Here is a 50,237-nt window from a genome sequence, read left to right on the forward strand (position 1 = left end):
CCGAAATTAACAAGTCGCCTCAGAAGGTAATTGATCGCCTTTGTATCCAACTCTAAATCTTAAGTGCCATTTATATAATTTTAGAATAAAATCATTTAGTTTTTTTGAATTATCGTTAGTGGATTCGTAATTCTTTCCGCCAACGATACGTTTGATTTCCGTCTTTCAAATCAAAAAAATACAAATACCCGACGCCTTTACTATCTGTTTCTCGAACCTCAATGCTCTTGATCCGGGAAACAATATCTTGGATTGTTTTCGATTCAGTAACGGAAAACTTGTTTCCATCACTGAATTGTACATCGATTTCATTTACATTTGAAAAATCACTTTTTAACACGTCGGTTAAACTCATAACCTTCCCCTTCGTCTCATCGTTGTTTGTGCCGTCGCACCCAACAACGAACAATGCGATCAGTACAAGCAACATACTCATATATATAGGAATCCTTGCTTTAAGCAAACCCGCCACCCCTTACCTTCAAGACGATGTTTTCCATCAAATAGTTGCATACTAAAGAAAGGGGGCCTTAAGGCTCCCCCCTCATTTAGTGTCGATCACTCCAGAGAAATTGACGACTAATCGATTGGTGAATGGAACATAATACTTTTATTCCATCCAGATTCTAGACGGAAATAAGTAACTATGGTTCAGGAGATGATGATAAATGGAGAACAGCCAAAAAGTAGCAGTCATTACGGGTGCAGGGCAAGGAATCGGGAAAGGTATTGCAAAACGTTTGGCAAATGATGGTTTCACAATCGTCTTAAGCGATATGAACGAAGAAGTGCTTAACGCTACAGTCAATGAATTTAAAGAACAGAATATCAATGTAGCTTCATTCGTTGGCGATGTTTCCAAGCAGCAAGATCAAAAAACATTAGTCAAAACAGCAGTCGATCACTTTGGAAGAGTCGATGTTTTTGTCAATAATGCGGGAATTGACCAGGTATCGCCGCTAACGGATGTCGAGCCGGCCAAGCTGGAAAAGCTTTTTCAAGTTAACGTATTCGGTGTATTATACGGCATTCAAGCGGCGGCCGAACAAATGAAGAAACAAGAAACCGGCGGGAAAATAATCAACGCCTGCAGCATTGCAGGACACCGGGGCTTTGCCATGCTCGGGATCTATTCGGCTTCCAAATTCGCTGTTCGTGCACTGACGCAGGTGGCTGCGCAGGAGCTTGCCAAAGATAAAATCACTGTCAACGCCTATTGTCCCGGAATTGTCGGAACAGGCATGTGGGATCGCATTGATGCGGCGATGGTCGGATACATGGGGCTACAAAAAGGAGAAGCCTTCAAAAAGTTTGCAGAAGATATTGCATTAGGCCGCACTCAAGAGCCGGAAGATGTGGCGAACTTCGTTTCCTATCTAGCCTCCCCGGACTCTGATTACATGACCGGACAATCGGTGATGATTGACGGCGGCATAGTATACAATTAGCGAAATGCCGACTCTGCGGCTCAAAATCCTTGAATACTATAGACCGAGGGAGCCCTCGGTTTTTTCGCATGTCGGCTTACCGTTCATAAGCGACGCCTTGCTATCTCTTCGGCATCCGGCTTCCGAATTGGCTTGCCCAGTTTTCCAAGAAGGGCGATAAGCCCGTATAAGAAAAAAGTCAACAAAATTTCCGTTAGTAATCATTCCCGATCTCTATTCCATCGATCCATTGGTCAATCGTTGAATGATCACTCCAAAAACGGAATCAGCACGAGCTCCTGAAGGATCTTAACGGATAATTGGAAGCGTTCCCTTATGCCGATACTTATTTACCAATCCGTCTATTTTCATTATTCTGCCGGTGCCTTTGCAAGCGGAACGGCACGTCTAAATGGATTTCATACAGCTAGTTTTGCTTGTCTAGGGCAAGCAATTAACATTAAATGGAAAACTCCATCTATTTCGTATAAAAAGAAGAATATCAGCAAAAATACTCCGTTTTAAATGTAGTTTCTCCACGGCCCCCTAATGAAACTGGAGTCCTACCCTACAATATATTATTGTATTTCTTAGGGAGGCGACCAGTATGAGACGATCCAATAAATTGTATGAAGAAGTTCGACTTGATGTCGTCCGACAAGCTTTATCTGGTATTAAGGTGGGGGTGCTCGCCAGAAAGTATGATCTTCATCCGGAAACAATCCGTAGCTGGATTCGAACTTACCGGGATCAAATCGATGTTCAGGAGATCCCCCCTGCTGATCAGCAACTTCAAGAACTCAAGCGACTCCAAGAGATCGAAGAAAAGTATGAAAAGGCAAAAAAAGTTCTTGGGGAAAAGGAGCTCGAGATTGAAATTTTACGTGACTGCTAAAAAAGAAGAACCCCGCTTACATGAAAAATTTGAAATAGCCGACCAATTCATTAAGCGGGGAGAGGCAGCAACACATGTCTTGCAAATCCTTGGTCTGGCGAAATCCACCTATTACGATCGATTCAAACGAGAAGCTCAAGCAAAACCATCTACAGCAAGCCGCAGAGGTCGTTCCTATCCCGGATATTCCCTTACGACGGATGGACGGAAAGTGAGCGACGAACAGATTAAAGAATGGCTGCTTGAGCTTGTCGAAGGCGAGGAACATGTATATGGCTACAAGTTACTCGCCCGATGCCTTCGAAAGCAAAAGAAACTGGTCCTCAATAAGAAAAAGTCGCATCGGTTATGCAGTGAGCTTGGCATTCTTCAAAAACAACGAAAACGAAAATCGAAGCACCCACGAAGATTGCCCAAAAACCGCATCGTGACAGGACCTAAACAACTGTGGCAGATGGATATCAAGTATGGCTATATAGCTGGCCAAGACCGATTCTTTTTCATATGCGATATTATTGACGTATTTGATCGTGTCATCGTTGGTTACTATAGAGGACCGGTATGTGAAGCCAAACACGTCTGTCAGACCTTAGTACGGGCTCTTGAAAGCCGGATCAAGCCTGGAGATCCTCGGCCGGTAATCCGAACGGATAACGGGCCACAATTCGTAAGTGCGTTGTTTGGAGACACTTGTGAAAGCTGGCAATTAGTCCATGAACGGATTCCACCGAAGACACCGAATATGAATGCTTATATTGAATCGTTCCACAGTTTGTTGGAGCGAGATCTGTTGGCGAAAGAAGACTTCATGACCTTTGAAGAAGCCTATGCAGCCATCGACCGCTACATGGAGTTTTACAATCATCGGAGGATGCATGGTAGTTTGGGGTATATGTCTCCGATCCAGTTTTCCAACTGGGTGATGCAGTGTGATAACCATTCCAAATACAATATCGCCTTATGATCCGAGTTTATATACCGGCAGTGACTCCAAAGACTTTACATGGAGGGGCAGGCATGATAGGCTGGCTGCCTTGCGAATCTATCTTCAACTTCGCCCCATCGCAAATAAGCATGCCTGCAGAGGCTCCATGTCAAGTCGGCACCTTAGAATCGGTAGAATACGCAAACTTACGAAAAACCTCCAAAAAGAGAGGAATTGTATACATGGTTATTTTTTTATGGTGCGGACTCCGGAATTAGGGGGCCTAGCGGGTTTTGCAGCTATATAATTGGAATTAAAGGTTTTAGCAACTTTTGTCTAATTCTTATAGGTAATAAAAATTACCTGTTTGGATGCCGACAGAGTATGAAAACCACTCAAAAAGACCTTGATGATCCAGCAATACAAGAAGTAAAGGCTCGTATGCACGGTTTAAGGGATTTACGAATGTTTAAACGATATCAGTCTATTTTGATTGCACTTAAAGGGCCGAACCTATGTGGAAATCGCAGACTCTTAGGATGTGCCGAGCAAACGATTTACAATTATATGCGGACCTATCGAGCTAATGGATTAGAAGGCTTGGTTCCTGGACATTCCCATCGTTAGTGGCAGTATTGACATCTTTTCTATCTACTAGACATCAGAGCCATCAGCTATAGCGAGGAAGCCGAATTTTGTAGGGGGATGATACTTACATGGTTGCGTTGATATTGATAGGAATAGGTCTCGCTCTCATATACGGCGTCGTTGGGATAATTACGAGAAGGCTCCGCAAGGGAGCATAAGTGTCTACGGAAAGGTATTCGGAGCCGACGGGATCAATCCGAATAAAGTTTCGGTTGTCAAAGTCGATCCACAGAACAAAATCACACAATAAACGGACAAGCAACGATCCCTGTTGAGCGTGTTACGAATGTAAGGGTCCTTAAACGAAACCATATACGCAAGAGGAGGATATAGAGTAAATCGTCTTTATGGGGAGCTATGTATCTCTTTTAAAAATAAAGATGGCAAGGAATCGCTTATTTCATGCCTTACTCAGAAGAAAAATCAGACTATGCTAATTCATCAATACGAAAATATGAAGATAGCGATTGAGTGTCGGACTCGGTATTGAGGAGAAAATAATCGAGACTCCCAAAGAACCTTATGAGTTATGAATTTTACAAAATGGACAACATGTAAAGTTCGCAAAACCCGCTTAAACAGCTCATGCGGCTCGTTAATCGGGTTTGTTCTATTCTAGCGTGTTTACGATTTATTAGTGGGCAAAACCCCGATAGCACAGACGTATCAAGGCATCTGAACATCGGAAATGTATTACCTACCGAGTCGATACTGATCTAGACCAAGTGCTTCCATGAGCTTCTTGGCCTCGGGACATAATTTGCTTAGCGAGAAGGACTCCCTATCTTTCTTTGAATCGCCTTTCTTTGGATAGACCATGATGACTTGCTTAATGTCGCCTAACAAATCGAGCATGCGATTCACACTAAGATCGAATCCGTGATCATGCAACTCGCGGTTAAGCAGAGAGCACAATCGCAGAGCCAGTATACAGTAAAAGGCATGGACTTTGATTTTTTGATCCGTCCAGTGATAGATTGGGCGAAAGCCCAGATGATCCGTGTTCTTCATTTGTTTGAAAGCTTCTTCAATGTGATACTGAGAACGATACGCCGAAATGATCTTTTCATCGGGCCAATCGTGGTTGTCCGTGTATAGCACGGTCTTTCCCAATTGGCGTTCCCGCAGGGATTCAAGGCGAGCCATTTGAAACGAGAATTCCAACCTGATCGCCGTTTCCGTTTTTGATACCAGCACGTCAAACAGTTCCTTCATAAACTCTTTTTTCATAATCTGATCCACTTGACGCTGCACGGATTCGAGCGTCGGCTTGCGTCCCTTTTTGATAGTGCCGTTTTCTCGTGCTTGCAAAGCGTTTTGAAGATCGCGCAGTTTGGCCGCGCATTGTTCGATGTTTTTTCCGATACCTTGAAGCTGACCGGCCTCGAGTTCCGGATTGTTCACGACAAGCACCGTCATGTCCTGATCGTATACATCATACGTGGTTCGATAGGCCGTAACCCCTTTATATTTCGTTCCGGTCATGGGCACAAATTGTTTTTTGCTGACTTCGAGTAGCGATTTGCAATGGGAAAGCTTGAGAGAGCCGACGACGTGAAACTTCATCTCGCCGGACTGGAGTTTCTTCATATGATCAGATGAATTGTTTCCCTTGTCAAATACGAGCGTAGGCGAGAGAGGTGTCTCGCAAATGGTTTGACAACGCTGCTTCAATCGCTCGATGACCGAACGAAACTGCTTGGTGTCCGGATCGTTTCCGGCATACGTTTCGTGAAACAGCGGCACGCTGAAGTCGGGAGATACTATCATGGCGAGCCCGACAATTTTCAGATCGGAACGTTTTTCCTTGCTAATGGCCGCGTTGTGGTAATGTGCTTGATGAATTTGTATCGACATACGTAAAAAAATTCGTCGTGTCGTAGATCAGACAATCGAGACTGAGTCCGTATTGCTGAACGATCTTACGCGTAAAGTCATCCTCGAATTGTCGAATGGCCTCCTCGGAAAGGGAGTTCATATTGTCCCGGAAGCGCTGGCTGAACAGCATTGATGATTTTGCCGGGATGACGCGGTCCAGGCGGTTTTCGAAAACCATTTGGCGATCTGATGCTTGCTGGTTAGCTCGACCGCCCGGTTAATGGCAGTAATAAGCATGTAGTCACCGATGCTGAGACCTTGATTTCGTTTCGGTTAGGCGGTGTTGATCAGGTCTACAACTCCGAGTCACTTGGCCAAATCGTACAGCGCCATGACCGCGCCGAATTCGAGGACAATACTGAATTTGGGCTGATCGAGTTCAGCGGTGCCTTCCATCGCCGCGGCAATCTGTTCGGCACGTCCCAAATATTTTTGACGCACAATACGAGGTTTGCCATTTACGCGTGCGGATTTAACGATACACTTGGTTTTTCTTTTTGATGATGGAAGCCAAGGCGCACCTCCGAAGTAAGGGTAGGGTAATATAAAACTTCGACAATGTGAGGTGAAATTCCTTCATCTTCGGAATATCCAGTAAAAATAATATTTTTTATTTCTATAACGGACCAAAAAACGGCCGGAAACAGGATATTAGGTAGGGTAATACATTTCTGTTCCAGAGAATATAAAAAAAACCAGCCCCTCCATTCAGACAGAGCAAGGCTGGATTGAATTTACTGCTAAAAATGTTGCTGATTTTGCTGGTAATTTTGTTGATAACTCGTAAACTCACGCTAGGGCACTATTCTAAATTAATGTAGATTACATTTTGAAATTAATGTCTTGAATAGCGGTGGATCGTGACCACGGCAAAGCTTCCCGAATGGGATGATGCCGATGGTGGCACATTGTGGCGCTACTGGACGTGCTTCGATGGATCGCCACGGTACTAAGTATTGTGCTTGGGTTCCGGAAGCTTTATCGTTGGTTGCGTCGTAAGTTTCGAAACAAGCGAAAACCCACCGCAAAACAAGTTGACGGCCAAAACGGTGGATTTCGCTGAACAAAAATTTTGTTTTAGCGCGCCGTGGGTGTCCACAGCATTTCGGAGCCTAAATGCTTGGCTGCAACCACACTATTTCGTTTTGAAAACCGAATGTTTTTCGTGACTTGGTCGATAATAAAAGCTTCATTTCCGAATGATGGAGGATACCGCAGGCTTTAACTTTCGTAAGTCAGCAAATTAATTTTTAAAAGTTTCTCCACCACTTTGGATTCTAAACTTACCAATTACTGTTTCCCCGTCGCTTTCATAAAGAGGAATATAGCGAATATTTCCTGCCAATTGTTTTGCCTTGGTCCTGGCAACTGCTTCCTCAGGGGACTTTGGCATGTCTTCTTCTAAGTCTTTTTTCAGCACGTATCCAATATTTCCATCAATTCCAATTGCCTCTATCAAATCTGGTTCTTCATCAGAAGATTTTACATTAGCTGCGGATCCATATGTCTGCCCTTTGTTATTCTTTGGAAACACAGGTTTAGTGATGTTAGAATCAGCAGATGTGGGTTGAATCGCCAATGATCCTACGGCAATTCCAACAACAAAAACGAAACAAGTGACCATCACTCTCATTAATAACGAAATGTTTTTCATGTAATTTCCTCCAATTTATTGATATTGATAAAAACAACTATATCAATAAGGCAAGAATGGGGTGTCATAAGAGTCATAAGTGTTATAAGATGTACCATTCCAAGCTGCACTTACCCCATTGGCTTTGTAAGATCCGGATCCGCAGGCACCTCCTGTACTGATCCCCATTCCGTATATTGGATTCCCGTTGTACGACATGCCAGTAGACGTACATAAACTTGTATTCTTATACAGTCTAGCATTCACGCCGATATACCCTGCAGGCACCTCATAAGCAGATTCAGCATATAAAACAGCCGTCACGTAATTGTCAGCTTCAGCATGTATTGTAGCTTGATTAAAATAATGATATCCATTTACTGAATAACTTTTCTTTATGCTAGTAGCAGAAGAAGCCATTACTATGGATGATAGTGTACCCATTATGACTCCAACTATAAAAATCATAACCATAAATCTAATTTGCTTGTTGATTACCATAAATATTCCTCCCGCGTAATAGTTACCTAATTTTTACAAATTGACGGAATTTTACAAATCAACATCTTTCGCAGTTCATGTTTATTATAACTGTTTCAGTGTCTAACCACATAAGCAAAATTGTATATGTTTTTTATAGGTGAAAAACTTACTTATTCCCTCCCTTCTTTAATTTTTTCTCAACATGCTCTCGAAGTGAAAATTACTTTTCTCCAAAAAGGCCTTACTAAAAAAGATTAGAGAAAAAATCAATTCTACTTAATTGGTAACTTGGTAGTGGGACGAGTTGGCTGACCAATTTACCATATATTACAATATATGCTTTATATTGTACATAGCGAATTACGTCTAATTTTGTCGTTTTAAAACAATGTTGCGGAATGAATGCAATTAGAATAGGTAATCTTATCTGCTAATAGTAATCGTTATCCAACATATGAGTTTTCCATTTACTTTAATCACTTTCCACCATTCGCTTGAATTACCTACATAAAACACTAGCATTGCAGTAAATAAATTTCGGATTTGTCAAGTAGTATATATGAAATCAGGCGAAGTAAATTCTGACAAAAATGTAATATTTAGGTCGATTTTGCCCATAAAAAACCTTATACTTAGGGTAACAGACAGTCCTGTCCAAATCCTAAACATAAGGAGATCATAAGATCATATGGACAAGGATACTACAAAATCCACTTTTATGGAATACCTTTTGCCGCTATATTAGTCAAGTCCCTTCGCACCTTTCGCTTCAATCTACCTGCACAAAATACAGTTAGACGCTTCCTCCTCCCAGGCCAAAAATGACAACTAGGCGGGAATACGATTATCCCCCCATGCTGCTGCGCCACCAAATCCGATCCATGCAATAAGTCCCCTCGGGGGCTAAATCCACTTAGATTTCTACAACTCTCCAAACGAAATCAACTGCATGTGCAACAAATACTACATTCCGGCGTCTAATGTTAGAGGAAAAGTTTACTAGATTAAATGAAAACAGGAGGAAGCCAGCAGGATGGGAGGAAGGAACCGGTTCGTTTGGATAATGGTCGCAGTTATGCTTCTTGCATGGGTAACACCGGCCGCTGAAGCCGCCGCAGCTTCCGGCGCTGCCCGGGAAATCGAAATAGTATTGGACGGTAAAAGACTGGAGAGCGACGTCTCTCCCTACATCGTCCCCGAAGTGTACGTAACGATGGTGCCGTTGCGCCTTATAAGCGAAGCATTGGGCGCAGAGGTAAGCTGGAATCAGCAGGAGCGGCAAGCAACGATCAGAGGAGGAGACGGCAAGCTGATTATTATGAAGCAAGGATTGTCGAATGCTATAGTCAATGGGCAAAGCGCAGCGCTTGATGCTCCCGTCGCAAACAAATCCGGTTATACGATGGTGCCGATTCGCTTTATCGCGGAGCAGCTCGGCCTGAAGGTCGGCTGGAACCAGCAGGATCAGCGTATTACATTGACTACGGGCGATAATGAAGCGCCTGTCCCCGCTGCCGGGGCCGGAGAGGGCTTACCGGGATCAGAGAAGGCAGCCCCGGACAGCGATGGCAAGGGCGAGAAGAGCGAGCTGCGCGGAGTATGGATATCAACCGTCTATAATCTCGACTGGCCGTCGCAAGCCTCTTACGGCAAGTCTGTTCAGCAGATGGAGGAATTCCGCGAGCTGCTCGACGAGCTGCAGGAGTTAGGGATGAACGCGGTATTCGTGCAGGTTCGTCCTGCCGCAGACGCCTTGTATCCATCGCAGCTTGTCCCCTGGTCCAAATATTTGACGGGCACTCAAGGTCTTGCCCCCGATTATGATCCGCTATCCTTCATGATAGAGGAAACCCACAAGCGGAATATGGAGTTTCATGCCTGGTTCAATCCGTTCCGCGCCGCCGTTGACACCAACACCGAGCAGCTTGCCTCCAGCCATATTGTGAAGCAGCAGCCGGACTGGATCGTCAATGCCGGCGGCAAGCTGTACATCAATCCGGGCATTCCGCAAGCGCGCCAACACATTATCGACGCGATCATGGAAGTGGTAAACCATTATAATATTGACGGGGTCCATCTGGATGATTATTTTTATCCGTCCAATACAGAATTTGCGGATGACCAGACTTTCCTGACATATAATCCGGACAAAATCGCCTCGAAGGCCGACTGGAGACGCAGCAATATCAATGCATTTGTGCGTGATCTCGGACAAGCGATCGACAGCGCCAAGCCTCAGGTCCGCTTTGGAATCAGCCCGTTCGGCGTATGGCGCAACCAGTCGACGGACAAGACCGGTTCGGATACGAAGGCCTCGCTGACGGCATATGACAGTATGTATGCCGATGTTCGCACCTGGATCAAGGAAGGATGGATCGACTATATCAATCCGCAGCTGTACTGGAGCCTTTCCTTTCCGGCCGCCAGATATGACAAGCTGGTGGATTGGTGGGTGCAAGAGGTGAAGGGAACCGGAGTGGACCTGTACATCGGCCATTCTCCGTATAAGCTGGGGACGAAGGAAGCCGGCTGGCAGAGTGCGCAGGAAATTATTAATCAGTTGGAATACAACAAGCGCTATTCCGAGATTAAAGGGGATATCTTCTTCAGCGCGAAGGATCTTCGCAGAAATCCTCTGGGCATTAAAGAAGCGCTCCGCTCTTATTATCCTTAATCATTTTATCCATGGCAGCGCCCGCTGCCGGACTGTATAACCCACGGTCCGGTCAACGGGCGCTTTCTTTAAAAATCCCGGGAACTATCTTCCTTCAGAGCGTGTTGAGGGGGCATTGCCGCGCCCGTACGCGTCCTCGTAATCGGAAATGGCCAGCTTGCCGAGCATGGAAAGCACAGCATCCTCCATAGGCGGGTTATGCAAGCCAAATCGTACATCGCGGTACAACCGCTGCAGCGGATGGTCCAATGCAAGACTATGTGCGCCTGCGATGCGCATCGCTTTATCAACGACAGACATGGCCGTCTGAACGGCGGTCACTTTCACCGCATTCAGCTCTGCATTTAACCGCTCAGGCGGCAGCACCTGCCGATCCCATCTTGCCGCCACACTATACAGAAAATGTCTGGCTGCATGCAGCTCCAGTTCGATTTGGCCAAGCTGCTGAACGATATTCGGCAAATGGATAATCGGAGCGGGCAAGGAATTGGGATGATAGCTGTAAGCAAATTTGATCGCTTCCTTCCTGGCGGCAAGCGCAATGCCAAGGTAGCATGCAGGTATATGAAGCAAATATGGCGTTGCCGCCGAGGCTGATTTCTTGGGAAGCAGACAGGCCAGTGCAGACTCGGGCAATACAACGTCCTCCAGCACCAGATCATGGCTGGCTGTTCCGCGCATGCCTAGCGTATGCCAGGTTTCTTCGATGCGAAGACCTGCCGTATTTCGCGGAATGAGGAATTCGGCCGTGTCCTCTTCAACACTCGCCGTAACAATAAAATGATCCAGCACAGGAGAAAGAGTAGTGAACGTTTTTCTGCCATTTAACACATAAGAACCGTCCTGCCGCCGTTTGGCGGTTGTCAGCGGCTTGCCTCCGCGTGTCGGGCTCCCTGAAGCCTTCTCGGTCGCTGCGCGATTCACCAAGTGCTGATCTTTGACGATCTTCTCATTCAAATCGGTCAACGCAGCCTCCGTCCACTGCTTCTTATGATTCAGATCATAAACAACCCCCAAATGCCAGCCGACGCCTAAAGCAATCGAGGCATCCCCCTGCGCCAGCCGCTCCTGATACAGGACAAACTCATACAAGGAGATGCCTTCTCCCCCTTCGTCAGCCGGTACAGTATACGAGAAATAACCAAGCCTGCGCAGCGCCTCGATATGCGCATAGGCAAAATCATGCTCGGCATCCACACGGTGGGCTTCCTCTGCAAAGCCGTCCGCAAGCTCGCCGATTGCCTTCAAGCGCCGTTCTTGTTCCGCGCTCAACACAAACATATTGTCTAATCGGTCCATAGTCTGATGTCCTCAACTTTACTGCATTTTATATTAAGAGTTCCGCATAATGCGGTCCAAAATTTGTCTCTCCCACTTCCCAACCTGAGAGTCCGTTCTGGAGCGGGGACGCGGCAGATCAATGTCCATGTCAAGAGCAATATCTCCATCCTCAAGCAATAGAATGCGATCGGATAAAGTAATGGCCTCATTGACATCATGGGTAACCAATAGAGCGGTAAACCGCTGCTCCAGCCACAGCCGTTCGATGAGCTGCTGCATTTCAAGCCGGGTAAGAGCATCCAGCGCGCCAAGCGGCTCATCGAGCAGCAGCATCCGGGGATTGCGCACCAATGCGCGTGCCAGGGCGACCCGCTGCTTTTGGCCGCCCGACAGCGTAGAAGGCCACTGCTCTGCTTTATTCTCTAATCCTACCTGCTGCAGAAAATGGAGTGCTTTAGGTCTCCATTCGCCCTGCAGACCGATTCCTACGTTATCTATCACACTTTTCCACGGCAGCAGACGCGAATCCTGAAACATCATCGTCGTGCTGCCGCTAATGCCATTAAGCGCTTCTCCATCCAGCAGAATATCGCCTTCCGACGGCGCATCCAGCCCGGAAATCAGCTTTAGCAGCGTGCTTTTTCCGCTTCCGCTTTTTCCAATGATACTGGTGAATTGCCCGGGATATAAAGTGATGTCAAGCCTTTTGAGCACGTCATGCTGCTGGAATGACTTGGTTACGGCCTTAATTTGAATAAGCACCCCGTTTTTTCCTTCCGGGATAACCGCAGAACGGGTCATAGAGAAACTCCTTTCCCACCAATGTTTACGGATGATAAGTCTGGTTCCATTTAAGCAGCCCTTTTTCCAGCCATTTGGCCAGCAAATCTGCGATTTTACCAAAGCATGCGTATATAATGATGCTCAGTATGATAATGTCTGCCTGCATAAACTCTCTGGCATTCATCGCCAAATAGCCAATGCCGGAATTGGTCGCAATGGTCTCTGCCACAATGAGCGTGAGCCACATCACACCGAGCGCATAGCGCAGGCCGACAAAAATGGAAGGCAGCGCGCCAGGCAGCAGAATGTGCCTGAAAATTTCCCGGCGCTTCAAGCCGTATACTTTGCCCATTTCCACCAAATCATTGCTGACGTTCCTTATCCCGTGATAAGTGTTAACATAAACCGGAAACATAACGCCAAGCGCCACCAGAAAGATTTTCGAAGACTCTCCGATTCCGATCCATATAATAACTAGCGGGACTAAAGCAAGATGCGGTATGTTCCGCACCATCTGGATAGTTGTATCGAACAAGCGATAGGATAAATGAAAGCTGGCGTTCAGTATCCCCATCGCCAATCCTATTCCTCCCCCGATCAGCAGACCAATCAGGGCGCGCTGCAGACTGATCAGCATATGCTCCGCCAATACTCCATTGGCAATCATTTTCCAGCCGGTTTCAGCAATCGTAACAGGAGTGGGGAAAATTTTCGCGGATACAATTTCCATAGAGGCCGTCCACTGCCATATAACGATAATCAGAAGAGGAAGGAGCCATGGCAGCATAAAATTAACGATCGTACGCTTCTTCATCATTTCAAATCCGGCACCCATTCTTTCCCGACAGGCATATAGGAACTTACATCAATGGAATGTTCGATCAAACCGATTTTGTGAAATGTATCTGCCAACTGCTGCTGCGGAGCAATAATTTCCTTCTTAATGGCTTCTACGCCATAGGTTCTGCGCCCTACCATTTTAGCCAGGCTTTCCTCGTCTATGCCGAGCTCCCCGGCAAGCATTTTCACAACCTCGCCTTTATTTTCATTGGCCCACTGGTCGGAGACATCGGTTTCCTCAAGAATCGCCTTGACGATTTCCGGATGCGCTTCTGCAAACTCTTTGGTCGCATAATAGAAGGTCCGGTTTGGCGAATAATGGCTTCCATCCGTAAGCGTTACAGGCTGCAAATCCATTTGCACCGTGGCAAAAAACGGATCCCAGGAGCCCAGCGCATCCACCTGCTTCGTTTCAAACAGCGCTCTGCCCTCCGATGCATCCTTAACATACACATATTCAACATCATCATATTGAAGCCCCGAGCTTTCCAAGGCAAGCACAGTCAAATAATGATGATTGCCGCCCTTTACAACGGCAACCTTCTTCCCCTTCAGATCGCCAATGCCGGCAATACCGGAATCCTTATGCACCATAATGCCCATGCCTTCGGGGTTTGGCAGATCGCTTCCGACGTAAACAAAGCTTTGTCCGCTCGCTTGAGCAAATACACCCGATCCATCCGCTGCGTTGCCGTAGTCGATTTTGCCTGCAGCCAGCGCCTCAAGCACCGTGCCGCCGCTCGGAAACACGTTCCACTCAATCTTGATTCCCTGCTTCTTCAGGCGCTCATCCAGATTTCCCTTTACCTTCAAAATGTTGAGCGTATTGCCTTTCTGGTAACCAATTCGCACAACTTCAAGCTGGCCTTCGGAGGCTTTGGAACTGGAGCAGGCGGAAAATAGAACAGAACAAACAAGTATAATGGAAAGAAGTAAAGAAGATCCGGATTTTGACACTGCCATTATAGATTCACTCCTTTTAATGTAAAAGCGTCCCAATCGAGAGGGTAGTGTTCCTTTCCTTTCAGCATTGCAACGCTTAACGCTTCTCCTATGCCGCTGGCGAATTTAAAGCCATGGCCGGAGCCTCCTCCCGCAAACCAGACACGGCTTCTGCCCGGCAGCTCATCAATAATAAACTCTTCACCGGGAGCATTTTCGTACAAGCAGGTCTGTCCGGCCAGCAGCTCTCCGGCCTCCGGCAAAAATAGATTCAACGCATGCCGAAGCTCTGCCTCATCCTCCTCATATGCCCCGAAAGGCGGTACGGGCTGACCCGGCAAAGCGGGATATCCGCCATCATGCCGGCCTATTTTCAAACCCGATTCGTCAAGCGCCGGGAAACCAAAGTATTCTTCAGCCCCCCCGTTATTGAAAATAAAAGCGGGGAGCCGACCTCTCCCGTATCGTTCCTTCGGTGCTTTGAACCAGGCAATGGGTTTGCGGTACGGCTTAATGATGTTGTGCAGCTCCGGCAGCACCCGTGCCGACCACGCACCTGCGCTGACGAGGACGCTGCCTGCGGTGAAGCTGCCGCGCTCTGTAACCACTAAGGGCTCCCCGGCTTCCGAGACCAGTTGCAGCACCTTGGTGTTGGGCAGCAGCTTCGCTCCATAATGAACGGCCAACGCTCTATAGCTTGCAATAATCTGTTCGCTGTACAGAATGCCGCCCTCCGGCTCATAAAGGCCTTCCATATGAGAAGGCACGGAAAATCCCGGCCAGCGCTCCTGGATTTGCTGTGCATTGAGCGCTTCATACGGTATACCGAAAGCTATGCAGCTCTCTGTTTTGCTCTGGATAAAGCGGGACCCGCGCGGACCGATGCTGATTACACCAATAGGATCATAGAGAGTGGCATGGTCATGGCCTAAAGTCCCCGGCACCTCCGCCGCTTCCCGCTCCAGCTTCTTCCACAGCTCTATCGAACGCAGGGCAAGCTTTACGTAGCTTTCACCCATCGTATAGGCTCCCCTCACTATGCGCGTCGTTCCATGGTGGCTCCCATAGCTGTGAGGCGGATCGTGCGCATCGATCAGCAGTACAGAGACTCCCCGCTTGGCCAACTGATAGCCCGTGCTCATGCCGAAGGAGCCCGCCCCTACAATGATGACATCAAATTTCTGGAGCAAATGGGTCTTCACCTCAATTCCGGTTTGATTTTTCTGAACATTAATTTTATTATAATTCCTATAAGTAAACTTGGGAATAGCGCACATTTAGGATACCAGGTATGCAAAAGGATACTACAGGAGGAGGATAAACTATGGACCCGGCCAGAAAAATGTCAATATGTCAAAAGGATTTTGACTTTTCGATTATAAGCGGGAAATGGAAGGCAATGATTTTGTGGCATTTGCGCAACGACACCATCCGCTTTTGCGAGCTCAAGAAAATGCTGCAGCCCATCACGCAAAAAACGCTGACCACCCAGTTACGGGAGCTGGAGGATGATCTTCTGGTACACCGCGAGGTCTATCCTGTGTTTCCCGCGAAGGTGGAATATTCCTTGACCCCGCATGGCCGGCAGTTAATCCCGATCATCGAGTGCATGATAGAATGGAACAAGAGCTACAAGCAATTGCTGAAATGCCAGGACATTCAAGGGGAGCAAGGATAGAGAGCTTGGGGAAGGTTCACGGCAGCAAGATGGCTCTGTAGGGTGCGGCAGTCAGACGGAATTCGTCAATGATGGTCGCAAGAAGGGCAATGCCAATAAGGCTATCGGCCGAAATGGCGATAGCCCTGATTATGGTTAGAGGTGAACGGTTGCGCCGCTGAACGATGCCATGCTTGAGCTATATTCGAAGTACCAACCGGAAGAGCTGCAGACCATTCTCGTCATTACTGTCTTTGGAACGCAACCTTCAAGCCCAACCCGATATAGATCGTTCCGACGAGCTTGCCGCTCCAACGGCTTAAACGGTTTATCCATGCCGTCCGTTTAACCATTTTACCAAGCGTAGAGACACTTAATACAATTGTAGTTGTATACAATATACTTAGTATGACGAAGATGAATCCAAGTATCAAAAACTGCATTACGGCTTCACCTCGTTCATGATGAACAAATTGAGGCAGGAACGCTAGAAAGAACAGCGCCGTCTTCGGATTAAGAACCTCTGCCAAAGTTGCCGATACATATGACTTTAAGGCTCCTGCCGACTCAACCTTTGGAAGCTGCGGTTCGGAGGGCTTCCTTATCATTTCGCAAATCCCTAGATATAACAAGTACGCTACCCCCGCATATTTGACGACATTGAAAGCGAGAGCCGAAGTCATCAGTATGGCGGAAAGCCCCACAGCGGCAAATAACGTGTGAAGAAAATCCCCGGTTGCGATGCCAAGCCCTGCCATAATGCCTCCTTTGCGCCCGTTCTGAACGGTACGGGTAATTGTAAGAAGAACGGCCGGGCCTGGAATCAAAAATAGACCTATAACAACAATCACATACGTAATTAAGGTAGAAAAATCGGGCATCTGGTTCCCCCCTTCTCTGCATTAATGGCCGTTCAAAGAGATATATCGTTACGGCCTTGCAGCCATTGCTCGAATTCGGCAGGCGTGCGCACATTATGGTCTAAAACGGCGGTATAGATATCGAAGCTTTTCACTTGTTCCCCATACTCGGCCCGTGATGCCCATATGGTTTTAATACTTAAAATAGAAATAATTGCTGCGGGAGTAAGACGATCGGGCATCGTGCGAACATGCTGCAGATCGGGTTGTTTTTCCGGTTCATCTACGAACCAAATATCCAGCTCCCATTTGTTTCCGTTCTTGGACTCATACGTCATCCCGAGAAAATAACCGTCAGGGTAGGCCGGGTCGGTGTTCCATTTCCCGGTATCGTTAATGAATTTCAAATCCCGGATACCGGGATTGGACATCAATTGTGAAGCAATTCCGGTAATTGCAGCGATGTTCAACTTGGAGCAAACGACCGTCATATCGAGGTCTCTCCAAGCCATTAATCCAAGTGCCGCACTCCCTACTTTCACGGGGGTACCGGCTGCCTTCAGCAATTGGTCAAGGTTCAACTCTTCCACAATCGCAGATGCTTCAGTCTGCAGTTGAAGTTGGCAGGCCAGCAGATCTTCTTGTTGTTTCATTTTTTGCTCCTTCCATTTAGTGAATCATACGGAGATTTTCATATGGCAACGATCGAGAGCCGTCACAGCCGGTATCGATTGGCATCGAGGCAATGATCAAGCTGCTGCTTTAAGGTTAGCTATTAAGCACGGCCTTCAAGCCGGCCGCTGTTTTCGGCTGCTCCTTCTTCATCGATTGGCGCATGAAAAATTCGGCTACCTTCGGAACATTGTCAACCTGAATGGTGAAATGAACACGGCAGGATTTTTCGGAGATCGGCTCAATACGATAGGTTTCACGAAAAAATTGTTTTTCGCCGGGAACCGTCTCTATGGTCAACAATTGATCCTGAACAAGTTCGGTCACGACCATATTTTTTTCGCTCTTAAAGCCTGAATATTTTCCGCTTTCGAAATAGTTGGTCCCCAACCGGGCAGGTTCTTCAGGAGTGACTCGATTCTCAATAATGCCTTTCATCCAGGAAGCTCGCCCCTTTAGATCGATGAGGCGTGCAAAAACGATAGAGGCCGGATACTCATAGCTTTCGGAATATTCAAAAGTAAGCATGATGATCTTCCTTTCCTTTTTAGAATGTATTTAACGAGAGGATGGTTGACAGCGCATGGGTGATAACTTGTTCCAGTTCTTCCTTATTCCCCTCGGCAGCCGTTGTTCGCCATCCGATGTACCCGTCCGGCCGCACGAGGATAGCCCCCGTGGAAGTGATTCCGTATGCGTCAAGAAAATCGTTCCCAGGATTGCTGAAGTCAGCTCTATGACCGCCAATCTGATAAATATCCATCGGAAGACGGAGTGTATCTTTAACATGTTGAGCAGCCTCCAACGCGTTCTGTCCGTCTGGGCCAACGAGCAGGACAAAGCGGGAACCAAATAGATCCAACGTTGAAATAGGTTGGCCGTTCCGTTCGAGAACGATGTGCGCAGCGCGGGTTCCCGGCTGTCCCGTCCATAACTCGGGCGGCTGTACCATGGGGAGGTTCATCCCGTCGGCTTCCGGTACGATTGCGCCGGCTTGATAACGATAACCCATATTGACATGCAGGGTGTTTACCGTAATCCCTTCCGATCCTTCATGTTCGCGCTGCTGGGAAAGCATAATGACCTGCTCTACCGTATAATCCGCGATGGGCCGCCGCTCAGCATCATAAGTAGCAAGCAAAGCCGGACCGGCTTCATCGCGCAGGACGGCGGCCAGCTTCCAGGCGAGGTTCTGCGCTTCGGCGATACCGGTATTACCTCCCAAGCCGCCGCTTGGAGGTTGAACCCGTGCGGAATCGCCAACCAAAAAGATGCGCCCTTCTTGGAAGCGGTCAGCTACACGGCCGGCCATTTCCCAAGTCAATATCTTTCTGATTGTAACCGGGATGTCAGAAATTCCGATGGCGGCCCTAACTAATTCAATGCAGCGCTCCTCCGGATAATCGTCGATGGTTTCCTCTTCAGGATCAAATACAACGTCCAACCGGTATATATGAGGCCGCCTGAAAGTTCCGGGGTACAGAACGAGACTTCCGCTTACGGTATCATTGGCGAGAAAACACATATGAGCGTTTTGTCTACCAAACAGGTCATGAATGTCCGCATCGAAAACGATGCTGATCAGGTGGCAGAGCGTACCTTCTCCATGCTGACCAATCCCTAATTGTGCGCGGGTTCCACTTTTACTGCCATCCGCTCCGACCATATACCCGGACCGAACACGGCGCGTTTCGCCGCTGATTCGATCGCGAATCGTAGCCGAGATGCCGTCCGCGTCCGTTTCGAATTCGATCAACTCCGTGTTGTAGCGCAAATCGACACCGGCTTTCTCAGCCTGTTCCCGGAGGACCGGCTCAAGCAGATCTTGTGCGATGCCGTTTCCTTCAACAGGGCTGGCATCCGTAAAGTAAGCACTCATATCTTCCATCAGGTTATCAAACATTTCCCCGGCCAAGCTCTCTACAAACATAACGCCGAATTCCCTAGGGAAAGGGGGCTCTTCACGGCGAATTTCGTCCTCGATGCCGGCCGAACGGAATATTTCCATTGTTCGGGCAGTCAGGCTCGACACGCGCGGGTGAATCGCCGTCCCCGGATGGCGTTCGACGACTAACGGTTTAATTCCTTGCCTGGCCAGAAATAGGGAGAAGGATAGACCTACCAAACTTCCTCCTACTACGAGGACAGGAACCGATTCATCGAATGATGAAGAGTTATTTAGTGTCTTGTTCATCTAATTACGCCCTTTCGTAAATTAGTTTATTTTTCACTCCATACGGTTATCTATTTGCTCGGCTTTCTCCCGCAGCTCTTCCATGCTCCATGTCAGCTTGTGCGATTGTATATCGGCGATTACGGATTGGAGCCATTCCACTTCAGCGACAAGCAATGTTCGTTGATATTCGGCCTCAAGTAAAAATAAGCGCGGCAGACCCAGTGATGCCCCTATCTCAAACTGATCATGAAGTCGGGCAAGGCCGTTCCTTCAACACGGGCTTTCCAGGCGAGTTTCCCAATCTAGCAGCGACGGAAGCCCACAGTTCCTGTAGCGGCACATGTCGATTTGTTTCGCTGTCATCGTATTTGAGGATACAATAATACCTTTGACATATTGCTGCTGCAGCACGTCCAGGTAGTTTTGTTCCTTGTTTTCTGGAATACTGGAATGAAACTTTGAATTGACAGCATGAGGGATTGTTGTTAAACTAATTAAAACGTAATTATTACGAATCGTAAAAATTACATATAACGGAGGTTTGCTTCTGCTGCTGTCGGCAGCTCTTCAATTTTTCGGAGTGCTTCCAAAAGGCTACGCTGAGGGGTTAGCCGTTTGGGTGTATGTGGTAACTTACGGAGGATTGTTCTTATGGGGAGTAACTGTATTTATAGCGACCCTGTCGTTCCAGCAACGGATTAAAAATAAACAGCCTTCCCAAACTTTGTAATCAACGCATTCATCGGAGGCGAGGGCGATCACTCTGGAAATATTCATGATGCCCGAGGTATTCCACTCTTCTCCTCCGATACGCTGCGTAAAAAACTCCCCTTCAACACTGCTATTTCCTCTTGTTTCGATTACCAGACGTCTTACATTCCATATATTCACTCGAGAAATGCGGCAAGATTGGCCAGCGTGGAACTCATCCCGGCTTCATGATCTTCTTGACGGATGCCTTCGGGCACATTCTCGCACACAATCGTCACTTCGGTGCCGCCCGGAACCTCGTCCAGATGCCAGGTCATGATCATGGCTCCGGCGAACGCAGGATCCTCTGAATCGAACACGATCCGTTGCACGATCCGCTTATCCGGGACGAGCTCGAGGAATTCTCCCTGCGCCACATCCGCATTTTCCGAAGATTTGCCCGTCGGATGGTCCGAGCCGATATAGGTAAGCGTCATGCGATATATCCCGCCTACCCGAGCGTCGAACGCATCGATTCGGCCTTCCATTCCTTTCGGAGGAAGCCAGGCAACGAGCGCCTTCGGGTCCATATATGCCCGATAGATTGCTTGCGGAGGCACCTGAATGATTCTCGAAGCAGTGTCCGTTCTTTTCGATTTGTCATTCATCTTCATCGTTCCTTTTCATTATAATGAATCGAAGAGACTCTCTATTTAGCTCTATATTATACAAGATCAACAGATTACATTTCTTATCGATTGCTATTCCGTCACTGATCCGCTCCTCCGACTTAACTTTCGTCCATCGTCCACTCCTGTTGTGGTTAATAGGGATTTGCCTGCATTAAACTTACATTTAATGGAAAATGAATGAAACTTTTAGACTCTCCCATATATTCTAAGTGGATTTCATACAGTTAGATTTCTATATTCGGAAGAAATATGGAAACTAACTGGAAAACCTACAGCTAGTTTGCGCCAAAACAGCCGTTTCGCCCAAAGTTGCCCATTTTAACTGTAGTTTATCCAGTTAGTTTGATCGTTTTCGCCCATTCGCTTGAATCTACCTGTACAAAATACAGTTAGACGCGCCATTCCACTTGCAACGGCACCAGCAGACGGTGGAATAGACGGATTTCCAAGGTAGTTTTCGAAACTAACCTCTAGCTCACAAACTAGCTGCATGAAATCCAGTTAGATCCCCGTTCCCACTCCAAACCCAGGATACAGATCCGTCGCCTTATTTAGCTAACGGGCAGATTAGTTTAATTGTAATTTGCTGAACGTCACCACCATTAACGACAAATAATTAGGTGGTTCCGTTCTTAGTTGATCTTGAGTTCTCCGTGTTTTTGTTTAATCAATTCTAATGTAAGGAGAAGCAGCTTTTCGGATTGATTTTTGTTTAATATAACTTGCACTGATCCCTTTTAAGGCTTCACTTGGAGTAACACCATGCTGTTTGCGAACAGCTTTGGCGAATGATTCGGGAGTTTCATAGCCATTTTGACACCGTTTTATGAGCTTGAATCCATACCGGATTTATGATAAATTAGACTAGTAATTCAAACTGAAAGGATGAACTCAGGCCAATGTACAACTAATCCTGTCCACACGAATGCTTCGTGAATAGGTATATTTTCCGGACAGGATAAGTATGGGCTTTTGTATACATTTGCGAGATTTCTCCCCCCTTTAATGAGGGGCGGTCTCTATTTCGCGTATGAAGCCTCCTGTCCGGGAATGATGCGGACAAGAGGCTTTTTTGACGTTCATCAGCAACAGAAAGGGTGAGCCCCAAGACGATGTACAACTAATCCTATCCAGACGAAAAAATTCGTAACTAATTTACGCTTTTTTCCGGATAGGATACGTATGGGCTTTTTCAGATACTCCTTTAGATTCCCCTTGCATGAGGGGTGTATCTTATTGGCGTATGGAGCCTCCTCCTATCCGGGAAATGAAGCGGATTATAAGGAGGAGTTTTCATGACCAAAGGTACATTCCATCAGTTATCTAGTGAAAAGATTGCAACAAAATATGGGCAATTGCAGCAATTGCTGCATGCCGAGAACGAGCCGAAATTCAGGTTTACCCAAATCGCGCAAGCGATATTCAAACAAAAAATACATCAATTCGAAAACATGACCGTATTGCCAAAAAGGTTGCGCGAGAAAATCGTCGAACAATTCGGCAGCAGCATTCTTGGAATTAAACCTGTTGCGCAAACATCGTCGCCACAGGCGGACAAGGTGCTCTTTGAACTGTCCGGGGGAGATAAAGTAGAAACTGTGGCAATGAAATACCGTGCAGGCTGGGAATCGTTTTGCATCTCTTCCCAATCTGGTTGCGGTTTCGGCTGCCGTTTTTGCGCTACCGGTACGATCGGATTGAAGCGAAACCTGACGGCCGACGAGATCACCGATCAAATTTTATATTTCACATTAAAGAATCGTTCCCTGGACAGCATCTCCTTCATGGGGATGGGAGAAGCGCTGGCTAATCCGCATACTTTTACCGCCATCCGAACATTGACCGAACCGGAATTATTCGGATTAAGTCAAAGGAGACTTACGGTTTCCACCATCGGCATCATTCCGGGAATTCAGAAGCTGACGCGGCAATTTCCGCAAATTCATCTCACCTTCTCGCTCCACTCTCCTTTTGACGATCAAAGAAGCGAATTGATGCCGATCAACAAAAAATATCCCCTGGCAGACGTGCTGGAAGTATTAGATGAGCATGTGAAAATGACGGGGAGAAAAGTATACATTGCTTACGTCCTGCTTCCCGGGGTGAATGATTCGCCGGATCATGCCAAGAAGCTGATTTCGATTTTAAGGAAAAGAATGGACCTGAAGCAGCTTTATCACCTAAATCTTATTCGTTACAATCCGGCCTTGGGTGTAGCGGACGATTACAAGCGTCCTGAAGAGCATGATATCCGTTCTTTTTACCAGCAAATCAAGCAAGCGGGATTCAAGGCAACCATACGTCAATCTTTCGGTGTGGAGATTGACGCCGCCTGCGGACAATTGTACGGCCAGTATGAAGCGAACAAGCGTTTTTCCGACAACTAGCGACCATGCTCGTACTTAAAGAAGAAAGCCACATTCAATAGCCTGCAGCGGACTTTCGCCGCCAAGTATAGCCCATGCCGGGCGCACTCCAACAAGCCTTCCGGCCCACCGCTGCGGTGGATCGGAAGGCTTGTTGCTGTCTGACGCCAAGAAGCTGGGCGGAGGCTACCCTTTGGAGGCTCCTGCAGTCAAGCCCTCGACCAGGAAGCGCTGCAGGAACAGAAACAGCAGCGTCACCGGGAGAGCGACCAACACCGCCCCTGCGGCAAACAATGTAAATTCAGTCGAATTCCGCTGGCTTACCATCTGATACAGGCCGACGGCGAGCGTGCGCTGCTCCTCTGTGCGCAGCACCAGATCGGCAAAAATAAAATCGACGAAGCTGCCATTGAAGATCATCAGGCTGGCATAGGTCAGCATTGGCCGCGACAGCGGAATCATGATTGAGAAAAACAATCTCATATGGCTTGCACCGTCGATGCGCGCCGCATCCTCCAGGCTGCGGGGGATCGTATCGAAGAAGCCTTTGGCGACAAATACGTTCGTAATAATTGCTCCGCTGCTGTAGACGAGCACAAGCGCCCAGTGAGAATTGAGCAGATTCATCGTATTAAGCAGCACATAGATCGCGATCATTGCCATAAAGCCCGGGAACATCTGCAGCACCAGCAGTGTGGACAGGGTCGCTTTGCGGCCGGCAAACCGGTACCGGGAGATGGCGTAGGAGGAAAGCAGCAGCAAGAAGGTGCCGAGCACCGTGGACAGCGAGGCAATCTTGAGCGTATTGATGAACCATAACGGGTAACGCGTATTTTGAAACAGATTGCGGTAATGCTCCAGAGTGAATTCCCGCGGAATCAGCGTATCGCTGAACAAGCTGTTGCCCGTCTTGAGCGAGGACATAATTATCCAGAGGGCCGGAAACAGGCTGATGCAGCTGAGAAGCACCAGCAAAGCGTAGCTGATTGATAATTTTGCCTTGGCGACCGCCCGTCTGTTCATGCGATCATGTCCTCCTCTTTATAGGATCTGGTTCTGCGGTAGCTCCAGATGGAGAACGTCGCTACGAGCAGGAAAATAACGATGCCGATCACCGATGCGAAGCTGTACTGTGACTGGTTAAGCGCCAGCTTGTAGAGCCAGGTAACGAGCAGGTCGGTATGGCCGGCATACTGGTAATTGGAGTTGACCGGATCGCCGCTCGTCAGCAGATAAATAACGTTGAAGCTGTTAATATTGCCGGCAAATTGCATAATCAGAATGGGCGCTGTTGCAAACAGCACCATCGGCAGCGTGATCATGCGGAACTTCTGGAATGACCCTGCGCCATCCACCTCCGCCGCTTCGTACATATCTTTGGGGATCGTCGTCAGCACCCCGATCGCCAGAATCATCGTGACCGGAATGCCCAGCCACATATTGGCCAGAATGACCGTCACCTTGGCCCAGAACGGGTCCGTCAGCCACGGCAGCCCCTCCAGTCCCATCGACCGCAAATAACCGTTCACCGGACCGAACTGGCTGTTGAACATATTGCGCATCACAAGCAGCGAAATCATGTTCGGGATTGCAAACGGAATGACCAGCATTGTACGCCACAGCTTCTTGAACCGGATGCCCGGCTGTTGAATGAGCACCGCCACTAGGACACCGCCGACATAGGTGGTGAAGGTGGCAATTACGGCCCAGGTGAGCGTCCAGGTCAGCACACCGACGAAGGTCGTGCTCCATACCTTCAGATTGACCATCTTGGCAAAATTGTCAAAGCCTACCCAATCGATCAGATTGGCCGGCGGCAGGATCGGATCGGCATAATTCGTAAAAGCCAGCAGGATGGAAAAGATAATCGGCAAAATCGTCAGGAACAGCACCGACACTGCCGGCAGCGCCAGCACAAGATAGGCAAAGTGCTTGCGGTTAAGCTCCCGCAGCGACTCAATGAAATGATGGGGCTGCTCCCCCTGGTCGCGCGAGCGCCCGACCAGGTAAGCATCCCTGATATTAAGCAGATAGACCACTGCGAAGAGCAGAAGGGCCAGCACCGCCATCAGGCCGTCCACCATCATGAAGATCGAATGGTCGCCCTCCACCATCTTGGTCAGCTTGCCTGTCTTGACCATTCTGCTCGGCTCAACCCCCAGTGTAATCAGGCCGTATACGTAATCCTTCAGATGAAACACTATGCCGTATACCCCGGCCGCATTACCGCATAGCAGCAGCAGTCCTTTGACATACTGACGATTATAGATCTGCCCCAGACCCATCATGAGGATGGAAAGGATAACGGCTTTTGTTCTGCTCTGCATTCCGTTAACCACCTTCCATGTTATTTCGCATCGATATCCGCCTGAATCGTCCTTACTGTCTGATCAAGCGTCTGCTTCACATCAAGGTTCGGATCATCCCATACGGAAATGAACGCTGCCTTGAGCGGGTCCCATACCGAATTGATCTCGGCTACCGACGGCATCGGGACGGACTGCTGGAACTGCTGGAAGAACCCGCTCATAATTGGATCGTTCTGCAGCTCGGGCGCCTCCCCGGCTTCGATATGGGCCGGAATCGCACCGGTCATCTCATAGTTTTTCAGCTGATTTTCCTTGCTGCTGGCAAAATGCGCAAACATCCTCGCAGCGATCGGATAACGGCTATACGAATTGACATAATACGCCTTCACCCCGGAGAAGGAGAGCGAAGGCTGGCCGTCAGGCGTTGCAGGCAGCGGTGCGACGCCAAAGTTGACCTTATCCTTGAAGGCCGCAACCGACCATGGGCCATCGATATTCAGAGCCAGCTTGCCTTCCTGGAACAGCTGGGTCTTCACATCATAGGTCACATCCCCCGCCTTCATTGGCAAAATGTCGCGCAGACTCCGCAAGAAGGTGAAGCCTTCGATCGCTCCTTCCTTGTTGAGCCCGATATCTTCAGGATTCGTATTGTTGTCGCCAAAGATATATCCGCCGAAGCTGCCGATGAACGGATACGTGTAATAGCCGACGAACTCCCACATGACCGCGTATTTATTCGTCTTCGGATCATTATAGGTTTTGGCAAACTCGATCACATCATCCCATGTCTTCGGCGCTTCAGGCATCAGGTCCTTATTATAAAACAAGCCATAGGTTTCTACCGATTTGGGGTAGCCGTACAGCACCCCTTCATAGGACGAGGCCTCCAGCGCCGCTTCAACCATGGATGCGCGCGTTTCCTCTTCGAACAGATCGTTTGGCAGCAGCAGTCCCGCCTTAACCGCCTGGCCGATCTGATCATGCGGCAGCGTCAGTACATCCGCGGCCAGCTTGGACGGGCCGTCGGTTGCCAGGCGTCCGCCCTGCTGCCCGCCGGCCAGTTCCTCGACCGTAACCGGGATGCCATATTCAGCTTCAAAAGCCTGCGCAAGCTGCTGCATATACTCCAACTGCTCCTTTGCTTCCCATACGACCAGCTTCGCTCCCTCCTCAGGAGCAATCTCCTCTTCCCCTACTGCTTCTACATTAGGGCCTTCCCCGTTCCCGGGACCTGTATCCCCAGGCGTATTCCCCGGCGGATTGCCCCCTCCATTGCCGCCGCAGGCTGTCATCACCAGCAGCAGAGCCAGACAGATCAGCATGAATGTCCATCTTTCTTTTGGTGCTTTAATCATCGTACAACCCCCATTCTTTTACATTTGGTGTTACATGTGGTGTTTATGCGCACGTGACTCCTGAACGGGCAGGATGCGCCGCTTCTTTCGCAAACGTTATCCTGAACAGTAGCTGGTACGAATGCGAAAAAGGGTACAACCCGCAGCAATAAGCCGAGGTTGTACCCTTTCGGATACATTGCCTTTAAATTATCATAGGCGATGGATAACTGTTTACTTGCCCCCCATCATACAGCAATCAAAAAAACGTTTGCAAACCGCTCTATCTATGAATTTCGCTTATTTTTTCTGTATTATCTTCCATTATCTCGATTTTCCTCTATTTTACATATCTGCACTAGCGATGATAAACCTGACATGGACTATATGAAAATGGAGGGTTGCCAACATGGAAACCGTGTGATAAGATGAAGAAAATTTAAAGGCAATGAAACTTACGGGTTCAACCTCGGTCCATTCAGAGGTTGGACCCTTTTTGCGTTATCATGCCTTAAGGAGGCCATTATTGATGATTATGCTGGAAGCGGTATACCATCGCATCGGGCTGAACTGGTCCTATGCCTATAACGAATCGACGATACACATCCGTCTGCGCACGAAGCGCGGCAATGTGGCGCAGGTGCAGCTGGTATGCGGCGATAAATACAGCTGGGATAAATACAATGAGTCTGTCGCCATGGAACGGTTTGCTGCGGACGGCCTGTTCGATTACTGGCAAGCCGCCATTTCGCCGCGGTTTCGGCGGGTCGTCTATTATTTTGCCCTCCACGAGGAAGCAGGCGAGACCGTCTATTTTCTGGAGAAGGGCTTCTTCGATAAACCACCGACGATTCGATATGAGGGGCTGTTCGATTTCCCCTACCTGAACCCCGAGGATGTTCACTCCCCGCCGGAATGGGTCAAGGAAGCGGTCTTTTACCAGATCTTCCCCGAGCGCTTCGCCAAGGGCGACCCGTCCATCGACCCGGAGGGGGTGCTGGAATGGGGCGGCGTACCGAGTCCGACCAATTTTTTTGGCGGCGATCTGCAAGGGGTGCTCGACCATATGGACCATCTCGTCGAATTGGGAATCAATGCGATCTATTTCACTCCTTTGTTCGCCGCGACGACCAATCACAAATACGACACGCGTGATTATATGCTCGTGGATCCGCATTTCGGCACGAACGAGAAGCTGAAGGAGCTGGTCGACGCCTGTCACGCCCGGGGCATTCGGGTACTGCTGGACGGTGTATTCAACCACTGCGGGCATACGTTTCCGCCCTTCATCGATGTACAGCAGAACGGTCCCTCATCCCGCTATGCCGACTGGTTTCATATCAAGGAGTGGCCGCTCAAGGTGGAGAACGGCATCCCGAACTATGCCACCTTCGGCTTCGAGCCGATCATGCCGAAGCTGAATACGGGCAATGAGGAGGTCAAGGCCTATCTGCTGGAGGTAGGCCGGTACTGGATTGGCGAACTGGGGCTGGACGGCTGGCGGCTGGACGTGGCCAACGAGGTGGACCACCAGTTCTGGCGCGAGTTCCGCCGCGAGATCAAGAAGGTGAACCCGGACGCCTACCTGCTCGGAGAAATTATGCATGATGCGATGCCGTGGCTGCAGGGCGACCAGTTCGATGCCGTGATGAATTACCCGTTCACCAACATCGTGCTTGATTTCTTCGCCAGAAGACGCACCGACGCCAGCCAGTTTGCCCAGAGCATCAACTCTCTGCTGGCCGGCTTCCCGCAACAGGTCACCGAGGCCGCGTTCAACCTGCTGGGCAGCCACGATACTGTCAGGCTGCTGACGCTGTGCGGCGGCAATAAGCGGCTGATGAAGCTGGCCGTGCTCTTCCAGCTAACCTTTCAGGGAGTGCCCTGCATCTACTACGGGGATGAGATCGGGCTTGACGGCGAGCATGACCCCTACAACCGCAAATGCATGGAGTGGGACCCCACGAAGCAGGATCGTGAGCTGCTGGGCTTCTTCCGCCGCCTGATCACCCTGCGCAAAGCGCACCCTGCCTTGCGCGGCAGCGGCCTGCGCTTCCTGGTAGCCTCCGGGCACCCGCAGCTGCTCGCCTACGAACGGCATGACGAGCGGGACCGCTTTCTGCTGCTGCTGAACAATGACGAGACCGCATGCTCGGTCACCGTGCAGAGCGGAGGGCTGAACGGGCTGTGGCAGGATGCCGGCAGCGACGCCGATGTCCGGACAGACGAGGGAACGATGCAGGTCGCGCTCCCTGGCTTTGGCTACGCCATCCTGCATGCTTCTGGAGATATCGCCACCGAAGCAATCCGTCTATCCGCGCAATATCGCCCGGAGTGAGAACGCGTCCTTGTTCTGCAACTGCAGTGACAAGGGTACCGAGCGACAATTTGAGGACGCTGCTTTCCTGATCATTTCCCGAATCAGGAACAACCCCGCAATCTTCAAGCAAAGACTGCGGGGTTATTTGGCTTGCGCAGGGCTGCTGGATAATGATCGAGGCATCGTTCGCGCCTATGCTCAGAAATTCGTGCAATCGAAGATTTTCCTCCCCATCACAGGGAAAAGCGGAACCTGCATCTACGAGCCCATCACACCTTAATAGGTTCGCTTAACCGCATTCGCTCTCTCCATAATTTCCTTTACAATTGAATCTTTTGCATCTGCATAATCTTGTACGTGACGCCATTGATGTCGTGCTAAGCTTCGCTTCACTTGTGCATACACATCCCGGTCGGAGTCGTTCGCTCTGAGCCAATTACGGAAAAGCAGCATTCGGTCGATTTCGGACGCCCCCTGGCTAAATACGTGAAGATTAATATCCGTATTGGGACCTTTGAATAGACGGTGTTCAAACCAATCAGGTTCCCGTATGTGTAACGTGTACCCCTCTTCCTCCAAGTCGGAAACGTAGGCCGTTTCGTCAGCAGAATTCTCTACTACCAGCAGCATATCGATGATTGGCTTGGCACATAATCCCGGCACCGAAGTAGATCCAACATGCTCCAATTGCAGAACCTTGCTGCCAAGTATTGAACGAATTCGTTCGGCCTCTTGCTCGAAAAGTTTAGGCCAGTGCGGATCATAATCCCGGAGAGGAATGGATGTGTTGTGAGGCTTCAGTTCACCAACCGTTGCTTTCTGAAGCCTTTCCTCACTGGTAGATGCCATATTTGAATGATCATGATTCGATGTCAAATACTCCACCCTCTTTCTTTCAGATACGTAATGAAATTGCTGAGCTCTTTAATATACCACAAGTGCATGTGGGACTGCCTCCTTTAATTCCAAGCCATCTCGTTACGTTATTCAGCTTTCTTTCATTCTCCGTTTGAATATTGCTATCTGCTCCGGTCATATTTGTCCATTTGCTTGAGAACACAGTTATTGCTTGTTGCGATACAGATACATGGTTATCGGCGCGAAAACAGCAGTAATAACTATGGAAGCCAAGAACACCAAGCCAATCTGTTCAAATGTTACCGTGCCATGCATCAAACCGCGTACTGCTGTCACCAGAAGCGAAATTGGGTTGATGTCAACAAACCCCCGAAGCCACGATGGCAGCGTCTGCGGATCAACAAAAACATTGCTGACGAACTGGAGGGGAAACAGGATCATCGTGCTCGCCATCATAAGCGATTTCTCTGTACGCATAATCAATCCGAGCGTTGTCCAAATCCAAGAAAAACTAAAGGAGAATAGTAAAATCAAGGCTACTGCCGCCAAAACACCGATAAATCCGCCGTCCGGCCGAAATCCGAGCAAAAGGCCGAGGGCAATCATAATTGCAGAGGCCATTGTATATCGAACAGTATCCACGAGCAATGCACCAACAAGTGCAGATGGCAGCCGAATGGGTAAGGTGCGGAAGCGATCAAATATACCTTTTCTGATGTCATTGTTCAGATCTACTCCCGTGTATATTGTAATTTGTGAGACGGTCATGACGAGGATTCCAGGAAGAAGGAATTGCAAATAGCCATTCGTTGATCCAGCAATCGCTCCGCCAAATAAATACGTAAACATAAGTAAGAAAATAATAGGGAAAACGGTCACATCGAACAGTTGCTCAGGGATGTGTTTAATCCGAAGCAGGGCTCGCGATGCAAAGGTGAATGTTGAAGAAAAAACGTTTGGCGGACTTGGGCGCTTACTTGAAGCGATTGCATTTCGTAATTGCTCACTCGTTCCACTCTGTTTCTTCAGTTCTGCTGTGCCGGTCATTAACCTGCCTCCTCGCCAACTTGTTCTTTAACAACCGCCTGACTTGTCAACGTCAAAAATACTTCATCAAGACTAGGCTGACCGAGTGAAAAGGCCCTTATTCCAATATCTTCCTTTCCAAATTCTAAGAGGGCTTCGGCTACAAGAGATGGGGCATCGACATGAGCGATAAGAGAGGCAGGATCAGAGGAAGATTTAATGGGAACTTTCAGAATGTTAGTTAGAACTTCAACAGCTCTTTCCCGATCCTCAGGGTCGAGAAGGGAAACGTTCAATGTCCCCGTACCGACTGACGCTTTTAATTCACTGCTCGTTCCTTCTGCGATGATCTTTCCTTGATTGATGACTGCAATCCGATCTGCAAGCTGATCCGCTTCATCCAAATATTGCGTCGTAAGCAATACTGTCGTACCTGCGCTAACTAAGGCACGCACAATATCCCACACCTGATTGCGGCTGCGCGGATCTAATCCGGTTGTCGGTTCATCAAGAAAAAGAAGATCCGGCGTTACAACGATGCTTGCGGCGATATCTATGCGCCGGCGCATGCCTCCGGAATAACTTTTCACTTGCCTTTTTGCTGCATCTTCGAGGTTGAAGGCGCTAAGTAATTCGTCCGCTCGTACTTTTGCCTGCTTTCGAGAGTATCCCATTAGTCTGGCGATCATGACGAGATTTTCATAACCGGTTAAATCTTCATCGATTGATGTGTATTGCCCGGTTAGGCTGATGCGACTTCTTACCGCAGCGGTTTCCGTGGCAAGATCATGACCGAAAATACGGGCGTAACCACCGTCCGGCTGGAGTAACGTAGCGAGCATCCGAATGGTCGTTGTCTTCCCCGCGCCATTTGGTCCTAAGAAACCATAGACCGATCCTTTTCGAATCGATAAATCAATGCCATCAACTGCGCGATGTTTCCCGAACACTTTAACAAGCCCTTTTGCCTCAATGGCCGTATCGGCATCACTCTCGGAATTTCTTATCATGCTCATAGTTGTTCATCCTCTCCAAATTCATTCAGGTTTTCGTGAGAACACTGTTCACTGCTTCCCTCCAGATATCTTTATAGTCTGTTTTAAACGGTATCTGCATGACTATAGAATCTTGAATACCATCGATGACAATAGCGAGCATATGTGCCTTGGCCGCTATATTTTGCGGTTTAACCACTCCTAAATCAGCTCCCTTTTGCAATAACTCCTGGAGGCCTTCTATAAACTCTTGCTCAAATTTTGCAATGCGTTTCAAGTATTTTTCATTGCGCACGGCATAACTCATAAATTCTTTTAAAACTCTTAGATAGACTTCATCTTTTTCCGGAAACATTTTTAGACCTGCTTGATATAGCTTTTCAGCAAAATTTTGTTCATTGTACTCATCCATTTGGACGAAATGGTCAAAGTGATAATCGCCAAGACTGTATTCAAATATTCGATCGATCAATTCTTCTTTTGATGCGAAATGATAGTAAATGGACGGCTTTGTGATACCGACCTTTGTGGAAATCATAGCCAGACTGGTTTTTTCAATCCCGTGTTGTGCAATAAGTTCGAATGCTGCCTCGATCAATTGATTGGATGTCAGTTCTTTCTTTTTCATCATTGTTTTACTCCTTACAGTACAATCCGCAGTTTTTTTAACTATCGTTAGGTAGAATGAAACATAAACAAAACGCTTTGTCAATAATTTAACTACCGTTAGGTAAATAAAAATCAACTTTGAATGAGTGTGTCGTTATAGTCTCTGTTTCAGTCCTCTGGACCTATTGAACTGTATCTTCATTTGATACGTTTTGATACGGATTATCAGGTATTCCCCACCTTACCCCCCATTTTCTCATCTCTTGAAGTACGCATTGAAAGTCCCTGCCTTTATCCGTTAAGGAATATTCTACTGTTACTGGTACTGTTGGAAACACTCTTCGTTCAACAACCTCATGTTGTTCCAAATGCCTTAGAATATCCGTTAAAGATTTGGTGCTGACATTATCCAAATTTCTTCGTAATTGATTAAAACGTTTGGACTCTTTATACAGTTCTGCAATGACTAAGAACGCCCATTTTCCTGTAATAATTTTTAGAACTTCACCGACAACGTACCAGCATTGTTTCTCTTCCGTATTTAAATGCAATTTATTTCCCCCTAACCCCTTGACATATTACCCTTTACTTACATAAAGTTAGTAAGTTTGTCAAATGAAATAATATATAAAAATTTATCCTACTTTTGATGTTACTCTACTTCATTTATAATCTCAATGGAAAGCGTCAGGTGTTGCTATAATGCTTAATCTTATCTCGAAAAAAGGAGGAAATTTAGTGTCCATACAAGCAAAAGTTGCAATGAAAGCCGAAAAAACCCAATCGCTAAAAACGATTAGGGGCCCTTTAATTGCCATTATTATTGGAATGTTTATGGTTATGCTGGATAGTACCGCTATCAATATAGCCATTCCCATTCTCAGCAACGAATTCAATAGTTCGTTATCCGTCATACAATGGTCTGTTACCGGCTATATACTTGCTGAAGCCGCAATTATTCCGATAGCCGGATGGTTGTCCGATAGATTTGGAGCCAATCGTATATTTGTAATTTCGATCGGGCTATTTACATTTAGTTCAATACTATGTGTTTTTGCAACCAATGCCGGGCAATTTGTTGCTTTTAGAATTATGCAAGGCTTGGGAGGCGGACTCGTTATGCCCCTTTCTATGGCGATGATTTACCGTCTCAGTCCTCCGGGCAAAGTCGGAGCTGTAATGGGAATGATAGGAGTCCCCTCTCTACTTGCTCCGGCTTTGGGGCCGATCGTAGCCGGTTGGTTGGTGAATTTCGCAAGCTGGCATTACATTTTCATTATCAACATTCCAGTAGGTCTTATCGGGGTCATCCTTTGTTTGAAAAGCTTGCCTAGCTTCGAGCGTCAGGCAACCGCTCCGCTTGATATTCTTGGTATATTGTTTGGCCCCCTGGCGTTTGCTGCGCTTGTCTATGGTGTCACTCAAGGAGGTGACTCCGGTTGGGACTCCACAAATACAATTATCGGCCTAGCCGTGGGAGTATTAGCTTTGCTCATCTTTATTATTGCCGAGCTGCGTCAACAACACCCTTTGATTGAGCTTCGCGTTTTTCGCTCTAGGGTATTCACACGCTCTATCATTGTCGTATGGATATCTGGAATAGCCTATTACGGTACACTTTTTATTAATCCTGTTTTCTTGCAGGAAGTTAAAGGCCATAATGCATTTGAAGCAGGAATGCTTATGCTTCCACAAGCCATTGCCTCTGCCGTGTTCATGCCGATTGGCGGACGTTTGTTTGACGGGTTTGGTATAAAACCTTTAGTGGTTACTGGAATGGCTTTCATTGGGATTAGTGCGTTCCTCCTTTCCCTTATATCAGCAAAGGATGGTGTGGGAATGCTTATTTTACCATTAGTATTACTAGGCGCAGGAATTGCCCTCCAGGGGATGTCGCTCAATGCGCATATCATGCAAGCAGCACCGCAGCATTTGATCGGCCGGGTAAGTTCGTTATCTGGGGCATCACAGCAAGTTATGGCTTCGTTTGGAATAGCGGGCTTGGCAACAATTTTGACAGAAAGGCTAAAAGACCATCCCGAATCCGGAGTCCAGGCCCCAAATGAAATATGGTCACAAGCATTTAGCGAGACTTTTCTTGTTGTCATGGCTGTTGCAATTGTAGGGATTATCTTAGGTTTCATGATCGACAATCACAAAACAGACGAAAAACAGAACAATAACGAAACTTGACTGGACCGGGTTTTGGAGCAGTATAACTATCCTTATTAGGAGAGCTCAACGACTGGCAGCGATGATGAGGTCAGGGGTTCGATCTCCCTTAGCTCCATAAATGCAATAAGTCAATCTCAGGTCAGCTTTTGCATTTACCGGGCAGTTGGGGAGAGGTAAACCCGAAAGGTTCGCCGTTGCGCACGAATGGCAATACGGAAAGAAAAGATGAAGTTATGCCTGGTGAACGTGCAAGCTAGGCCACCTGACGTTTCTTGAATCCTTGGTAAGTGAAAGGCAGAAGCATAATAATAACGATTACCGACACACCAACCATAACCTTATGCTCTGGAATCCATTGCCCAAAGATATGAAACACTTCATAATTGGTAACTTTACGAAAACTGTCCATCATATTACTCGGCAGCAGATCCATCATATGGTTAAAAAGAGCGGCTGCTCTTACTCGATGGGATAAACAGTGGACCTAGAAGCAAAATCATCACAGTAATGATGACTGAAAAAGGAGTATTCATCCGGCTAGAGAGCCATAGCGTTACCGCTCCAACAAGCAGACAGGCCAGACCGCCAATGAAGACCGTCCACAAATAGGTTTGAAAAACGGTGTATGGAACCGGAGCCATAAGATCAACTATCTGCACACTAGCACTTCCGCCGTCAAATCCGCAGATGCCGAGCAGGAGGAGTGTATAGGACGTCAACGCTAAGGCAATCAGACCCAAGGATACGATGAAACTGGCTTTCAATTTGGCGAAGAATCCATTATGTGTCTACTCTGCAATCGCTGCACAAAAATTGCAGGCTGAAGGATTTAGAGCCTATCGGATGGATGAGGGATTAAATGAATGGCAGGAACATTTCACTCACTAAAGCAAAATGGGTTGTATCAATAAGTTGTCACTGACAATCCCTTTCGGGATAGTAACCATGGCAAATGAAGCTCTAGAATCAGCACGTTAATGTCATATATATTGAGCTATGCTATCCAATTGTTTAACGAGGTTGCTCGATCTATTCCGCGGCAACCACATGATGTTTTAATGAAACTAACGTTTTCCGTTAGAGCAAAAAATTAAAATATTGTCGGTACCATTCCCCCATCTATGCGGATCGGGGATCCTTTGAAGGCGGAGGCCATCGGGCTGCAAATGAAAGCAGTCAATCGGCCGATCTCCACAGGTCTGATAAACCGTTGGATTTCGGATTGAGGCAGGTTCTTCGCCATAAAGTCTCTCTCTTTAGCCTCGAAGGTCATCTCTTCGTTCGAATAAATGCTCTCGATGATCTGCAGCACGTTCTCGGAGAGGGTCGGTCCCGGCAGGATCGTGTTCACTGTAACTTCGGCGCCGCGGGTCAACTTGGACAAGCTCTTGGACAATGACAACAGCATGGATTTGGTCACAGCGTATTGAGGCATCTGTCCGGAAGGCATGACGGCTTCTTCACTCGCGATGAAGATAATACGGCCGTATTCGCGACTCAGCATGGAAGGCAAATAAAACTTGGTTAAGTCGTTGGCGGCGAGAAAGTTCGTGCGGAAGTACTTCTCCCATACGGCATCGTCTACGTCATCATAGGAGATGATCTCATAGATGCCCATGCTGTTGACGAGGATATCGACGTGGGGAAATTTCGCGAATAAAGCTTCTCTCTGCCGCGAATCGACGAGATCGGGGGTTGCATTTCGAGGTTCCGTTTCCGGGAACGCCGCTTGGAACTCAGCTACCGTGCGCTCTACGCCATCGTTGTTCCGACCATTTATGAGTACATGAACGCCTTCCCTGGCAAGTTCAAGGGCAATCGCTTTTCCTATGCCTCTAGTTGATCCCGTTACTAAAGCCGTCTTATTCTTCAATCCCATATCCATCTGCCTGCACTCCTTATGTTTAGGATAGGATCATGATACATCGTTTCGCCTACTCCGTAACTAGCACAGAACGTCAATTCTCTTGCGCGAAGCGCCAATTGGCGGGAGTTTCCCCTGTCCATGAGCGAAACGCGCGATAAAACGAATTTTGGTCCTCGTAGCCGACGAGAAAAGCGACCTCTTTGATCTCCAGCGCAGGGTCTGCCAAGTAAGCGACGGCCATCTCCCGCCTAGTTTTCTCCAGCAACTGCTTAAAGCTTGCGCCTTCTTCCGTCAGCCTGCGCTGCAAGGTGCGCTCGCTCATCCCCAACTCGGAAGCTACGTTTTGAATGTCGATTCTCCCTCGAGTTAGGCATCGAGACAAGATCCACATCACCTTATCGCTTATGGTGAGCTGGCTCTGTTGTTCTTCCAGCGTACGATCCAAGGCGGGAGTCAGAATCTCGAGAAGTTCTTCGTTGTACGACGTGAAGGGGCGGTTCAGATCGTCGCGATTCAGCTTTAGCCGATTGCGATCCGTCCCCGTCCGTACGCGGCAGCCGAAATAATCTTCAAGGGCTTGAACGTCGCCCATAGGGTGTATGAATTCGACAGACCGAGCCTTCAGATGACGGCCTGTTCCCCGGCGCCCGAGCTCAAGCAGGTAGGCGAGCGTAATGACGACAAGCACCGGTGGTCCGGGTTGCTCGTCATGCTGCCACTCCAATTCAATCGAGCATTGCTCGCCTTCCTCCTGAATCCTCAAGTTTTCCGGAGGGCACATTTGCTTATAGCGCGCCATTCGGTTCAGCGCGTCCCGGTAGTCACGAGCGTGAAAGGTCGCCAAAGCAGCCGGCGGATACTGAGCTGTCTCGTACGCGGTCGCAAGCTTGACGATTCCCGTAGCGATGTCCCCGACGAGTTCGGAATAAGCTTGCCAGATCGAATAATATTGTGCGGTCGTGACTAACGGTTCGGTGATGACGGTTAGCGGTAGACGTGCTTGGCGCGCTACATCAATGGGTTCTACCCCTATCCCCCTCAGGCTGGTCCAGAAACCTGGCGCGATCTTGATACGGTCTGCGGAAGGAGCGTTCATGGCTGTCGACCTCCAAGGACAAAGTCAAATTGCAATAATCCACGGAGCCCGCGGATCATTGATTCTGCTAATTATAGCGTTACCGTGCGGGGTGAGGCCACCCGGTAATTTATTTGCGGCGGCCTCATGATATGTTTTCTACGCTATCGTTCTCCGTTAGAGCTATATATAATCGAGGATTTTTTTCCAGCACACGCTGCGCATGCTCTGTAAATTTCAAGTCCGCAATCCGATCTTTGAACAGAAACATGCCGGTCTCATTGCTGTGTTTGCCGAGGGCTCCCTCATAATAGGTTGGCTCCATGAGTAGGCGGAGAGGAAAAAACTTCATAAACCGTTCAAACCATAAGGCAAGTCCGGAATCTTTTCCTTTTCTTAGAGTATTGCTAATTCCCGGGTCAACACTGCGGATCTTGATGTCTTCCTTGGCAAGTTGCGGTGCCACGGCTTGAGTCCACAACGAAAGCGCCAGCTTAAAAGTCGCGTAGGGCCAAACATTTTGCGAAAGCTTTAGGGATGCTCTAAGTTTTCGATCGTAATCCCATTCCGCCCGATCGATCCACTGTAACCTCATCATGTTGTATTTATTGAGTTCTTGTACCCGGTTGTTCAACTCATTTAATGGATGCCTTTTTAGACTTCATCCCAGGATACTCTCAGGCACCTTGACTGCCGGCATTCATTCGCATCTTCAAGAACGGCACCGCCACGATCGCAATAGCGACCCCAACCATCCCGACCCATGTAATTGATGACAGGGACACCCGGTCGATCATGACGCCTCCGATTCCAGCACCCGCAGCCATGGACAATTGCATCATGGATTGGTTCAGGCTCAGCATGATTCCAGAATAATTCGGTTCAATCCGAACCAGATTGAATTGTTGCGTTGGACCGGAAGACCAAGCCGCAAACGACCATAAGATCAGGAGGGTGACAATCGGCAGCCACGAGTGCGTATAGGTAACGGTTAGAGAGAGGAGAAGCAGCGCTATGACGTGCAAGAGCATTCCCCCTGACAGTGTCGGGAATACCCCCCATTTATCCGTGCTGAAACCGCCGAATTTGGATCCGACCAGGCTGGCGATGCCGAACGCCAATAGCACTCCACTCAGCATTCCATCTTTCAATCCGGCAACATCAAGTAGATACGGTGAAATGTAGGTGTAGGCGATCGAGTATCCTCCGAGCCAGAAAAAGGTAATCGCAAGCCCTAGCGCTACGTTTCCGTTTTTCAAGAAGGCAAGTTGCTTGGACAACGGAATCGGTTTATCCCCTTGAACTCGAGGGATGATGGCGTACAGAACGAACATTGCCACAAGACCGGCCAGTGCCAATATACCAAAAACGGATTTCCATCCGAATTGTGCTGCAACGATACGTCCAAGAGGCACGCCGATAATCAAGGAAGCCGTAAAGCCCATCACCACGGTAGCAATCGCGCTGGCTTGTTTGCTTGGGGCGGCGATTTTCGCGGCGACGTCCAAAGCGGTTACCACGACCATTCCCGCGCCCACAGCCATGATGACGCGAGCTGCGAGAAACGATGAATAGCCTGGCAAAACGAAAGACAGAATATTCCCCATTACGAAGATACCCAGCGCCCAAACCAGCAGTTTTTGTCTTTCCACCTTAGCAGTCAACGCCATGAGGATCGGGGTGCTTATGGCGTACACAAAGGAAAAGATCGTGACCAACTGCCCCGCAGAAGTAACGGAAATACCCATTGTATCCGAGATCTTATCCAAGATGCCGGAAATAACATACTCGGATGTACCCACCAAAAAAGTAACCAATGCCAATAAATAGACTCTCCACGTGTTAGACAATACGTTCACTTCTCCTTTTTCTGTTGTTCAATAGATGAGGATCTTTTATGAATTTACATATCGCAATATGTCGATTTGTAAGGTCAAAAAAAACTGAATACGTTTGAGGTATTCAAGTTCAGATTAGAGTTTCTGATTTAAGAAATCAGCTAATTCGCTTATTTTCTCTTCGTTTCGTTTGTAGTACGTATATTTGCCGATCCGCTCGGTTCGAATCAGTCCGGCCCGTTGTAGAATGGACAAATACTGCGAAGCCGTCGACTGTGTCATGTTCAACTTATCCGTCACTTGACTGACGCACACCCCGATTTCCCTCATATCCACTCCTTCATGGGGCACAAAATGTTTTTCGGGCTCCTTAAGCCACTGTAAAATCTGTAGTCTCGACTCGTTAGACAACGCCTTGAACACTTCAATTGGATCCATGTCTATTATTATATCTACATTTCACGATATGTCAATAAAATGTTGTTCTTGATACCTTAACTATACTTCCTCCAAACATCTCGTAAGCAAATGATGAAAATTCAAAATTCCGTGTGGTTCGAAATAGTCTTTCGCTTCACGAATGTACTTAAGTGATGAATTTGTAATCAAACGGATACAAAAGCGTTGCTGCAGCAACACTATTTTTCTTCATTGCAATTAAGAGACCCTGCGGCGCAGCCACATTACATGGTGGACCTTTCATAAATGAACATTGCGGTTGAAAATCAACAATATTATAAAGAAACGTGGAGTAGAGGATCATGAAAATGCTGACACGGAAAATGATGTGGCTGGGAATGGCACTCGTCCGTGTTGACCGTATTCGGGGGAGCGATGATGGAATCGGTGGTTCAGCCAATACAATGAATGACATCACTGCTCTTGGCAAGCGGTTGGCTACAACCAATCTCCCCAGCGGACTTTCACCACTTTATTAATCGTAATGCGTACGCACTAAAAAAAGGTTCATTAGACTTAATCTAATGAACCTACTCTTATTGAAGTGATACCGGTGAGAGGACTCGAACCTCCACGGGTCTCCCCATTCGATTTTGAGTCGCGAGTGTTATTATAACACATGCGGAAGTTAAGTCAAGGAAGAAGAATTTAGAACCCGCGAAAAGCCTTGTAAAATCAAGGTTTTTCGCGGGTTTTTCTGTTTTTTTCAGGCTCCGTAAGGCGTCCCGGCGACTACCTAAAATGAAGCCATTTTGAGACGTTGGGAAGAACTCGGAGAGAACAATAACAGAACAGCCCGCTCCCTACCATTGACAAATTAAAATGAAGCCACTGCTTCAGGGAGGGTTTTGAAATGACCAAAACGACGGTGATCACCATTGCCAATCAAAAAGGCGGAACAGGCAAAACAACCACTGCTTACAACCTGGCTTACGCCTTATCTAATGAAGGAAAAAAAGTGCTGCTGGTCGATTTTGACCCGCAAGGTAATCTGACTATGTGCTTTGGCATTGAACAGCCTGACAAACTTCAGTTTTCGATGTTCAATGTGATGAACGCAATGATGACGGACGAGCCGCTGCCATCGCCCGAAGAATATATTCATTCTCATGGCAACATCGACCTGATTCCGAGCAACATTGAATTGTCCGTAGCTGAGATTAATCTACGCGATGAAATGGGCGGAGAGAAAACGTTGGCTTCCCTTCTGGAACCAATGAAACATAAATACGATTACATCATTATCGATACGAATCCTTCCCTCGGCCTCCTTACAATCAACGCTCTGGCAGCCAGCGACAGCGTCCTTATTCCGGTAAACCCGCAACTATGGTCCGCCACGGGTTTGACCCAATTGCTTAAAATTATCGTCAAAGTGAAAAAACGGATTAATCCAAGGATTGGTATCGAGGGCATCTTAATGACCATGTGTGATACCCGAACGAACTTATACAAGGAAGCCTTTCGTCTTGTGAAAGTTTACTACCGGGAAACTTTCCGTATCTTCGATTTGCAAATCCCGCTTTCCGTTAAAGTCGGGGAAGCCAACTTTTACAGTCAAAGCATTATCGAGTTTCATCCAAAATCCAAAGTAGCCTTGGCTTACCAAAGCTTGGCGAAGGAGTTGATCCAAAATGGCAAGTAAACGTCCTACGCCCAAGCTCTCCAGTATTGATGAATTGCTGCTGTTGTCCGAGGAAACAAAAGTGCCGGAAACCGTAACCGGAACAGGTGTAACCCAGCTACTTCTATCTGACCTGGTTCCGTTTCATAACCACCCCTTCAAGTTATATGAAGGGAATAAGCTGGATGAGCTAGTTGAGAGTGTTATGGAAAACGGAGTGTTGATTCCGATCATTGTCCGACCAAAAGAACCCAATGGTTATGAAATCCTGTCCGGGCATAACCGTGTGAATGCCGCGAAAGCTGCCGGTTTAATCACTGTTCCTTCTATTATAATGGACAATCTTACAGAGGCCGAAGCCGTCATCATCGTGGTGGACACTAATTTCCATCAACGTTCTATCCAGGATATGCTGCCCAGTGAGTTGGCTCGTGCCCTGCATATGCAGCTTGAAGCCTGTAAGGAAGCTAGACAGAAACAAGGTAGAATAAACGAAATTGAAAATGCCGAAATTCCCAGTAGTGACGGGGAAAACAACGAAGGTGTCCCAGTGGGACACCGCGGCAAAAGTGTCTTTGAGGTTTCCCATAAAAACGACATGAGTCCTACCAATATCAAGCGTTATTTACGTCTCAATCATTTAGTCCCTGAGTTGTTAGAACGAGTCGATCAGGGAGAAATCAAACTACGCCCCGCTGTAGATTTGTCTTATTTGAAACCGGAAGAACAGCAAACAGTAGAAGCCTTGATTCAGCAACAAGGCTACAAGGTGGATATGAAAAAATCGGAGCTGCTTAGAGGAAAGTCCGAAAACCACAATTGTAATGAACAGGTCATTATGGCCATTCTTTCCGGGGAAGCCACCCGGAGACCGAAAAGCAAAACCCCCGCCCCTTTTAAGTTGAAACATAAAATTTACACCAAATACTTTTCGCCGAATAGCAAAGCGGCGGAAGTCGAAGAAATCATCGACAAAGCGCTGGCCTTCTATTTCTCGCAACACCCCCAAGAAAACCATGATCCAGACAAGGAGGAATTTCAATGATGTTTAAAGACCTTGCCCATGAACAGTTTTATGAAGGAAACGTAATCCGCGCTCATCGTCAGCATGATCCTTATCGTAAGGCCCTCTTTTATCTCCTGGGCCTGACAGAAGACACCCGCAGAAACATCAACGATCTTTACAATTTCAAGGAAGATAGCATCCGACTAGAGGGATTGAACGAAAGTTGGCAAACCGGAACCACTTCTCGTCTTACGCGATTAGCATTCAATTTATACACCGGCTATACGGGAGAAAGTGAAGAGGACGCCCGTCATTACAGCCCCTACTATCTATTTGACAACGGCTTACTGCCTTACTTTTTTGAAGCGGTTAAACTTCGCTATCCTTCCTACGCCTCTGATTTATCGCAGAGTTGGACATCGTTTCAACCTTTCACTAACCACGGCAGAGATGTATGGGATGAACTGGAGCACTAAAACCGCAATTCGAACCATGGAGGAAGGAGGACAACCATATGGCACGCGCTAAACAATTGAAATCGTTATATGAATCCGGAGTAGCTTACATTTCCAATACACCTGAAGCCTGGACGGACTATCTGACCTTTGCTTCCGGGATTTATAAATATTCCTTCGACAATGCCCTGCTGATCTACATGCAAAACCCCAATGCGACCATGCTGGCTTCCTTACCTCTTTGGAACAAATTGGGGCGTTTTGTTACCAAAGGAGAAAAAGCGATCGCTGTCTGTGATTATCGCGATGCCGGGTTAACGCTGGATTATTTATTTGATGTTTCCCAAACTTACGGTAAGGCCGCGCCAAAAACATGGAGTTTGGAACATTTGGATATGGCTGAATTGGCAGACAGACTGTCTTCCTTCGATACCGATAATCTCAGCGAATGTATCAGTATGATGGTCAGACAAAGCATCGCTTCTTTGGATGTGTCTATGCAGGATATTGAACTGGACATGGCTGATCATCTGTTTGGTTCGCTTCCTACCGGGGGCATTGAAGATCAAATGTTGGAGTTAATTGAAGCGAGCAGCCGTTTTTTCATTCACCAGCGCTGCGGCATACCGGATTCCGTCCTCTCTCCAGCCTTTGATACGATCCCTCATTGGAATACCGTGCCTCTCATGTCCCGGCTTGGCGGAATCGTCACCGAGTTATCCAAAGAAATCCTGCTGGACATCGGGAGACATGTCAAAATCATGGAACAGGAAAGGAGTATGACTCATGACCGAAATGAAGGCGAATCTGCATTATTCCGAACAGACGGACGGCCTGCTTTATCCTCAACTGCAAATCTCCAATCAAGCGGAGGCCGACCAGCAACCTCTGGGCAAATACGGGCGAATGGCACTGAACTATTTGCGGAATCATCATCCTCAGAGATTCATGAGCTTGAAAATGCAAGGGAATCTGATGGAAAAAATGCACCAAGTAGATCGGGAGGCCACCGAGAAGATAGAGCATCTCACGGAACAGCTTCTCCGATTTCGTCCGATGCCGCAGACCGAAGATATTTTGGAGAGGACACGCCACCTGAATCAGATCAAGTCCACAGCCGAGGAACTGGTATTGAACGACATCGTATTGAAACCGAGATAACCGAATCGAGACCGAATCCGGAACCGCCTGTCAGCGGTTCTTTTTTTACGCATAAAAAGGAAAACGACAACAACAGGTTTTCTGCCGAAGATATGTTGGAAAACCTGCTGCGCAGCGACCGAGGCGGATTGGTGATCAAACCGCGTGTGTATCAATTTGTTACCGAAGAACCCCAGCCCGTAAAACCAGCTAAACTTGCCGCATTGCTCAAGTCCCTATACGGAATCGGCGGCGCTAGAGGAGAGTTCGGCAACGGGTTACGCGGATTCGACTACAATGGCAAAGGGATCGAGTTGTATTGGACGGATGCGGATGGCGAACATCATGGTACTTTCACTTGGAATAAAGTCGCCACCAAGATTTTAGAACTGATCCGGGATGGCCGTTATGATGAGAACTTTGCTCCCTTCCCTCCCGTTGAACCGGAATGGACATTGTTTGACTATGCCTTGCAATTGAAGCAACAGGAAACCGGTAGAGATGAATTCATCGACCACCAAATAGACGAAACAAGGGAAGAAGTCGCAAATCAAGATTCTCCTGGTCTTGAAACGGATGATGAGTATCACGAAACAACCGTTACGACTTCTAATGCTTCTACTCTTTCACCCACTCGCAGCAACGCTGTCAATTTTCACTTTAACCCGGAGGCTTCCCCTTACGTTTCAGGCCCGAAAAGCAAATACAAACGGAATGTGGAAGCCATTCAATTGCTTAAGCAACTGGAACATGAAAACCGCTTCGCCAGCCAGGATGAACAACAGATCCTAGCCGGTTATGTCGGGTGGGGCGGCTTGGCCAACGCCTTTCATCCATCCGCCCCCGGTTGGGAAAACGAGTACCAGGAACTGAAACATTTGCTGGATGAAACGGAATATGCAGCGGCGCGGAATTCTACCATCACTGCTTTTTATACCGAGCCATTCCTTATTGAACACATCCATGCCACGTTGCATCGTTTTGGTCTTACAGATGGAAAAGGCCGTAAACTGCTGGAACCCTCCATGGGAACCGGAAATTTCTTCTCTGTATTGCCTCTGGATTGGCATCGGGCGGAGCTTCACGGCGTGGAACTGGACAGCATTACAGGCAGAATCTCACGGCAGCTATATCCTCAAGCAACCATCTATCTACAAGGCTTTGAAACAGTCGATTTTCCGGACGATCATTTTGACGCCATATTCAGTAATATCCCGTTTCACAATATTCGTGTTTTTGACCGGCGCTACACCAGCAATTACCTGATCCATGATTATTTTTTCATCAAATCTTTAAACCTGCTCAAACCCGGCGGCATCTTGGCCTTTATCGTCAGCAAAGGCACATTGGACAAACAGGATTCCTCCGTTCGGGAAGTGCTGGCGCGAAAAGCGAACTTGATCGGAGCCGTACGCCTGCCCAACACGACTTTTCAATCGCTGGCCGGAGCCGAAGTCACGACCGACATCGTTTTTTTGCAAAAACGGGAACAGCCGCTGATGTCATTGAAAAAAGAAGACATGCCCGAATGGGTGTTTACCGATGTTACCGAAGATGGTATACCGATCAACCGTTACTATCTCTTTCATCCTGAAATGGTGCTGGGTCGCATGGTTTGGGATCGCGGCATGTATGGGCCGGAGCAAACGACAGCTTGTGTGCCGTATGACAATCAGGAACTGTCTCCCATGCTAGAGCAAGCGCTCAGTACTCTTCAAGCCTCCTTCCCTGATGCATCGGAGCAAACATCGGAGACAAGCTTGCCGGATGTGCTGGATGAGGAAGAAGTCAAACCGATCAAAGCGCCTCCCGGAACCAAAAATTTCACCTACCTACTTCAGCAAGGACAAATTTACTACTGTGAAAACGGCTATTTATTGCATCAAGACATCAAGGGCAAAAAAGCCGAACGAATCAAGGGATTATGCGAAATCAAGTCGGTGCTTTTGGATGTCATTCAAATTCAGTCCCATGAGTATGGCTATGACGAAGCAGAATTAAAGCAGGCACAACAGCGGCTCAATCAGGTATACGACCGCTTTGTCCAACAATACGGTTTTATTAATGACCGAGCGAATACAGCCGCTTTTGCTGATGACGATCAACTTCCGCTGTTGCGCTCCATCGAAGATCAGACTCCAGAGAAAACATGGGTGAAGGCTGCCATCTTTTCCCGTCCGACGATTAAGATGAACCGTCTGCCAGACCATGCAGATAACGCTCTGGAAGCCTTGCAAATTTGTTTAAATCAACGGTTGCGAGTTGACTTGCCGTATATTGCCCACTTATGCGGCAAATCGGTCGCCGAAATACGGGAAGAACTAGGGGATCGCATCTTCCTGAATCCACAAAAATATACCGACGACGAAGAGGAAGGATGGGAGCTGGACGAGGAATATTTGTCCGGCAATATCAAAGATAAGTTGGCTTATGCCACATTGAAGGCGCAGGAACGTCCCGACTTGTTTGAGCGTAATGTGGCGGCGTTAACCCGCGTTCAACCTGCTCCGCTGTTACCCGGCGATATCGATTTTCGCATTGGCAGCCCGTGGATTCCCGTACGCTATTACCGCGATTTTATGTATGAAACCTTTGGGACGACCCAAGCGTTTCAAAGAGCCCGTACCATCGACGTGGAATATTTGGAATATACCAATACGTGGCGCGTATCCGGTAAAACGTTGGAGCGAAACTCCATCAAGGCAAACCAGACCTACGGTACCCATCGAGCGAACGCCTACGAGATTTTTGAAAGCAGTTTGAATTTGCAAAGTATTACGATTCGAGATCCGGTCACCTACTTGGACAGCAATGGCAAGGAGCAGGTCAAATACGTGGTTAACGCCAAAGAAACGATGATTGCCCGTGCCAAACAACAGCAAATGAAAGAAGCCTTTGGAGCCTGGTTGTTCCGAGACAAGGAACGGGCGGATACGTTGCTTGCTATTTACAACGATAAGTTTAACACGATCCGTCCTCGTACTTATGATGGCGATCATCTGGTGTTCCAAGGCATGAATGAGGATATGGCGTTGCGGAAGCACCAAAAGGATGTCGCGGCCCGGATTATCTATTCCGGCACCGCGCTTATGGCTCATGAAGTCGGCGCGGGCAAAACCGCCGCTATGATTGCCGCAGGCATGTACTTGAAGCGTATCGGCGCGATCCAAAAACCGATGTACTGCGTCCCCAACCACTTAACCGAACAATGGGCCAATGAATTTCTACGTTTCTTTCCTGCTGCTAATATTCTGGTAACGACAAAAAAGGATTTTGCTCTGGCCAATCGCCAGCGCTTTGTCTCACGGATTGCGATGGGAGATTACGATGCCATCATCATCGGCCACAGCCAATTTGAGAAAATCCCCATCTCCAAGAAACGCCAGGAACAGCTCCTGCAAGATGAAATCCGCAACGTCTCTCAGATGATTGACCAGATGAAAAAAGAAAAGGGAGACAACTGGAGCATTAAGCAAATGGTCGTTTTCGAGAACAACCTGAAGTCCCGTCTGGAGCGTCTAGTCAATGAAGGCAAAAAAGACGATTTGATTACCTTCGAGCAGCTTGGTGTGGATATGCTATTTGTCGACGAGGCGCATGCGTATAAAAATTGCTTCACATTCACTAAAATGCGTAACGTTGCCGGCATCGGTAAATCCAGCAGCCAACGAGCGACGGACATGCTGCTGAAATGCCAATATTTGCAGGAAATCAACAACGGCCGCGGCGTCGTTTTTGCTACTGGCACTCCGATCAGTAACAGCATGTCCGAGATGTATGTCATGCAGCGCTACCTTCAACCACATTTGCTGCAAAAATTGGGATTACACTTTTTCGACAACTGGGCCGCAACGTTCGGTGAGGTCGTCACCTCGTTGGAGATTACCCCGGAAGGCAGCGGCTACCGAATGAAATCCCGCTTTGCCAAATTTCATAACTTGCCGGAACTGATGAGCCTATTTCGTCTGGTTGCCGATATTCAGACTGCCGACATGCTGAAACTTCCTACCCCACAGTTGGAAGGCGGTAAAGCAACCATCGTTGTCAGCGAGTGCACTCCTTATCAAAAAATGATGATGAACGAATTTGTCGAGCGAGCAGAGAAAATACGGAACAACGAAGTGGATGCTACGGAAGACAATATGCTGAAGCTGACACACGAAGCAAAACTCATGTCCATTGATCCCCGACTCGTGGACGAAGAAGCCCCCTCCGATCCGGACTCTAAACTGAATCGCTGTATTTCCAACGTTTTTGACATTTGGAAGAAAACCCAGGATGACCAGCTTACTCAAGTAATTTTTTGCGACAGCGGCACTCCGAAACCGGGACAATTTAACGTGTACGATGAGGTAAAAGCCCAACTGTCTCATTTCGGTGTACCTGAACAAGAAATCGCTTTTATTCATGATGCGAAGACCGATGTGCAGCGGGAGGAACTTTTTGAAAAAGTTCGCCGCGGCGAAGTCCGGATATTGCTTGGATCGACTCAAAAAATGGGAACTGGTACCAATGTGCAAGATCGTCTCATTGCTGCTCACCACTTGGATTGCCCCTGGCGACCGGCAGACATTACGCAGCGTGATGGCCGTATCCTTCGGCAAGGCAATCGGAATGAAGTCGTCCAGATTTTCCGTTATGTCACGAAAGGGACTTTCGACTCTTACCTGTGGCAAATCCAGGAACAAAAACTTCGCTATATCTCCCAGGTCATGACAGGAAAAAGCATTTCCCGCTCCTGTGAAGATGCCGATGAAACGGTTCTTTCTGCCGCCGAGGTAAAAGCTATTGCAACCGCGAATCCATTGCTTGCGGAGAAAATGCAGATAGACAACGAGGTCATTCGCCTGAAACTGCTGCAATCCAATTGGCATAACGAACGTATGATGCTGGAGGGCAAAATCAAGCAATATCCGCAATTAATCGAAAAGATACAACATGAAATCAAGGATTTACAAGCAGACATTCACTTATCCCGCCAGTCCATGAACCAATCTTTTGTCATGGAATTGGATGGAAAAACCTTTACGGAACGCCCAAAGGCAGGCGAAATGCTTCTCCTCCTTTTCAACATGACGGAATTGCAACCTGATGAATCGGTACGAATCGGATCTTATCGCGGATTTGAACTTTTGCTTGCCCGCCAATCGATGTACAATATGCATCTGGAAATCAAAGGAGCGAAAAGCTACGCCATTGATTTAGGCGAGTCAGAATTGGGCAACATTTCCCGTATCGAGAATGCCATTGAAAAAATCCCCTCATTGCTGCAAGATGCTGAACAAAAGCAAAAAGATACGCACGATCAGCTAACGGCTGCTCTGAACGAAATAGACAAGCCTTTTGAATTTGAACAAAAATTGCAGGAGATGGCAGCGAGGCAATCCGAGATTAATTCGGCACTAGAGTTTGAGGAACTTCAAGGACAGGAAGTAATGATTGATGAACCATTGGTGGGACAAACCGAACAGGAAAAGGATGAAGTGCACTGCGAACCGTGAGAAATCGACTAAACCACTAGTACGATATATATCGACATTTCCTAATCTTCTGGACAGTCAAAAGTTCTACAGCATTAAGAAGCGAGCGAATCGGCGTCAATATCAGTCGTTTCCTGCTTGGATT

The 50,237-nt window shown here is 47.7% G+C and carries 45 protein-coding genes; 14 read left to right on the forward strand and 31 right to left on the reverse strand.

The features are described from left to right. Nucleotides 1–115: 115 nt before the first annotated feature. Nucleotides 116–436, reverse strand: a complete 321-nt coding sequence (locus FS806_RS15935) for a hypothetical protein (RefSeq protein ID WP_144938525.1) — start codon at nt 434–436, stop codon at nt 116–118. 232 nt (nt 437–668) lie between these two features. On the opposite strand from FS806_RS15935, the gene FS806_RS15940 reads away from it, so the two are divergent. From FS806_RS15940 to FS806_RS15945, 3 genes are all read left to right on the forward strand, one after another. Then, nucleotides 669–1,448: an acetoin reductase gene (locus FS806_RS15940; protein WP_144938528.1), complete on the forward strand. Its 780-nt coding sequence runs from the start codon at nt 669–671 to the stop codon at nt 1,446–1,448. Between the two features lie 586 nt (nt 1,449–2,034). Then, entirely contained in the window at nt 2,035–2,322 is a 288-nt protein-coding gene (locus FS806_RS25790; protein ID WP_186328389.1) for a transposase, read from the forward strand. Then, nucleotides 2,300–3,286: an IS3 family transposase gene (locus tag FS806_RS15945; RefSeq protein WP_260982112.1), complete on the forward strand. Its 987-nt coding sequence runs from the start codon at nt 2,300–2,302 to the stop codon at nt 3,284–3,286. Before FS806_RS25790 ends, FS806_RS15945 begins: the two co-directional genes overlap by 23 nt. A 1,302-nt stretch (nt 3,287–4,588) precedes the next feature. Here the strand turns inward: FS806_RS15945 and FS806_RS15950 are convergent. The 4 genes from FS806_RS15950 to FS806_RS15960 form a co-directional block, all read right to left on the reverse strand. Further along, on the reverse strand, nt 4,589–5,752 hold the full coding sequence (locus FS806_RS15950) for an IS1634 family transposase (RefSeq protein WP_222126681.1): 1,164 nt from the start codon (nt 5,750–5,752) through the stop codon (nt 4,589–4,591). A 327-nt stretch (nt 5,753–6,079) separates the two neighbouring features. After that, a complete protein-coding gene (locus FS806_RS26750; protein WP_260982113.1) occupies nt 6,080–6,214 on the reverse strand; it encodes a hypothetical protein in 135 nt (44 codons plus the stop codon). An 802-nt stretch (nt 6,215–7,016) separates the two neighbouring features. Continuing rightward, the gene (locus FS806_RS15955; protein WP_144938534.1) at nt 7,017–7,427 is read right to left on the reverse strand and encodes a peptidase M56 BlaR1; all 411 of its coding nucleotides are present in this window, start codon (nt 7,425–7,427) and stop codon (nt 7,017–7,019) included. A gap of 42 nt (nt 7,428–7,469) precedes the next feature. Further along, a complete protein-coding gene (locus FS806_RS15960) occupies nt 7,470–7,907 on the reverse strand; it encodes a hypothetical protein (RefSeq protein WP_144938536.1) in 438 nt (145 codons plus the stop codon). A 1,015-nt stretch (nt 7,908–8,922) separates the two neighbouring features. Between FS806_RS15960 and FS806_RS15965 the strand changes: the two genes are divergently transcribed. Next, the gene (locus tag FS806_RS15965; protein WP_144938539.1) at nt 8,923–10,563 is read left to right on the forward strand and encodes a family 10 glycosylhydrolase; all 1,641 of its coding nucleotides are present in this window, start codon (nt 8,923–8,925) and stop codon (nt 10,561–10,563) included. A gap of 84 nt (nt 10,564–10,647) precedes the next feature. Here FS806_RS15965 and FS806_RS15970 read toward each other — a convergent pair whose 3' ends face one another. Genes FS806_RS15970 through solA form a run of 5 tightly spaced genes read right to left on the reverse strand, consistent with a single transcriptional unit; the run spans nt 10,648 to nt 15,599 of the window. Next, on the reverse strand, nt 10,648–11,862 hold the full coding sequence (locus FS806_RS15970) for an acyl-CoA dehydrogenase family protein (RefSeq protein ID WP_144938542.1): 1,215 nt from the start codon (nt 11,860–11,862) through the stop codon (nt 10,648–10,650). Nucleotides 11,863–11,895: 33 nt separating this feature from the next. Further along, nucleotides 11,896–12,645, reverse strand: coding sequence for an ATP-binding cassette domain-containing protein (locus FS806_RS15975; RefSeq protein WP_144938545.1), 750 nt, complete (start codon nt 12,643–12,645; stop codon nt 11,896–11,898). 25 nt (nt 12,646–12,670) lie between these two features. Next, complete coding sequence (locus tag FS806_RS15980; protein WP_222126682.1) at nt 12,671–13,444, reverse strand: ABC transporter permease subunit; 774 nt, start codon at nt 13,442–13,444, stop codon at nt 12,671–12,673. Further along, nucleotides 13,441–14,430 carry a sulfonate ABC transporter substrate-binding protein gene (locus FS806_RS15985; protein ID WP_144938548.1) on the reverse strand — a complete coding sequence of 330 codons (990 nt, stop codon included), beginning with the start codon at nt 14,428–14,430 and terminating at the stop codon, nt 13,441–13,443. The genes FS806_RS15980 and FS806_RS15985 overlap by 4 nt, the downstream gene beginning before the upstream one ends. Next, nucleotides 14,430–15,599, reverse strand: a complete 1,170-nt coding sequence (gene solA, locus FS806_RS15990) for an N-methyl-L-tryptophan oxidase (protein ID WP_186328391.1) — start codon at nt 15,597–15,599, stop codon at nt 14,430–14,432. The genes FS806_RS15985 and solA overlap by 1 nt, the downstream gene beginning before the upstream one ends. A gap of 134 nt (nt 15,600–15,733) precedes the next feature. On the opposite strand from solA, the gene FS806_RS15995 reads away from it, so the two are divergent. Then, nucleotides 15,734–16,087: a winged helix-turn-helix transcriptional regulator gene (locus FS806_RS15995; protein ID WP_144938554.1), complete on the forward strand. Its 354-nt coding sequence runs from the start codon at nt 15,734–15,736 to the stop codon at nt 16,085–16,087. Nucleotides 16,088–16,311: 224 nt separating this feature from the next. Here FS806_RS15995 and FS806_RS16000 read toward each other — a convergent pair whose 3' ends face one another. The 7 genes from FS806_RS16000 to FS806_RS16025 form a co-directional block, all read right to left on the reverse strand. Next, nucleotides 16,312–16,947 carry a LysE family translocator gene (locus FS806_RS16000; RefSeq protein ID WP_144938557.1) on the reverse strand — a complete coding sequence of 212 codons (636 nt, stop codon included), beginning with the start codon at nt 16,945–16,947 and terminating at the stop codon, nt 16,312–16,314. Nucleotides 16,948–16,979: 32 nt separating this feature from the next. Beyond that, complete coding sequence (locus FS806_RS16005; protein WP_144938560.1) at nt 16,980–17,579, reverse strand: hypothetical protein; 600 nt, start codon at nt 17,577–17,579, stop codon at nt 16,980–16,982. 115 nt (nt 17,580–17,694) lie between these two features. Next, entirely contained in the window at nt 17,695–18,126 is a 432-nt protein-coding gene (locus FS806_RS16010; RefSeq protein ID WP_144938563.1) for an SRPBCC family protein, read from the reverse strand. Nucleotides 18,127–18,145: 19 nt separating this feature from the next. After that, entirely contained in the window at nt 18,146–19,792 is a 1,647-nt protein-coding gene (locus FS806_RS16015; protein WP_144938566.1) for an FAD-dependent monooxygenase, read from the reverse strand. A 33-nt stretch (nt 19,793–19,825) separates the two neighbouring features. Then, nucleotides 19,826–19,948 carry a hypothetical protein gene (locus FS806_RS26755; protein ID WP_260982114.1) on the reverse strand — a complete coding sequence of 41 codons (123 nt, stop codon included), beginning with the start codon at nt 19,946–19,948 and terminating at the stop codon, nt 19,826–19,828. A 459-nt stretch (nt 19,949–20,407) separates the two neighbouring features. Next, on the reverse strand, nt 20,408–20,665 hold the full coding sequence (locus FS806_RS27110) for a hypothetical protein (RefSeq protein ID WP_222126683.1): 258 nt from the start codon (nt 20,663–20,665) through the stop codon (nt 20,408–20,410). Further along, on the reverse strand, nt 20,662–21,132 hold the full coding sequence (locus FS806_RS16025) for an SRPBCC family protein (RefSeq protein WP_260982115.1): 471 nt from the start codon (nt 21,130–21,132) through the stop codon (nt 20,662–20,664). The genes FS806_RS27110 and FS806_RS16025 overlap by 4 nt, the downstream gene beginning before the upstream one ends. Nucleotides 21,133–22,451: 1,319 nt before the next feature. Between FS806_RS16025 and FS806_RS16035 the strand changes: the two genes are divergently transcribed. Continuing rightward, nucleotides 22,452–23,543 carry a Cfr family 23S rRNA (adenine(2503)-C(8))-methyltransferase gene (locus tag FS806_RS16035; protein WP_144938572.1) on the forward strand — a complete coding sequence of 364 codons (1,092 nt, stop codon included), beginning with the start codon at nt 22,452–22,454 and terminating at the stop codon, nt 23,541–23,543. Between the two features lie 165 nt (nt 23,544–23,708). Here the strand turns inward: FS806_RS16035 and FS806_RS16040 are convergent, their stop codons facing one another. From FS806_RS16040 to FS806_RS16050, 3 genes are read right to left on the reverse strand one after another with little or no spacing between them, the layout of a single operon-like run. Continuing rightward, nucleotides 23,709–24,545 (reverse strand): sugar ABC transporter permease, encoded by an 837-nt coding sequence (locus FS806_RS16040; protein ID WP_144938575.1) that lies wholly within the window; start codon nt 24,543–24,545, stop codon nt 23,709–23,711. Beyond that, entirely contained in the window at nt 24,542–25,849 is a 1,308-nt protein-coding gene (locus tag FS806_RS16045) for a sugar ABC transporter permease (protein ID WP_144938578.1), read from the reverse strand. Before FS806_RS16045 ends, FS806_RS16040 begins: the two co-directional genes overlap by 4 nt. Nucleotides 25,850–25,869: 20 nt before the next feature. Then, nucleotides 25,870–27,186 carry a sugar ABC transporter substrate-binding protein gene (locus FS806_RS16050; protein WP_144938581.1) on the reverse strand — a complete coding sequence of 439 codons (1,317 nt, stop codon included), beginning with the start codon at nt 27,184–27,186 and terminating at the stop codon, nt 25,870–25,872. A 508-nt stretch (nt 27,187–27,694) separates the two neighbouring features. Here FS806_RS16050 and FS806_RS16055 point away from each other — a divergent pair. Continuing rightward, nucleotides 27,695–29,503, forward strand: coding sequence for an alpha-glycosidase (locus FS806_RS16055; RefSeq protein WP_144938584.1), 1,809 nt, complete (start codon nt 27,695–27,697; stop codon nt 29,501–29,503). 258 nt (nt 29,504–29,761) lie between these two features. On the opposite strand, the gene FS806_RS16065 is transcribed toward FS806_RS16055, so the two are convergent. From FS806_RS16065 to FS806_RS16085, 5 genes are all read right to left on the reverse strand, one after another. Further along, the gene (locus FS806_RS16065; RefSeq protein WP_144938622.1) at nt 29,762–30,334 is read right to left on the reverse strand and encodes a GrpB family protein; all 573 of its coding nucleotides are present in this window, start codon (nt 30,332–30,334) and stop codon (nt 29,762–29,764) included. A gap of 213 nt (nt 30,335–30,547) precedes the next feature. Then, nucleotides 30,548–31,390, reverse strand: a complete 843-nt coding sequence (locus FS806_RS16070; RefSeq protein ID WP_144938590.1) for an ABC transporter permease — start codon at nt 31,388–31,390, stop codon at nt 30,548–30,550. Then, nucleotides 31,390–32,385 (reverse strand): ATP-binding cassette domain-containing protein, encoded by a 996-nt coding sequence (locus tag FS806_RS16075; RefSeq protein WP_379285725.1) that lies wholly within the window; start codon nt 32,383–32,385, stop codon nt 31,390–31,392. Before FS806_RS16075 ends, FS806_RS16070 begins: the two co-directional genes overlap by 1 nt. Before the next feature lie 25 nt (nt 32,386–32,410). After that, complete coding sequence (locus FS806_RS16080) at nt 32,411–32,995, reverse strand: TetR/AcrR family transcriptional regulator (protein ID WP_260982116.1); 585 nt, start codon at nt 32,993–32,995, stop codon at nt 32,411–32,413. Between the two features lie 160 nt (nt 32,996–33,155). Then, entirely contained in the window at nt 33,156–33,524 is a 369-nt protein-coding gene (locus tag FS806_RS16085; protein ID WP_144938592.1) for a winged helix-turn-helix transcriptional regulator, read from the reverse strand. Nucleotides 33,525–33,675: 151 nt separating this feature from the next. Here FS806_RS16085 and FS806_RS16090 point away from each other — a divergent pair, with 151 nt between their 5' ends. Continuing rightward, complete coding sequence (locus tag FS806_RS16090) at nt 33,676–35,166, forward strand: DHA2 family efflux MFS transporter permease subunit (protein ID WP_144938595.1); 1,491 nt, start codon at nt 33,676–33,678, stop codon at nt 35,164–35,166. Nucleotides 35,167–35,401: 235 nt separating this feature from the next. On the opposite strand, the gene FS806_RS26230 is transcribed toward FS806_RS16090, so the two are convergent. Further along, nucleotides 35,402–35,584, reverse strand: a complete 183-nt coding sequence (locus FS806_RS26230) for a hypothetical protein (protein ID WP_222126684.1) — start codon at nt 35,582–35,584, stop codon at nt 35,402–35,404. Nucleotides 35,585–35,895: 311 nt separating this feature from the next. Here FS806_RS26230 and FS806_RS26235 point away from each other — a divergent pair, with 311 nt between their 5' ends. After that, nucleotides 35,896–36,036, forward strand: coding sequence for a hypothetical protein (locus tag FS806_RS26235; protein WP_222126685.1), 141 nt, complete (start codon nt 35,896–35,898; stop codon nt 36,034–36,036). A gap of 202 nt (nt 36,037–36,238) precedes the next feature. On the opposite strand, the gene FS806_RS16095 is transcribed toward FS806_RS26235, so the two are convergent. From FS806_RS16095 to FS806_RS16115, 5 genes are all read right to left on the reverse strand, one after another. Beyond that, entirely contained in the window at nt 36,239–37,033 is a 795-nt protein-coding gene (locus FS806_RS16095) for an SDR family NAD(P)-dependent oxidoreductase (RefSeq protein ID WP_144938598.1), read from the reverse strand. A 73-nt stretch (nt 37,034–37,106) separates the two neighbouring features. Continuing rightward, nucleotides 37,107–38,111, reverse strand: coding sequence for a helix-turn-helix transcriptional regulator (locus FS806_RS16100; protein ID WP_144938601.1), 1,005 nt, complete (start codon nt 38,109–38,111; stop codon nt 37,107–37,109). Nucleotides 38,112–38,235: 124 nt separating this feature from the next. Continuing rightward, nucleotides 38,236–38,724 (reverse strand): hypothetical protein, encoded by a 489-nt coding sequence (locus FS806_RS16105; protein ID WP_260982117.1) that lies wholly within the window; start codon nt 38,722–38,724, stop codon nt 38,236–38,238. A gap of 43 nt (nt 38,725–38,767) precedes the next feature. Then, nucleotides 38,768–39,940: an MFS transporter gene (locus FS806_RS16110; RefSeq protein ID WP_144938604.1), complete on the reverse strand. Its 1,173-nt coding sequence runs from the start codon at nt 39,938–39,940 to the stop codon at nt 38,768–38,770. A gap of 123 nt (nt 39,941–40,063) precedes the next feature. Beyond that, nucleotides 40,064–40,366, reverse strand: coding sequence for an ArsR/SmtB family transcription factor (locus FS806_RS16115; protein ID WP_028538557.1), 303 nt, complete (start codon nt 40,364–40,366; stop codon nt 40,064–40,066). Between the two features lie 323 nt (nt 40,367–40,689). Between FS806_RS16115 and FS806_RS25795 the strand changes: the two genes are divergently transcribed. The 5 genes from FS806_RS25795 (at nt 40,690) to FS806_RS27215 (ending at nt 50,113) form a co-directional block, all read left to right on the forward strand. Further along, nucleotides 40,690–40,866, forward strand: coding sequence for a hypothetical protein (locus tag FS806_RS25795; RefSeq protein WP_186328392.1), 177 nt, complete (start codon nt 40,690–40,692; stop codon nt 40,864–40,866). Between the two features lie 374 nt (nt 40,867–41,240). Next, nucleotides 41,241–42,032 carry a ParA family protein gene (locus FS806_RS16120; RefSeq protein WP_144938607.1) on the forward strand — a complete coding sequence of 264 codons (792 nt, stop codon included), beginning with the start codon at nt 41,241–41,243 and terminating at the stop codon, nt 42,030–42,032. Continuing rightward, nucleotides 42,022–43,056, forward strand: a complete 1,035-nt coding sequence (locus FS806_RS16125) for a ParB N-terminal domain-containing protein (protein WP_144938610.1) — start codon at nt 42,022–42,024, stop codon at nt 43,054–43,056. The genes FS806_RS16120 and FS806_RS16125 overlap by 11 nt, the downstream gene beginning before the upstream one ends. Next, nucleotides 43,053–43,493, forward strand: coding sequence for a DUF6075 family protein (locus FS806_RS16130; RefSeq protein WP_144938613.1), 441 nt, complete (start codon nt 43,053–43,055; stop codon nt 43,491–43,493). Before FS806_RS16125 ends, FS806_RS16130 begins: the two co-directional genes overlap by 4 nt. Nucleotides 43,494–43,531: 38 nt before the next feature. Continuing rightward, nucleotides 43,532–50,113 (forward strand): SNF2-related protein, encoded by a 6,582-nt coding sequence (locus FS806_RS27215; protein WP_144938616.1) that lies wholly within the window; start codon nt 43,532–43,534, stop codon nt 50,111–50,113. Nucleotides 50,114–50,237: the final 124 nt, after the last annotated feature.

Origin of the sequence: Paenibacillus sp. 32O-W, from assembly GCF_007679495.1 — a bacterium.
GTDB classification, from domain to species: domain Bacteria; phylum Bacillota; class Bacilli; order Paenibacillales; family NBRC-103111; genus Paenibacillus_L; species Paenibacillus_L residui.

Coding starts and splice junctions, on each gene's coding strand:
- FS806_RS15970 (WP_144938542.1), bottom strand. CDS start 11,862: ATGGACCGATTAGACAATATGTTTGTGTTGAGCGCGGAACAAGAACGG.
- FS806_RS16000 (WP_144938557.1), bottom strand. CDS start 16,947: ATGCCCGATTTTTCTACCTTAATTACGTATGTGATTGTTGTTATAGGT.
- FS806_RS26235 (WP_222126685.1), top strand. CDS start 35,896: ATGAAACTGGCTTTCAATTTGGCGAAGAATCCATTATGTGTCTACTCT.
- FS806_RS16005 (WP_144938560.1), bottom strand. CDS start 17,579: ATGAAACAACAAGAAGATCTGCTGGCCTGCCAACTTCAACTGCAGACT.
- FS806_RS16075 (WP_379285725.1), bottom strand. CDS start 32,385: ATGAGCATGATAAGAAATTCCGAGAGTGATGCCGATACGGCCATTGAG.
- FS806_RS15940 (WP_144938528.1), top strand. CDS start 669: ATGGAGAACAGCCAAAAAGTAGCAGTCATTACGGGTGCAGGGCAAGGA.
- FS806_RS16115 (WP_028538557.1), bottom strand. CDS start 40,366: ATGGATCCAATTGAAGTGTTCAAGGCGTTGTCTAACGAGTCGAGACTA.
- FS806_RS16040 (WP_144938575.1), bottom strand. CDS start 24,545: ATGAACAGACGGGCGGTCGCCAAGGCAAAATTATCAATCAGCTACGCT.
- FS806_RS15975 (WP_144938545.1), bottom strand. CDS start 12,645: ATGACCCGTTCTGCGGTTATCCCGGAAGGAAAAAACGGGGTGCTTATT.
- FS806_RS27215 (WP_144938616.1), top strand. CDS start 43,532: ATGGCACGCGCTAAACAATTGAAATCGTTATATGAATCCGGAGTAGCT.
- FS806_RS15985 (WP_144938548.1), bottom strand. CDS start 14,430: ATGGCAGTGTCAAAATCCGGATCTTCTTTACTTCTTTCCATTATACTT.
- FS806_RS15965 (WP_144938539.1), top strand. CDS start 8,923: ATGGGAGGAAGGAACCGGTTCGTTTGGATAATGGTCGCAGTTATGCTT.
- FS806_RS16015 (WP_144938566.1), bottom strand. CDS start 19,792: ATGAACAAGACACTAAATAACTCTTCATCATTCGATGAATCGGTTCCT.
- FS806_RS16065 (WP_144938622.1), bottom strand. CDS start 30,334: ATGGCATCTACCAGTGAGGAAAGGCTTCAGAAAGCAACGGTTGGTGAA.
- FS806_RS16130 (WP_144938613.1), top strand. CDS start 43,053: ATGATGTTTAAAGACCTTGCCCATGAACAGTTTTATGAAGGAAACGTA.
- FS806_RS26230 (WP_222126684.1), bottom strand. CDS start 35,584: ATGATGGATCTGCTGCCGAGTAATATGATGGACAGTTTTCGTAAAGTT.
- FS806_RS15980 (WP_222126682.1), bottom strand. CDS start 13,444: ATGATGAAGAAGCGTACGATCGTTAATTTTATGCTGCCATGGCTCCTT.
- FS806_RS16120 (WP_144938607.1), top strand. CDS start 41,241: ATGACCAAAACGACGGTGATCACCATTGCCAATCAAAAAGGCGGAACA.
- FS806_RS15950 (WP_222126681.1), bottom strand. CDS start 5,752: ATGTCGATACAAATTCATCAAGCACATTACCACAACGCGGCCATTAGC.
- FS806_RS16035 (WP_144938572.1), top strand. CDS start 22,452: ATGACCAAAGGTACATTCCATCAGTTATCTAGTGAAAAGATTGCAACA.
- FS806_RS16010 (WP_144938563.1), bottom strand. CDS start 18,126: ATGCTTACTTTTGAATATTCCGAAAGCTATGAGTATCCGGCCTCTATC.
- FS806_RS16090 (WP_144938595.1), top strand. CDS start 33,676: ATGCTTAATCTTATCTCGAAAAAAGGAGGAAATTTAGTGTCCATACAA.
- FS806_RS15995 (WP_144938554.1), top strand. CDS start 15,734: ATGGACCCGGCCAGAAAAATGTCAATATGTCAAAAGGATTTTGACTTT.
- FS806_RS25790 (WP_186328389.1), top strand. CDS start 2,035: ATGAGACGATCCAATAAATTGTATGAAGAAGTTCGACTTGATGTCGTC.
- FS806_RS25795 (WP_186328392.1), top strand. CDS start 40,690: ATGAAAATGCTGACACGGAAAATGATGTGGCTGGGAATGGCACTCGTC.
- FS806_RS16070 (WP_144938590.1), bottom strand. CDS start 31,390: ATGACCGGCACAGCAGAACTGAAGAAACAGAGTGGAACGAGTGAGCAA.
- FS806_RS16095 (WP_144938598.1), bottom strand. CDS start 37,033: ATGGATATGGGATTGAAGAATAAGACGGCTTTAGTAACGGGATCAACT.
- FS806_RS15935 (WP_144938525.1), bottom strand. CDS start 436: ATGAGTATGTTGCTTGTACTGATCGCATTGTTCGTTGTTGGGTGCGAC.
- FS806_RS16080 (WP_260982116.1), bottom strand. CDS start 32,995: ATGATGAAAAAGAAAGAACTGACATCCAATCAATTGATCGAGGCAGCA.
- FS806_RS16045 (WP_144938578.1), bottom strand. CDS start 25,849: ATGCAGAGCAGAACAAAAGCCGTTATCCTTTCCATCCTCATGATGGGT.
- FS806_RS16050 (WP_144938581.1), bottom strand. CDS start 27,186: ATGATTAAAGCACCAAAAGAAAGATGGACATTCATGCTGATCTGTCTG.
- FS806_RS16025 (WP_260982115.1), bottom strand. CDS start 21,132: ATGAATGACAAATCGAAAAGAACGGACACTGCTTCGAGAATCATTCAG.
- FS806_RS16100 (WP_144938601.1), bottom strand. CDS start 38,111: ATGAACGCTCCTTCCGCAGACCGTATCAAGATCGCGCCAGGTTTCTGG.
- FS806_RS16055 (WP_144938584.1), top strand. CDS start 27,695: ATGATTATGCTGGAAGCGGTATACCATCGCATCGGGCTGAACTGGTCC.
- FS806_RS15960 (WP_144938536.1), bottom strand. CDS start 7,907: ATGGTAATCAACAAGCAAATTAGATTTATGGTTATGATTTTTATAGTT.
- FS806_RS15955 (WP_144938534.1), bottom strand. CDS start 7,427: ATGAAAAACATTTCGTTATTAATGAGAGTGATGGTCACTTGTTTCGTT.
- FS806_RS16125 (WP_144938610.1), top strand. CDS start 42,022: ATGGCAAGTAAACGTCCTACGCCCAAGCTCTCCAGTATTGATGAATTG.